41 protein-coding genes and 7 tRNA genes are annotated in these 40,679 nt (G+C 48.8%); 9 read left to right on the plus strand and 39 right to left on the minus strand.

The annotated features are described in order from the left end of the window. Positions 1 to 37: 37 nt before the first annotated feature. The 3 genes from EXG77_RS15175 to cydD form a co-directional block, all read right to left on the minus strand. Positions 38 to 676: a hypothetical protein gene (locus EXG77_RS15175; RefSeq protein WP_035399278.1), complete on the minus strand. Its 639-nt coding sequence runs from the start codon at positions 674 to 676 to the stop codon at positions 38 to 40. Positions 677 to 801: 125 nt separating this feature from the next. Then, the gene (cydC, locus tag EXG77_RS15180) at positions 802 to 2,511 is read right to left on the minus strand and encodes a thiol reductant ABC exporter subunit CydC (protein ID WP_035399280.1); all 1,710 of its coding nucleotides are present in this window, start codon (positions 2,509 to 2,511) and stop codon (positions 802 to 804) included. Further along, positions 2,508 to 4,238 carry a thiol reductant ABC exporter subunit CydD gene (gene cydD / locus EXG77_RS15185; protein WP_035399282.1) on the minus strand — a complete coding sequence of 577 codons (1,731 nt, stop codon included), beginning with the start codon at positions 4,236 to 4,238 and terminating at the stop codon, positions 2,508 to 2,510. The genes cydC and cydD overlap by 4 nt, the downstream gene beginning before the upstream one ends. Before the next feature lie 208 nt (positions 4,239 to 4,446). Between cydD and EXG77_RS15190 the strand changes: the two genes are divergently transcribed. Both EXG77_RS15190 and EXG77_RS15195 read left to right on the plus strand, forming a co-directional pair. Continuing rightward, positions 4,447 to 4,929, plus strand: coding sequence for an Rrf2 family transcriptional regulator (locus EXG77_RS15190; protein ID WP_035399284.1), 483 nt, complete (start codon positions 4,447 to 4,449; stop codon positions 4,927 to 4,929). A 22-nt stretch (positions 4,930 to 4,951) separates the two neighbouring features. Further along, entirely contained in the window at positions 4,952 to 5,320 is a 369-nt protein-coding gene (locus EXG77_RS15195) for a nuclear transport factor 2 family protein (RefSeq protein WP_035399286.1), read from the plus strand. A 61-nt stretch (positions 5,321 to 5,381) separates the two neighbouring features. Here the strand turns inward: EXG77_RS15195 and EXG77_RS16360 are convergent, their stop codons facing one another. Together EXG77_RS16360 and EXG77_RS15200 are read right to left on the minus strand one after the other, a co-directional pair. Next, on the minus strand, positions 5,382 to 5,549 hold the full coding sequence (locus tag EXG77_RS16360; protein WP_023466709.1) for a hypothetical protein: 168 nt from the start codon (positions 5,547 to 5,549) through the stop codon (positions 5,382 to 5,384). Between the two features lie 82 nt (positions 5,550 to 5,631). Further along, a complete protein-coding gene (locus EXG77_RS15200; protein WP_023466707.1) occupies positions 5,632 to 6,474 on the minus strand; it encodes a neutral zinc metallopeptidase in 843 nt (280 codons plus the stop codon). A 183-nt stretch (positions 6,475 to 6,657) separates the two neighbouring features. Here EXG77_RS15200 and EXG77_RS15205 point away from each other — a divergent pair, with 183 nt between their 5' ends. Next, entirely contained in the window at positions 6,658 to 11,103 is a 4,446-nt protein-coding gene (locus EXG77_RS15205; protein WP_052017227.1) for an MFS transporter, read from the plus strand. A gap of 48 nt (positions 11,104 to 11,151) precedes the next feature. Here EXG77_RS15205 and EXG77_RS15210 read toward each other — a convergent pair whose 3' ends face one another. Further along, the gene (locus EXG77_RS15210; RefSeq protein ID WP_035399288.1) at positions 11,152 to 12,324 is read right to left on the minus strand and encodes a glycosyltransferase; all 1,173 of its coding nucleotides are present in this window, start codon (positions 12,322 to 12,324) and stop codon (positions 11,152 to 11,154) included. A 49-nt stretch (positions 12,325 to 12,373) separates the two neighbouring features. Here EXG77_RS15210 and EXG77_RS15215 point away from each other — a divergent pair, with 49 nt between their 5' ends. The 3 genes from EXG77_RS15215 to EXG77_RS15225 are packed head-to-tail and all read left to right on the plus strand — an operon-like array spanning position 12,374 to position 15,556. Then, positions 12,374 to 13,552 carry a hypothetical protein gene (locus tag EXG77_RS15215; RefSeq protein ID WP_035399290.1) on the plus strand — a complete coding sequence of 393 codons (1,179 nt, stop codon included), beginning with the start codon at positions 12,374 to 12,376 and terminating at the stop codon, positions 13,550 to 13,552. A gap of 1 nt (position 13,553) precedes the next feature. Then, complete coding sequence (locus EXG77_RS15220) at positions 13,554 to 14,693, plus strand: glycosyltransferase family 4 protein (RefSeq protein WP_035399292.1); 1,140 nt, start codon at positions 13,554 to 13,556, stop codon at positions 14,691 to 14,693. Beyond that, entirely contained in the window at positions 14,690 to 15,556 is an 867-nt protein-coding gene (locus EXG77_RS15225) for a glycosyltransferase (protein WP_035399294.1), read from the plus strand. The genes EXG77_RS15220 and EXG77_RS15225 overlap by 4 nt, the downstream gene beginning before the upstream one ends. Here the strand turns inward: EXG77_RS15225 and EXG77_RS15230 are convergent. Further along, entirely contained in the window at positions 15,540 to 16,151 is a 612-nt protein-coding gene (locus EXG77_RS15230; protein WP_023466698.1) for a response regulator, read from the minus strand. The genes EXG77_RS15225 and EXG77_RS15230 overlap by 17 nt on opposite strands. A gap of 40 nt (positions 16,152 to 16,191) precedes the next feature. Here EXG77_RS15230 and EXG77_RS15235 point away from each other — a divergent pair, with 40 nt between their 5' ends. Further along, entirely contained in the window at positions 16,192 to 17,526 is a 1,335-nt protein-coding gene (locus EXG77_RS15235; protein WP_052017228.1) for a sugar phosphate nucleotidyltransferase, read from the plus strand. A 41-nt stretch (positions 17,527 to 17,567) separates the two neighbouring features. On the opposite strand, the gene manA is transcribed toward EXG77_RS15235, so the two are convergent. From manA to EXG77_RS15290, 11 genes are all read right to left on the minus strand, one after another. Then, entirely contained in the window at positions 17,568 to 18,518 is a 951-nt protein-coding gene (gene manA / locus EXG77_RS15240; protein WP_023466696.1) for a mannose-6-phosphate isomerase, class I, read from the minus strand. 176 nt (positions 18,519 to 18,694) lie between these two features. Next, positions 18,695 to 19,336: a peroxiredoxin-like family protein gene (locus tag EXG77_RS15245; protein ID WP_035399296.1), complete on the minus strand. Its 642-nt coding sequence runs from the start codon at positions 19,334 to 19,336 to the stop codon at positions 18,695 to 18,697. Positions 19,337 to 19,376: 40 nt separating this feature from the next. Continuing rightward, complete coding sequence (locus EXG77_RS15250) at positions 19,377 to 20,444, minus strand: YcjF family protein (protein ID WP_035399298.1); 1,068 nt, start codon at positions 20,442 to 20,444, stop codon at positions 19,377 to 19,379. A 98-nt stretch (positions 20,445 to 20,542) separates the two neighbouring features. After that, entirely contained in the window at positions 20,543 to 21,010 is a 468-nt protein-coding gene (locus EXG77_RS15255; protein WP_238987963.1) for a GNAT family N-acetyltransferase, read from the minus strand. A 51-nt stretch (positions 21,011 to 21,061) separates the two neighbouring features. Beyond that, positions 21,062 to 21,499 (minus strand): GNAT family N-acetyltransferase, encoded by a 438-nt coding sequence (locus EXG77_RS15260; RefSeq protein WP_081637454.1) that lies wholly within the window; start codon positions 21,497 to 21,499, stop codon positions 21,062 to 21,064. 107 nt (positions 21,500 to 21,606) lie between these two features. Further along, entirely contained in the window at positions 21,607 to 22,308 is a 702-nt protein-coding gene (locus tag EXG77_RS15265; protein ID WP_035399304.1) for a YjjG family noncanonical pyrimidine nucleotidase, read from the minus strand. A 2-nt stretch (positions 22,309 to 22,310) separates the two neighbouring features. Then, positions 22,311 to 22,781, minus strand: coding sequence for a DMT family transporter (locus EXG77_RS15270; RefSeq protein ID WP_023466690.1), 471 nt, complete (start codon positions 22,779 to 22,781; stop codon positions 22,311 to 22,313). 12 nt (positions 22,782 to 22,793) lie between these two features. Further along, positions 22,794 to 23,456 carry a Crp/Fnr family transcriptional regulator gene (locus EXG77_RS15275; RefSeq protein WP_035399306.1) on the minus strand — a complete coding sequence of 221 codons (663 nt, stop codon included), beginning with the start codon at positions 23,454 to 23,456 and terminating at the stop codon, positions 22,794 to 22,796. Between the two features lie 12 nt (positions 23,457 to 23,468). Then, the gene (locus EXG77_RS15280; protein WP_035399308.1) at positions 23,469 to 23,894 is read right to left on the minus strand and encodes a DMT family transporter; all 426 of its coding nucleotides are present in this window, start codon (positions 23,892 to 23,894) and stop codon (positions 23,469 to 23,471) included. A 192-nt stretch (positions 23,895 to 24,086) separates the two neighbouring features. After that, complete coding sequence (locus EXG77_RS15285) at positions 24,087 to 24,941, minus strand: PPK2 family polyphosphate kinase (RefSeq protein WP_023466684.1); 855 nt, start codon at positions 24,939 to 24,941, stop codon at positions 24,087 to 24,089. A 74-nt stretch (positions 24,942 to 25,015) separates the two neighbouring features. Further along, positions 25,016 to 25,870 (minus strand): NAD(P)H-binding protein, encoded by an 855-nt coding sequence (locus tag EXG77_RS15290; RefSeq protein WP_035399310.1) that lies wholly within the window; start codon positions 25,868 to 25,870, stop codon positions 25,016 to 25,018. 122 nt (positions 25,871 to 25,992) lie between these two features. Here EXG77_RS15290 and EXG77_RS15295 point away from each other — a divergent pair, with 122 nt between their 5' ends. Further along, positions 25,993 to 26,325 (plus strand): helix-turn-helix domain-containing protein, encoded by a 333-nt coding sequence (locus EXG77_RS15295; RefSeq protein WP_238987964.1) that lies wholly within the window; start codon positions 25,993 to 25,995, stop codon positions 26,323 to 26,325. A gap of 61 nt (positions 26,326 to 26,386) precedes the next feature. Here EXG77_RS15295 and EXG77_RS15300 read toward each other — a convergent pair whose 3' ends face one another. The 4 genes from EXG77_RS15300 to EXG77_RS15315 form a co-directional block, all read right to left on the minus strand. Next, complete coding sequence (locus EXG77_RS15300; protein ID WP_035399314.1) at positions 26,387 to 27,379, minus strand: NAD(P)/FAD-dependent oxidoreductase; 993 nt, start codon at positions 27,377 to 27,379, stop codon at positions 26,387 to 26,389. A gap of 64 nt (positions 27,380 to 27,443) precedes the next feature. Next, complete coding sequence (locus EXG77_RS15305; protein WP_035399316.1) at positions 27,444 to 28,337, minus strand: phosphotransferase family protein; 894 nt, start codon at positions 28,335 to 28,337, stop codon at positions 27,444 to 27,446. Continuing rightward, positions 28,334 to 28,816, minus strand: coding sequence for a GNAT family N-acetyltransferase (locus EXG77_RS15310; protein WP_023466678.1), 483 nt, complete (start codon positions 28,814 to 28,816; stop codon positions 28,334 to 28,336). Before EXG77_RS15310 ends, EXG77_RS15305 begins: the two co-directional genes overlap by 4 nt. 13 nt (positions 28,817 to 28,829) lie before the next feature. Next, positions 28,830 to 29,390, minus strand: a complete 561-nt coding sequence (locus tag EXG77_RS15315; protein ID WP_035399318.1) for an isochorismatase family protein — start codon at positions 29,388 to 29,390, stop codon at positions 28,830 to 28,832. A gap of 129 nt (positions 29,391 to 29,519) precedes the next feature. Between EXG77_RS15315 and EXG77_RS16365 the strand changes: the two genes are divergently transcribed. Further along, positions 29,520 to 29,693, plus strand: coding sequence for a hypothetical protein (locus EXG77_RS16365; RefSeq protein ID WP_158581864.1), 174 nt, complete (start codon positions 29,520 to 29,522; stop codon positions 29,691 to 29,693). A 37-nt stretch (positions 29,694 to 29,730) separates the two neighbouring features. Here EXG77_RS16365 and EXG77_RS15320 read toward each other — a convergent pair whose 3' ends face one another. The 17 genes from EXG77_RS15320 to EXG77_RS15400 form a co-directional block, all read right to left on the minus strand. Continuing rightward, positions 29,731 to 30,330 carry a short chain dehydrogenase gene (locus EXG77_RS15320; RefSeq protein ID WP_035399320.1) on the minus strand — a complete coding sequence of 200 codons (600 nt, stop codon included), beginning with the start codon at positions 30,328 to 30,330 and terminating at the stop codon, positions 29,731 to 29,733. Positions 30,331 to 30,368: 38 nt separating this feature from the next. After that, positions 30,369 to 31,136 carry a carboxylesterase gene (locus EXG77_RS15325; protein ID WP_035399321.1) on the minus strand — a complete coding sequence of 256 codons (768 nt, stop codon included), beginning with the start codon at positions 31,134 to 31,136 and terminating at the stop codon, positions 30,369 to 30,371. A 23-nt stretch (positions 31,137 to 31,159) separates the two neighbouring features. Next, a complete protein-coding gene (locus tag EXG77_RS15330) occupies positions 31,160 to 31,726 on the minus strand; it encodes a hypothetical protein (protein ID WP_035399323.1) in 567 nt (188 codons plus the stop codon). A 75-nt stretch (positions 31,727 to 31,801) separates the two neighbouring features. Continuing rightward, positions 31,802 to 33,598 (minus strand): glutamine--fructose-6-phosphate transaminase (isomerizing), encoded by a 1,797-nt coding sequence (gene glmS / locus EXG77_RS15335; protein ID WP_023466669.1) that lies wholly within the window; start codon positions 33,596 to 33,598, stop codon positions 31,802 to 31,804. Positions 33,599 to 34,010: 412 nt separating this feature from the next. Next, complete coding sequence (gene glmM / locus EXG77_RS15340) at positions 34,011 to 35,366, minus strand: phosphoglucosamine mutase (protein ID WP_023466667.1); 1,356 nt, start codon at positions 35,364 to 35,366, stop codon at positions 34,011 to 34,013. 29 nt (positions 35,367 to 35,395) lie between these two features. Beyond that, positions 35,396 to 36,682: a YbbR-like domain-containing protein gene (locus EXG77_RS15345; RefSeq protein WP_023466665.1), complete on the minus strand. Its 1,287-nt coding sequence runs from the start codon at positions 36,680 to 36,682 to the stop codon at positions 35,396 to 35,398. Next, positions 36,682 to 37,542: a diadenylate cyclase CdaA gene (gene cdaA / locus EXG77_RS15350; protein ID WP_023466663.1), complete on the minus strand. Its 861-nt coding sequence runs from the start codon at positions 37,540 to 37,542 to the stop codon at positions 36,682 to 36,684. The genes EXG77_RS15345 and cdaA overlap by 1 nt, the downstream gene beginning before the upstream one ends. Positions 37,543 to 37,621: 79 nt before the next feature. After that, positions 37,622 to 38,242 (minus strand): anti-sigma factor, encoded by a 621-nt coding sequence (locus tag EXG77_RS15355; protein WP_023466661.1) that lies wholly within the window; start codon positions 38,240 to 38,242, stop codon positions 37,622 to 37,624. 16 nt (positions 38,243 to 38,258) lie between these two features. Then, positions 38,259 to 38,822 carry an RNA polymerase sigma factor SigW gene (gene sigW, locus EXG77_RS15360; protein ID WP_023466660.1) on the minus strand — a complete coding sequence of 188 codons (564 nt, stop codon included), beginning with the start codon at positions 38,820 to 38,822 and terminating at the stop codon, positions 38,259 to 38,261. A 125-nt stretch (positions 38,823 to 38,947) separates the two neighbouring features. Then, positions 38,948 to 39,856: an arginase gene (gene rocF, locus EXG77_RS15365; protein ID WP_023466659.1), complete on the minus strand. Its 909-nt coding sequence runs from the start codon at positions 39,854 to 39,856 to the stop codon at positions 38,948 to 38,950. A gap of 211 nt (positions 39,857 to 40,067) precedes the next feature. Beyond that, positions 40,068 to 40,143: transfer RNA gene (locus tag EXG77_RS15370), tRNA-Ala, on the minus strand. 9 nt (positions 40,144 to 40,152) lie between these two features. Beyond that, a tRNA-Gly gene (locus EXG77_RS15375) sits at positions 40,153 to 40,224 on the minus strand. A gap of 6 nt (positions 40,225 to 40,230) precedes the next feature. Further along, positions 40,231 to 40,303: transfer RNA gene (locus EXG77_RS15380), tRNA-Lys, on the minus strand. A gap of 4 nt (positions 40,304 to 40,307) precedes the next feature. Further along, positions 40,308 to 40,391 (minus strand) — tRNA-Tyr (locus EXG77_RS15385). A 38-nt stretch (positions 40,392 to 40,429) separates the two neighbouring features. Then, a tRNA-Thr gene (locus tag EXG77_RS15390) sits at positions 40,430 to 40,502 on the minus strand. Between the two features lie 13 nt (positions 40,503 to 40,515). Next, positions 40,516 to 40,590: transfer RNA gene (locus tag EXG77_RS15395), tRNA-Glu, on the minus strand. A 2-nt stretch (positions 40,591 to 40,592) separates the two neighbouring features. Beyond that, positions 40,593 to 40,667: transfer RNA gene (locus EXG77_RS15400), tRNA-Asn, on the minus strand. Positions 40,668 to 40,679 lie beyond the last annotated feature (12 nt).

Raw genomic sequence — 40,679 nt, forward strand, 5'->3', positions numbered from 1 at the left:
ATCCGTACAGCAGAGCATCTGCTGTACGGATTTTTTGTTACTTAGGTAGTGGTTCGAACAAACTCGCTTCAATTTGACGAACGACATGTCCGAGAACCGCAAGCGATTGATCGACCTCGAATCCTTGATCCAAGGAATGATTGGCTCCTTCCATGACATCAATCGTCAGTTGCGAGGTGCGACACGTTTCAAGTGCCACTTCATCATAAAACTTATCGGCTGTCCCGATGACGAGGAGTCCAGCTTGCGACGAGGTGGCGATTTGTTCGGCCACTTCAGTCAGGACGGGTGTTAAGAAGACAAAGCGTGCTGTCTGTAGATTCGGCTTTGCAAGTAATGCCGCTAAAGGAATCGTTCCTAGTGACTTCGCAATAAACTGGACGTTTTCGTATGTATGCGTCGCCAGCACTTCTGAGACGACAGCGTCGACCCGGCGTGTCATGCAAGCATTCGATTCAGCGTCTGACATCGAAAATAGCTCTTCTGTCACATAGTGAATACAGATGACATCGATGCCTCGAGCTAGTAGCGCCATCCGGCTGTAGTAAAAGTAAGGATGGTCGTATAGGTACGATGCTCCCGAGATCAAGAAGCAGACCTGTTTGGACCCCATTTGAAAATGATCATATGAAACGGTCGTCTGATCGACGACGATGGATGATTGTTCGATATGCATGAAATCCCTCCACGTTTTTTCTAGACTTTACCATTTCAAAAGTAGACTGTCATGTCTTTTTCGGCTCTCGCTTATAAACTAAAAAAGGCGATGCACCACATTTGGTCTCCGCCAATCCTATATCTTTATCCAATCGGAGCAAAAACGGACTGTTCGACTTGTTTTAATTCATAGAACGCCCCTTGTCGCGTCATCAATTCGGCATACGTTCCGACTTCGATGACTTGACCTTGATCCATGACGATGATTTGATCCATCGCTTCAAGACCTGCTAACCGGTGGCTAACAAGGACAAGTGTCGCGTCCGCTGCCCGTGCGAACAGTCGATCGAGAATCATCTGTTCCGTCAAAGCATCGACGGAAGACGTTGGTTCGTCAAGCAAGTAAAGCGACGCTTCCCGCAAAAGCACACGCGCAATTGCTAAGCGTTGTTTTTCTCCTCCAGACAAGTTCTCGCCTTTTTCAAATACACGATCGTTTAATTCGAACGTCGTTAATCCGACATCATCGAGCGCTTGACGCATCGCCTCGTCCGTCGCTGCTTCGTTCGCGAGCAATAGATTATCGCGAAGCGTTCCATAAAAGTAATGATTCTGTTGCAGGACGACATTTGCGTGTTGCCACAGTCCTTCCGGATCAACCGTCTGACTCTCTTGACCAGCAATCGTTAATCCGTCTGTCGGATACATCCGTAACATCAATTGAAGTAACGTGGATTTCCCGGAACCACTCGCCCCGACGATCGCCGTTTTCTTGCCGGCAGGAATCGAGACGGTGACGTCACGTAAGACCGGACGCGGTGCATCAGGGAAAGTGAACGTCAACGCATTCGTTTCAAAGGATGGTGCCTGATCGAGAACAAACGTGTCATAAGTTGGCTCTTCTTGCTCGGTCACGACTTCATCGAGTCGTTTCGCAGCATGGCGGCTATCTTCAAAGAAGCCTGGTAAAATCGCCATCGGTGCCGCATTCTCGAAGACCGTCAGTGATGTCATGACGAGTAAGGCAAGGAAGACACCTTCTAGTTGTCCACTCGCGACGAGATAGGCACCGACACCAAGAACGAGCCAAGAGATGATCAGCGTCACCATCGTATTCAAAGCCAGGTTCGAGACGGCATGTAATCCATTCCGTTTTTCTTCTTCGACATATCGTTTCGCGACGGCATTCAGGTCCTGTTCTTTTTGATCAAGTTGCTGGTAAATCTTTAAGTCACGATAGCCTTGGAACAACTCTGTCACTTCTGTTGACAGATCACCACGGCGGACACGAACCGAACGTGCGAAACGTTGTTCGCGGTACGCGAACCAACCCGGAATCAAGAAACCGGTCAGAATCAAACCAAGTAATAGAATCCCGGCAATCGTCCACGAGAAGAAACTGACGAAAAAGATCGTACAGAAGAAGACCAGCAACAAGACGATCGGTGGATAGAGGACACGTAAAAACGTATTTTGCAGACTCTCGACGTCCCCGACGATCCGGGCAAGTAAATCCCCACTCCGGTATTTGCCGAAAATTCCTGGCGCGAGCGGCTCGAGTCTCCGGTAGAACGACGTCCGGATATCACTGAGGATCGTAAACGTCGCCCGGTGCGAATAATAACGTTCCGCATATCGACTGGCGGCACGTGTCAGACTCGAGATTTTTTGTAGCGCAATCAGGACGGCAAGCGTCTGGATCGGTGGCAACAAGGCTGCCTTTGAAATCAGGTAACCACTTGCTGCGAATAAACCGACCGCTGTCACTCCGGTGAGGACACCGAAGAAGATTGACCAGGCGATATCGCGTTTTTGATGCACCATCAACCGAAAGACTCCTAGTAGTTCCTTCATCGTGTTTCCTCCCCTCTCTGGACGCTGCGCATCCGAGCATATTCCGAATCACGTCCAAGCAGTTCATCGTGAGTGCCACGATCGACGATTCGTCCGCCATCGAGGACGACGATTTGATCTGAGCGCTCGATCGTATGCAGGCGGTGTGCGACAGTAATGACTGTCGCTGCTTGTCCAAGCTGTTCGATCGCTTGTTGAAGCAATCGCTCCGTTTTGACGTCGAGTCCTGTCGTCGGTTCATCAAAGACGATGACGTTCGGTCGTTTCAAGAACGCGCGTGCCAACGCAACGCGCTGTTTCTCGCCACCTGATAGACCACGTCCACCTTCTCCGATTACCGTGTCGATCCCTTTAGGTAACGTCGCAATCAGCTCCTCGAGCCCTGCTGCCTGCGCCGCCTCAAAAATCTCTTCCGGCGTCGCTTGACGGAGTTCACCGATCGCGATGTTTTCTGCCAGCGTTCCGGCATACAGATACGGATGCTGCGAGATGTAGCTCAACTGACGGAACCAGCTCGCTTCCTCCACCTGACTGCGATTAATCCCGTCGAGCAGAATCCGTCCTTCTTTTGGATCCGCGAGTCCGGCAATCAACTGTAAGACAGTCGACTTACCGGCACCACTGCGACCGATCAACGCCACCTTTTGATACGGTTCAATCGCAAGTGTCACGTCTTGTAAGGCAAAGCGTCCTTCTTGATACGTAAAATCAACTTCATCCAAGACGATTCGTGGTGGACGGTTCATCGCAAGTTCTGATTGACCGAAGGCAACAGGACGATCGTCTGCTGTTAGTTCGACTGCGATCTGTTTCGCTGCCGCGACACTACCGCGTCCCGTATGGAAGGCAGCTCCCATCTCTTTTAAGGCAAGATAGTATTCTGGTGCCAACACGAGCATCAAGAACGCCGGGATGAAGGTAATGCTTTGGAACAAAATCAAGCGCAGACTGACTTCAAGTGCGATCATTCCCATGCTGAGCATCGAGATGAACTCAAGCATCAACGACGACAAGAAGGCGAGCTTCAAGACCGTTAACGTCGCATCCCGGAAATCAAGACTACTTTTTTCGATGACGTCACGTTGTCGTTTCGCACGACCAAATAACTTCAAGGTCGTCAGTCCTTGCAACGTATCAAGGAACGTTCCCGAGAATGCCGTCATCTTCTCGAGTTGAGCATCCGCCCGCTTTTGCGTCATGATGCCGATGATGATGTAGAACAACGGAATGAACGGTGCCGTGATCATCATGACGAGACCAGTGATCCAGTCATAGCTGAATGCCGCGATCAAGACCATCAAGGGAACGATCGTCGTCTGGACGACTTTCGGCAAGTACTGACTGTAGTAGCTGTCCATCTCGTCTACAGCGTCGAGCAAGACACTGACCTTCTGTCCCGCTTGCCCTTGTAGCATCATCTCGACCGAACGACCTGTGTATTTCGCGACGAGTGCTTCCCGAAGCGCCTGCTTCATGTGTGCCGATAACGTCGTACCGAGACGACCGTTCCAATACGTCACGATGACCCGGAGCAACAGCATCCCGAGGACGACGAGTAGTAACGGAATGACGGCTTCAAACGGTTGTTCCTTCAAGAAAATCCGATCGACCGTCAACACGATGCCGTACGATTGACCGACGACCGCAACCCCCATTAGGAAAGCTGCAATAATGAATTGAATGAGAATACTGCGTGGAATCTGGACGATTCCTTTTAATGGATTCATATACAAACGTCCTTTCACAAAGTGTGAACGACTTTTAGTGAATATTTTCACATATCGTACATTTAGTATACCGAATCCGGAACGGGGATGCCATGCAGATGCTGTCGAAAAGGTGTGACGGTTTTGTGAGAGCATAAAACTCGACAATTCTTTCGAATGAAACTATTATGGATATACATTATCCACGTTTAACGAAAGGGGACTTCTTATGCAAATGAAAACCGGGGTCGAGCAATCCGTCTACGCGATGTTGCTTTTGACCTTCCTTCCGGATCGCGCTGTGTTGCCCGGTGAATTCATCAGCCAGCAACTTGGTGCCTCGCCGACTTATTTCCAAAAGCTCTTACGAAAACTCGTCCAGGCGAATCTGTTGTATTCCGTACCGGGTGTCAAAGGCGGCTTTCGCTTACGACGTCCGGCAGACGAAATTCAAATCTTTGACATTTATCAAGCGATCGAGGGCAAGCAGACGTTGTATGCGTCAAGCGGTGTCTTTGAGGATTTGATGGGAATTCAGGAACAGGAAATCGGTCTACTCTCGAATCTGATGACAGAGGCGGAAGAGGCGTGGCAATCGACGTTGAAGCGCGAATCGATTGGCTCGATCCGTCAAGCAATCGACGCCTCCTGTCCACCGGAGCATTTAGAACGGTTGCATGCGTTAATCACAGACCGGATGATGACACTTTAATGAACAGAAAGAGGTTTTTACTATGGTATTGAATCGTTATTTCGACTTATTCGACGCGTCACGCACAGATGAACAAGCTTTTGAGGATCTCGTTTCCTTATTCACGACAGACATCACGTTCGTCCTGAACGGACAACCAAAGCACGGCATCGACGCCTGGAAACAGTTCGTCTGTCATGTGTTCACGGCGAATCAGGATATTAAGCATATGTATGCAGGCTGGGAAGAAACAACACCCGGAACGTATGAAACACGCTGGGCAGTTTGCGGAAAACGGGCAGACGGTAGTGTCTTCACGCAAGACGGAAAAGATATCGCACGTCTCGATGAAAACGGACGGATCGCTTACCTGGAGAACGTTCCAGATGATCCGACGATGTTCCGTTCATAAGATGGCTTTTAAATAACGAAAACCTGTGTTCCGCGCAAGCAGAACACAGGTTTTTTGGTATTTAGCGTTTCATTACGAGTCGTTTCAACAAATAGCCTGTGATGACAAGTAATGATGCAATGGCGAAATAGACCATGTAGACCAACAAGTCTGGCGCAAATCGTGACACGATGTACGTCAATCCGACGACAGCCGTATAGAGCAATAGAAATAGACTGATGTGCTTCAACTTCGACACTCCCCTTTGAATCCTTCCCTCTTCTTTACAGAAATGACTGGAAGATGTTTCAAAGGACTGTCGTTGCTTCGTTTTATAGATTCTTCGCTTTGAATGTATCTCCGCCTTCGATCGTGCCGTTATCAAAGCCTTTTTGGAACCAACGTTCTCGTTGCGCCGATGTGCCGTGGGTGAAACTCTCCGGTACGACATATCCTTGTCCCTTCTCTTGTAACGTATCATCCCCGACAGCATTCGCTGCCGTCAACGCTTCTTCAAGATCGCCTTCTTCGAGCAAGTTTTCGCCTTGCGCATGATGCGCCCAGACGCCGGCATAATAATCGGCCTGTAGTTCGAATCGAACGAGGTACTTGTTGAACTTCTCCTCACTCATTTGCTCTCGAAGGGGCATGATCTCATCCGACTTTCCGAGTAACGTCTGGACGTGGTGTCCGACCTCGTGCGCAATGACATAAGCCATCGCAAAATCGCCCGGTGCCCCGTACTTCGTCTGTAGTTCGTCATAAAAGCTTAAATCGATGTATAATTTCTGATCACCGGGACAATAAAAGGGACCGACGGACTTCCCTGCTTGTCCGCAAGCCGAACTGACTTGATCCGTATATAAGACGAGCTTCGGTTCTTTATAGGTCTTACCATCTTCTTTGAATTCCTTCGTCCAGACCCGTTCCGTATCCGCTAAAACGACGGAGACGAAGTCCGCTGCTTCTTTTTCCTGTGCTGTTTCTTCGTACGTCGTATTTTGCTGATCCTCACCGGTTAAGTCTCCGAGTAACTCAGCTGGATTACCGCCCATCAAGGTGATGACGATCAGCAGGATGATTCCGACACCACCACCGATGCCGGCGATTCCTTTCCCACCCATTCCTCGCCGATCCTCAACGTTTGAACTCCGTTCTCTTCCCTTCCATTTCATGCGCTTTCCTCCTACTCGTTTCGTTGTAGGTCTTTACCCGAAAGCATTCGTCCGTAACGCTCCGTCTTAGGATGGACGTTCCTTCTCGTATTCATTGCTAAAATAAGTACATCCATTTCTAGGAATATCGCCCTCCTGTAGAGAAGAGTGTCAGCACGGATTTTCGCAGAAAGGAGTTGTCCGATGCACTCGTTCCGTCAACACCTCAAGAACTTCATGCATACGTACCGTAAGGACATCCTTGTCCTATCTGGTATGTTTGTATTCATCCTAATTTATAGCTTTCCGTTGTTTCGTTCCGGTATGGTGACGTTTAGCGATCTATCCTTCGGACTGTCCTCCCATCGCTACTTAGAAGAAATTTATGGGGCTTGGAACAACCGCTGGAGCACGACGACGCTTCTGAATGTCGCACGATTGCTCTACATCCTACCGTTTTATGTACTCAGTCTATTGTTTGGCTCATCCGGTCCCGTCTTGATCAAGTCATTCATCATCGGACTGTTGACGATCTCTGCTTTATCGATGTTCGCTTTTACGAAACGGCTCCACTCGGTTTATGTCTCGAAGCACTTTTCTTATCTCTCACTGATTGCCTTTGCGATTGCCGCGTTGTTTTATGCCTTGAACCCGTGGGTGATTACGCGGATTCAACATATCTATTTATTATGTGGCTATTCCGTCTTCCCTTACGCTTTGATGTTGTTCTTCAACATCTTCGACCCGAAGTTTCGCGAACAGCTCGATCCTGGTTTCCGTTTGTCTGATCGATTGAGTCGACGGACATGGATTGATATCACCGGACTATCGATCGTCTTTGCCTTCATGGCGGCGGGGATCCATTATTTCTTTTTCTCGCTGATCTATATGGGAATCATGGTCGGACTCATTTTCCTAAAGACAAGTTGGACGCGTCGCAAAGAACGGATTTGGTCGTCGTTACTGTGGTTTTATGTTCGGGCGACTTGTGCGTTTGGTCTCGTTTTTCTACTATTCAATGGATATTGGTTCTTGATGTACGTCGGCTCGATCCTGACTGGATCACAAGCTTCACAACACAATATCAATGTCTCTGATACGTTGATGTTGTTCAGCCGACACTCGAGCTGGACGAACGTTTTATTTTTAACGAGCTACTGGTGGCCGATGTTTGATTTGACGACGTTACCGCTGACGTTTTGGATTGCTGGCGCGATTACACTTTTACTCATCTTGCTAGGAGCCGTCGTCGCGTATCGGCAACCGATCCATCTGTTCTTTAGTCTGCTTGCGATTCCGCTGATCGTCTTTGCGACCGGTACCCATGAACAAGTTGCCGATGCGTTCGTCCTGTTCGTGACGAAGACACCGTTGATTGGTGCGATGTTCCGCGATCCGAATAAGCTAGTTGGTCTCTTGATGGTCAGTTACAGCTTGTTGCTCGCCGTCGGATTAAATGCCGTCTTTATCCGTGCGTCCCGGACGATTCCACTGAAGTTGTACCGGGGCGTCTCGATCGTCGGAACACTGATCGTCGTCGCCTGTTTTTTCCTCCCTTACCGGACTGTCTATATGGAAGGTTTTTATCATCCGGTCAAGATGCCTAAGGAGTACACGGCTATCCAAGAAGAGGTCGATGGGAAGTGGTTGCAATTCCCGATTGCGGACGAGATGACGCAACCGAGTACCGGCATCGCGACGCCACGCTGGAATCAAAATCCACGAAAAGGTGGCGAGATCAAGGCAACGGGTGACGTGCAAGTCTATACGTCGGCACACGATACCGTCTTCCATCACGAAGGAGCGTCACCGACGATTGGTTACATGATGACGTTCATGCAATATCTACTCGACACCGGTCGCTCGGAACAAGCCGGACAGATTGCGAAAGCATTCGGACTGAAACAATTCGCTTATCGGGATGAGTACACGGGGATGAAGGACCGACAAGACTTCAATCTAAAGGTTCTACAGGAACAACGTGATCTCGTACAAACGAAACAAGTCGGCTTGTTCACCTTGTTCGACTTGATTGCACCGCTTGATACCCGAACCGTACCACAATTGATTTTGACCCCTTATGGACTCGAACGGTCAATCAGTTATCCGACACTGGCTGGCTATAATCTTGGTCGTCAATCGATTTTGTATGCGACACAGGCACATCAGGATAGCCTCTCCTGGATGAAAAAGGGTGATATCGTCGAGATGATCGAGGAAAACGACCTTGTTCTCAGCCAAGTGCCGGACGAATACTACTGGAAACCGTTCGATGCGATTGATTCAGCCAATGCCTTCCTGAACTGGGGTAAGACGTTTCTCGCCAACAATGATTGGCGCTGGTATTTACGGACGCAAGGGATGACGAATCCGTCGTTTGACCTCGATTTTGGAGACGGGATCGGTCTCTCGTTTGCTTCCGCCCGGATTGACGCGCCGGTCTACAAATTGGACGGATTAAAGGCAAAACAGGTCGCCTCCTTTAATTCGATGCTTGAGGATGAGACATTCTTCAAAGCCGATAACCCAGACATCGTCGACTTATCTCCGAATCCGATGTCAAAAGATAATAACCTGCCTGTCCTTCATGCGGAAGTCGCGGAAGGCGACCCGAAATACATCTGGCAAGTCGCGAAATCCGGTAAGCTGCCGGCACGACCGAATAACGCCTACCGCTTTGATATCACAGCGAGCGGTCGTGGGGTCGACCGGCTCCACGTCAAGGTCCGGTTCTTTGATGAGAAGGATCGCGAGCTGAATCAAACGTATGTCGTCGCTCCGCGTGATTCCGGTGATGTCGATGCGATTCACTTGCAAGGTGAATATGTCACACCACGAAACGCAAAAACGATGCGGATTGATCTACTCAGCTTCCAGCGTCCTGAACGGAAAACGTATTGGTGGGTCCATGATATTAAAATATTCAGCTATGAGGATTATATGATTCCGAACACGTTTACGATGACGAAAGACTTGCCAGCCGGTCGTTACGCTGGGTTTGCCCGTGTGCTGCTGAACCAAAAAGGTGGACAACTGGATCTAACCTTCAATAAACGAGGCGTCACGATTCCAACTCGACAACGATCCGGTGCTAAACTCGCTTGGGTTCCGCTCGGTTCGTTTACGACGCCGAGCGGTCCTGCGACGCTCAGTGTGACGAACACGGAAGGCTTTAATGCGATCCAAAATATCGTTCTGATTCCGGAAGAAAAGCTGACTGCTTTACGAAAACGCGTCGACGATACACTTGCCTTCACGAAGACCTTGATGGTACTCGAGGCAGAGACCGGATTCGATTACACCGGTCACTTGCAGTCGGAACGAAACTATCCTGGACTAAGCTTTGGGAAAGGAATCGCTGCGCAACGGGGACGTTTACAGCGTTCAATCGATATTCGCGAAGCGACTGACTATCAACTCCAATTGATGTTAACTCCGCCACCAGGAAACGATGGTCGGATCACTGTCAAAATTCGAGACGGAAAACAGGTCGTCTTCGAACGCGCCTTGTCTCGTTCTGATATTCTAAATGGTCAAAAACATCAACAGCAGATCGGTAATCAGACGGTGACGTACGATCCGCTACATTTAGCGTTCCCGTACCGGATGACGGAGTTGAGTGACGTCTACCAAGCGTTATACGATGTGAAGTTATCCGATATCCCACTCGAGAATGGACGCTATCAGCTAGAACTATCCTATGCGAGCAAGGTGCCGTCACTCGTCGATTGGAAGGATCTACACAAGTTCGATCCAAACGAGATCGTCACCGACAAAGCTCTCGCCGCACCGGAAGCGGCAGCGAATTGTGCGACGTGTGTCTCGATTACGGATGATATGTTCGACGCGAGTGAGACTGAAGATGGCTACACGATTGATTACGAGCCGACCTGCTCGTGCGATTGGTATATATATGCCTCGCAAAAAATGAAGGTAAAACCGGATCACGAATATTTGATTCAGTTCGACGCTGTCAGCAAGAACGTCCGTCAACGACACCTCAAAGTGTATTACCTAGATAAAGATGATCGTGTCATCGGTACGGATTTCATCAATGAAGTCGAAGAAAAGAAAAAGAAGCAGTGGAACCATTACGAACAAATCGTCATTCCACCGAAGAAGACCGCCCGGATGCAACTGCATATCTGGACGCGCGGAAATGAGAAAAAGGCTGGGCAATTGCGTCTGAAGAATTTAGAAGTGTTACCGTACGATCAACTGATTCTAGTCGATCAACTCGTTCTCTCCGAGCAAAGCGGTACGCTGTTCGCAACAGAACCTGCCCGTGCGCTTGATGTCGATGCCTCACAGATGGGACGGGATATAAAAAGTGATGCACCACTCGGTCGCTTTACGGTCAATGATTCTCCAACACCGTTATTTAAGCTCCAGACAGATCAGGAAACGATGCGTGGTGACACGGCATTAAACGGCGTCAGTCAGTTATATCGTTCGAACGATAAGACGGCACATGTGACCGTCGTGCTGCGTCCGATTTATTACGCTGGACTGACCATTCTCGTCTTAGCGCTCCCACTTAGTATCTTGTTGATTTATTTCATGACAAGCAATCGTGGTCTGGCTGTGCAACAACGCCTATCGTCCGTGTTCAAGCAACGTCTTCCTCGTCTGAAACGAAACCAGAAATAGTGTATCGAAAAAGGACAATGGAGACCCCTCGGATCCCCATTGTCCTTTTCATTTGACCGGTACTTCGTCTTTCCGGTGGCGCTGATACAGGCTGACCATCGTCTTCAAGAACGCGACGGAATCCTTGACGAGATTGACATGCGATCCTTCGCGCTCGATGCAGGTCACGGGCTGTTGGTAGACCCGTAAGCGTTCTTTTTTCGCTGCATACATCAGCTCTAAATCAATTGCGAGACCACTCTCGACGTGTAGATAAGGCAACAGACGATGGACGACCCGTCGGTTGATGATCTTCAGACCGGTCTGCGAATCGGTCACCCCTTTTGGTAAGAAGAACCGTGTCAGATTTCGTTTTCCGAAGCTCATGAAACGCCGGACGGCTCCTCGATCTTCAATCGTCAAATCCTTCGTCCCGACGACGATGTCATAATATCCTTCCTGGGCGATCGTCAACAGCCGTGCGATGTCCTCAATCCGAAACGAGTTATCCGCATCGACGAAGACATAATAATCACTCGAGACGTTTTTCATTCCCTCGATGAACAGACCGGCCTTCCGTGTATTTCGTTCGACCTGGTGTACTTCTAGATATCCGACCGTGAATAACGTATCGGTCGCTTCCATGACGATCGAGCGATACTCCTGTAAGAGTGCTTTCGATCGATCTGATGAAGCATCATCAAAGAAATTGATCGAAGCGTGGATGTAGTCTTCGCTGATGAAGGTCGCAAGCGACTCTAAAAAATCTTTTACATAATTAAAACGTTTCTCTTCGTTAAATATTGGCAATATAAAGGCTATAGTATCCTTTAAAATGGGATATTCAGGATGGATGATATGCTGGATTTCAGCAAACAATTCATTCGGATATGCTGGGCGATAAGAAAACAGACGAAGCATCCCGTCTCCTTGAACCGTATGATACGGGAAATCTCCCTTTAAACGAATCGCTTCTTTAATCAACAGGATTTTAGATCGTGGACGTACAGCTCGAATCTGATTGGCGATCGCAATCTCCTCTTCACGCGTTTTATAGTCGACGACGTACAACAGAATCTCGTGTTCTTCCGCTTCTTGAATTTCAGTGCTGGCGATTTGTTCGAACGAGGCAGGACATCTACCAGGTTGTGTATAAAACAAAACTGGATAATAGGAAATCAATGATTCGTATGGAATATGCCGAGAGTGATCGGTAAAAACAGCAATATGTCCTTGACTCATAAGTTTCATCCTTTCCGTAAAACAGCTCTGACTGATGGGAGGTGGCTCCATGACAAGTTTCATTCAGCGACATGCCGTCCTGTTGATTTTTCCGATTCTCGATGTAGCGTTAAACCTCGTGAACTATGCCTATCATTTACTATTAGCTCGTGAGCTTTCTAGTGCCGTCTACGGATTACTAAATGCTTATCTAGCTTTCTTAGGTCTTCTACTCATCATCGGTGGCGCTTTACAATGGACTGTAACCCGGGACTACAGTCAACAGAAGACAAATGATTATCAAAAGCTCCGTTTTCGTATACTGGTGGTTACAGGATTCTTATTACTTATTTTACTTTATGCATTACCTTATTTCCTGCCGTTTACCAAAATAAACCTACTAATTGTTTATTTCATCATCGTGTTTCATATCCTTCTGTCTTTTCGCCGTGGTGTCTTACAAGCGACTGAACGCTTCTATGCCCTGAACCTTTCTTATTACATCGAATCCGTCGTCAAAGTTTTAGCCACATGGCTTTTGATTCAACAAACGGATGTCAGCTATGCATTGTTGTTCATTTTGGCTGGCATGATCGCGTCCTATCTATTAAGTCTGATACAAGTCACGTTCCCGGTTAGTAGCGGACGTATTCATACGAACGGACTCGTCCATATGATCCATACACAGGTCGTCATGACACTATTTTTCACTCTCGATAGTCTTCTCGTCACCCGTTACTTCCCGCAATTAGCCGGAGATTATTCCGTTGCCTTACGGTTTGGTCAACTCCTGTTGTTCGTTGCGTTATCACTCGCCCAATTGTTGTTGCCACGCTTAAGTCAAAAAAGTCAGGACGAAGCCTTTCTTCTTTGGGAGCGTCGCTTTTACCGCATCTTGTTAGGTGGACTCGCTCTTGCAGTTTTGGTGTACTGGACGATTGTTCCTTACCTGATTCCGATTTTATTCGGGAGCGGCTACGACATGGCAACCCATTACATCAAGTATATGGTTTTCGTTTATGTTGGTATCACTTTGATTCAATACGAGGCACTCGTCCAGTTTTCCCTACATCGAACTGGTTACTTGAAAGGCTATTGGCTGATTCTGATTCTGTTCGTCCTTGTCTTGACGACGTTTCACTCGACCGTCGAGATTTGGTTGCTCGCACAAGCAGGTGTCTTTTTACTTGGCGCCCTGATCTTACGTTTCACCTTACCTCGGCACCCCGATCCCGTGAAGGAGGCATAACATGAAACCCCATCTACTTTTTTTATCTTGGCGCGATATCAAACACCCGAAAGCAGGTGGCGCAGAAGTGTTCACACACGAGATGCTCCGACGTGTTAGTGACGACTATGAGATTACCCATTTTTCTCCCGCATTCGAAGGCGGACACGATGTCGAGTATTTAGACGGAATCACTTATATCCGGAGAGGTAATGCACTCTCTGTCATTCCGCTCGCCTTTTCTTATTATCAGTCGCATGCTGCGACGATTGATTTAGTCGTCGACCAGATGAACACGCATCACTTTTTCACACCCTTGTATGTTCCATTAGCGAAACGTGCCCTCTTCATTCATCAACTGACACGTGAAATCTGGCAAATCAATGTTCGTCCTCCATTTTCATACGTCGGTGAATGGACGGAGACACCACGTCTGCAGCTGTACCGGACCGGTCGCGCGTTGACGGTCAGTCAATCCACGGCAGACGACCTGCTTGCTGTTGGCTTCTCCAAGGACGACGTGACGATTCTCCCGGAAGGTCTCTCCTTTACCCCATGGAACGAAGAAGACTGGAAGCCAAAAGAAGTACATCCGACTTTTTTATACGCTGGACGGATGTCTGCCTATAAAGGAATCAATGATGCACTCCAAGCTTTCGTCATCGTCAAACGGGAGTACCCTGACGCTCGTTTCTGGGTCATTGGAAAAAAAGACGAGGCGTATATCACCGAGCACCTTCATCCAATCGTCCCGGAAGAGATGCGTGACGCCATCACCTATTTCGGATTCGTCAGTGAGGAAGAAAAGCTCGAACGGATGAGTCGCGCGACGGCGCTCCTGTTTCCTTCCAAACGAGAAGGTTGGGGTCTGACGGTCAGTGAAGCGGCAGCTGTCGGTACACCGACGATCGTCTATGACGCCCCTGGACTGCGTGACGCCGTCCAGTATGGCATGACTGGTTACATGGCCAAAAGTCAGACGCCGGGTGCACTCGCTGCCGAGATGCGGGCCTGCTTACGTGACTCGGAAGAATACGAAATGATTCAAGCAGCCGGTCATCGTTTCGCTCAGACCTTACACTGGGATCATACAGGTCAAGCGTTTCGAAACTGGTTGCAACGCGAATTAATACCCATCGCACTAAAGGAGGATTTTTCATGATTGGAATCGCTATGTCCACATACGAAAATGAAGCAATCATCATGGAAACGATCCGCTCCCTTCAGGCACAACAGGCTTCTTTCCTTTGTGTCATCGCGGATGATGGTTCGACCGATTCGACCGTCGCGACGATGCGTCAATTGACCGCAAATGATACGCGATTCGAATTGCTCGCGCTACCGCACGGTGAACGAGGTATCGCCCGCAAGACTGCGATTGATCGCTTAAAGCAACACGATGTCGAATTCCTCTATATCATTGATTCCGATATGGTACTTGAAGAGCAGTTATTGAAAAGCTGCCTCTTGTATCTCGAGGCACATGTAGAGGTCGGAGCACTCGTCATTCCCGAACGCGCGTACAGTGATTATGACAATTACTTCAGTCAAGTGAAGGTCTTTGAGCGTAACCTATTCAACATTCCGACGGATCAACTCGACACGCATACGATGGAAGCCGCTCGCTTCTGGCGACTCGAGGCGTACGTCGCTTCGGGCGAGATTGATCCGACGCAAATCAGTTTCGAAGAGACGCAGCCGACGATCCGTTATTTAGAACAAGGCGGAATCATTCGCCGTGCGACGTTCACTTACGTACACCACAACGAAAAGCAGGTCGAATTAAATGACCTGCTTCGAAAGAAACGCTATTACTTTGATGTCATGCCTGCGACGCTCGACGCAGAACAGGGTGGCTTCATGAAGGCCTTACGACGTTGGTATTTCTTCCGTCCTGTTCTCTATCATCAGGCTAACTTAAGGAAATACAGCCGTCATCCGCTGTTGACCGCTGGTGTCATCTACATGTACTTGCGTCTTAGCTTCATTGGTGTAGAGTCCCTCTTCTTCAAACGGGTTTCGTAAGACTGCCGGTCAGCGATTGATAGAGGATGTACGTTCCGAACTGTGTCGGAAATTCGAAGCGATGAATACCGTTCTGGTCTTCTAGAATCTGTTCATGATGATCAATCGTTAGGGCACGTTGACTAACGATTGATCCATCTTCGTAAAAGAGACAATACGGACGATTTGAATTGATTAACACATCGGTAAAATGTTGCCCCAGATTCCTTTTACGTTGTTTCGTTTCCACGACCTCATCTCCGATGCGCGTCATGATACTAAGAACTCGATCGTCAATTTTCAACGGTTTCGTCATCATCCGACTGACGTTTCCTGCGTTCACAGCTGCCAGCAACGTATGGACTTGCATATAGTCCGTCAAGACGATTTGTTTCGTTAACGGCGCCTGTTGTTTAGCAGCACGCAACAGCTCGACACCATCCATTTCTGGAAGTCGAAGTTCCGTCAGTAAGACATCAACGTCGGAATTGCTGAGTTGTTCCAATGCCTCTTCTCCTGATCCTGCTTCTTGTACGTCTTGTCCCGCTGCCAGTAGTTTACGACGTAAAATCCGTCGTGTCGGTTCATGTGAGTCAACTAATAGATAAAGTGCCATATGCTATCGCCTCCGTTTTAAAAAGAAAGGATGGTCGTCAATGTATATTCTTTTACTATCAGGTGGATCCGGAAAACGGCTTTGGCCGCTCTCGAACGATTTGAACTCGAAACAGTTCTTAAAAATCCTGGAAGATCGCGATGGCAATAAACAATCGATGATGGAACGCGTCTTTCAGCAGCTTCAGGAAGTCGGTCTGGACGACCGGACTGTCATTACGACGACGAGTTCACAAGTCGATGCAATCGAAAATCAGCTAGGCTTCCGTACTTCCATCATTCAAGAACCGTCACGTCGCGATACGTTCCCTGCGATCATGCTTGCGACAAGTTATCTCGCAGAACGAATTGATTTAGAAGAGACGATCATCATCATGCCGGTCGATCCTTACGTTGAACTATCGTTCTTTGAACGCTTCGAGCAACTGGACCAAGCCGTCCAAGAACATCCGGATGCACTTCATTTAATGGGGGTCGAGCCGTTACATCCGACATCAAAATATGGCTATATCATTCCGCAGACTTCCGAAAATGTGTCCATCGTCGATCGCTTCCAAGAGAAGCCGACTGTTGAAGTCGCGAGTGACTTAATCGAACAAGGTGCACTATGGAACTGTGGTGTCTTTGCCTGTCGCCTTGACTTCTTGATGCAGTGTCTAGAAGAACAAGCAGTGCCGACGACATTCGAGGCGCTCCACTCGAACTATGATGCATTAGAAAAGACGTCATTTGATTATGCGGTTGTTGAAAAGACCGATTCTTTATTCGTTCATCGGTATGATGGTTACTGGAAAGATCTCGGAACATGGAATACATTAACGGAGGAGATGCCGCATCCGCTTCATGGAAACGCCCGGATGCTCCATTCGAAAAATACGCATATCGTCAATGAATTACAGGTTCCGGTCCTTGGAATCGGACTTGATAACTTAATCGTGTCGGTGAGTCCAGATGGTGTCCTCGTTGCGTCCAAAGACGAGACACCTGCCTTAAAGGAATATTTGACGGATGACACTTTGCCACCACAATTTGAATGGAAACGCTGGGGCTATGCGACGATTTTACATCAACAGCAACTAGAGGACGGGCGTTATGCCGTGACCCGACGGCTGCATATCAAGGCGCATCAACAAATTAGTCATCATTATCATGCGCATACCGACTCGACATGGAGCATCTTACAAGGTCGCGCTGAGGCACTGATCGATGGTCAGTCACAGCAACTCGGACCAACTTCTGTCGTGCATATCCCACAAGGTATTCCGCATACGCTGACCACACTAGAAGATTTGATCATGATTGAAATTAAATACTCGATCGATTGGACGGAGCAAGATAACTATCCGCTCCCAACCTCGATTCGTTCCAAACCATGATGTTAGAAAGGGCACCTCCTATCGGTGCCCTTTCGTCTGCTCTAATCTAAAAACACTTCACTCGTCACGAATGTGACGGATCCCGCTATTTCGTAATCTCCCGCTCGACGCGGTACAAAGAATTGTTTTCCTTTCTGTAAGGGAATCACGCGATTCCCTTGCCGCGCTTCTCCTTTACCTTCGATGACAGTCAACAAACGAAAGACTGGATGATCATGTAATGTATATCGACCGATCACTTCATGACGGATCACCGTAAAGGAAGGTACTTGAAGCAACTTCGTCATTACACCCCCTTCCTTGATGATCGTCTCTGGTTGGTTCGTCCACGGCTCATCTGGAATCGTCGTGACAGCGATTGCCTTCTCAACGTGCAATTCTCTCGGTTTCCCGTCATCTCCTAATCTGTCGTAATCATATAGTCGATACGTTCGATCGCTCATCTGTTGAATCTCAAGAAGAACGATGCCTGGTCCTAGAGCGTGGATCGTACCACTCGGAATGTAATAGAATTCGCCAGGTTTAACTTTTTGATGCCGAAGTGACGTCTCCCAGTCCTTTTCTTGAGCGCACCGAAACAGGGCATCTCGTGATTGTAGATTGTGACCAAGAATGATTTCTGCCTCTGGTGCAGCCTCTAAGATATACCAGCACTCATTCTTGCCGTATGGTTCTCCTTCTAGCCGTCGTGCCTCCTCATCGTTCGGATGGACTTGAACGGATAAGTAGGCGGACGAGTCCAGAAATTTTACATGAAGCGGAAAGGCATCCAGCAGATAATCACCGAATAATTCTGTCCGTTTCGTTTGCCATAATTCATCTAGCGTCTTCCCCTGATCAGGTCCATCTAAGAAGTACGTCCGCCCACTCGCGTGAGCAGATGCTGTCCAACATTCTCCAATTTGTCCTTCTGGTAACTCAAACTGAAACAACGCCTCTAAACGTCGACCGCCCCAAATTCGTTCTTTGAAAATTGGTTGAATGGCATACATATCGACGCGGACTCCCGATAGACTAGGAGCGACGCTTCACCTCCATCTATACGTTTGGTTACCTCTTTATACCCATTTTTATGTCTATATTATCCAAATAAAACAGATTGAATCATAAAAAAACCAACTCTTAGTGCATCACTAGGAGTTGGTTTTCGTACAGTTTGCTAGCTCTTTTATTGTTCGAGATAATCGATGATCGTCTGCGGATCCACGCGTTTCGTATAATCCGATGATACTTCTGCGAAACGAATCACACCATCCGTATCAATGATGAACGTCGCCGGTTTCGGTAACTGCCAATCCTCATTTCCATTGTGCTTCGCTACATCGAGTCCCGATGCTTTGTAAATCTCAATCAAATAAGCTGGCAGGTCAAACACGAGATCAAATTGACGGGATACATGTAAATCAACGTCACTTAAGACAGGGAAACTTAACGCATTCTTGTTTGCTGTCTGTTCAGCAAAATCAGGTGTCTCTGGACTGATCGCAACGACGGTCGCTCCCAGCGCACGAATACGATCGATTTCCCGTTCATACGCGCGAAGTTCGAGATTGCAGTACGGACACCAGCCACCCCGGTAGAATGTTAAGATGACAGGACCTTGCTCGAGTAATGTCTCGATCGCCACAGGCTTGCCGGATACATCGGGTAACGTAAAGTGTGGAATCGTATCACCGACATCTAAACCTTTAGCAATACCAGAAGCAGCGAGTTCAGCTGTCGCTTCCGCCATCAACCGTTGTTTCTCAGCAGGTGCCTTTTGTCGGAATTCCGATTGATACTGTTTGATTTCTTCGAGTAATCGTGTCATGTGTTCTCCCCCTTTATTGCTGTATAGAATAACAGGGAGATTACTCGTTTGTCTCTTCTGACGACTCTTCTGCCTTCTTCCGGAATCGTTTCACGAACCCCATCAGTTGTTCCGGTGTCAGCTCAAGCTTATTCTCATAGACATATTTTGTTCCATATCCGAGTGCAAGGGTGGCGGTCGAAGCAACGCCCGCGGCAATGACGGCACCATACCCCGGAACGAGCTTCGCCATTTGCCGAAAGGCGGTTTTTCCGGAGTTTCCGACGATCGTCACGACAAGCAACTCCTTCGCACTCTCCTTGGATAACTGTCGTTCGTACAGATTCGATAACTTGAGCATCAAGCCGATTTGAATTGAAGTCAATGGAATGATATCAGCTCCCGGGAACGGGACGGCACCAATCGCACCTGCGGCTGTTCCGGCACCCACAATCCAGTTGTTGGCGATCTTCCCACGAACGGTCGGATCCATCTGGCGAACGAACACATTATCCTTGTCGAACTTTTTTAAGATATCGAGGACCTCCCGGCGGAGCCGATCGATGTTCGTTCCTTCTCGTGCTGATACGGGAATGATTTTGGGTCCTGGTAGTTTTTCTGCAATATGCTGGACGATCGTGTCGACATCATCCGTCGCATCCATCTTCGTGACGACGATCAAGACATTTTGGTTATGTTGATAGATTTTTCGAAAGTTCTTCGTCTCCGTCTCAGATAAGACAGTACCTGCCGCATTTAAAAAGTAAAGGATGACATCGGCACTTTGATAGTACGTCCACGTCGCTTCCGAGTTCTGTGTATTGGCATCATTCAATCCTGGTGTATCGACGAAGATGACTTTATCTTCCGGATGCTGCCTTACTTGATCAATCCGGACCGTTTCACCCGGGCGCGCCCCGACCGTTGCGACTTCACGACCAAGAATCGCGTTCAAAGTCGAAGATTTTCCCGCATTGACATCTCCGATCAAGGCAACCGTCACGTCCTGCTCCAGCGATTGATTGAAATCTCGTCGCTCCGATTCAAACGACTGATCAAAGATTTCCTCCAGTTTGCGTTTCCGCTTTTGCTGATTGGTCTCAAGTCCTTCACCAAAAAAATCATCCATTGTGATCCCTCCCCCTTCTTCTGCTGTCTGTCTTTTCCCGTTATCTCTTGCTTTCAACACAAAGAAGGCAAGGGAACATTGTGTCCACTTGCCGAATTTTAGAGATATGTGCTGCGTCGCTCAAGCAATACCGTATCGCGCCATCTGCCTCCGAGCCGACCAATTCGCTCCCGGCGACCGACTTCGCGAAAATCAAATCGTTCATGAAGGTGTAGACTCGCTTGATTTTCCGGAAAGACTTGCGATTGTAAGGTCCAGATCCCGGCTGCTTCACTTGCTTGAATGACATCTTCCATCAAGCGTGTGCCGACACCTTTACCGCGTGCTTCTTCCGCGATATAGAGGCTGATTTCAGCGACACCGGCGTATGCCGGAATCGAAGAGAATGGACTTAACGCGACCCAGCCGAGCAGTTGCTCGTCTTCCATCGCAACGAGGCGGCTGTGTGCGTGGTGATGCTTCGTCCATTCTTCGTACGGTAATGCTTCCGTGCGAAACGTCGCGTTCTCCATCTTTATTCCTTGTTCGTAGATCCGGACGACTTCTGGATAATCCGATTCTTTCATTAGTCGAATGTGCATGGTGTCTCCTCTATTCGTTCATCATCTCATCAAGTTTTATACTTCTAATCGCACCGCCATTTCCCGACCGAATCGATCCCCGTGATCGATGAAGCCGAGACTTGCATACAGACGGTGTGCCGCCTGATTATCCGGCCGATAGCCGACGACGATTCGTTTCGCTGCAGGTAACACGCGCATCTCGTCAATTACGGCTTGCATCGCCAATCGTCCGATTCCGTTCCCTTGCTGCGCTTGATCGATCATGATGCGGTAAATCCAGTAGCCGTTGAGTTCTTCTAGCTCCGTGTTGTACATCACAAAACCAACGACGGCTTCACCTGCAATGATCGCCCGAAGGACAAGGCTAGGTTCGAACTTCGCTTGCGCGATCGAGTAGACATTCGCTTCCATGAAGTCTTGCTGTTCTGCTGTCAGTGTCAGCTCACAACACGCTTCCCAGTTTTCTGCTGTTACCGGTACAAGTTGAATCATGTTCATTTCCCCTTTTAGTTAGACGGGAGTTCCCTCCAGCGTCTGTTGATCACATCGTTGCACAGTGATCGCCCCCTTTCCTTCTCTCTCCTATCGGTTGGTTTAATTCATTGTTGAAGAACTGCTGCGTTTTCAAGCACCGCAGGTAGTTCGGCTAACGACGTAATCGTAAACGTCGGCTTGATATCCGTCGCTGATTTTCCTTCTGGATTAAACCAACATGTTGCGATACCGGCTTGATTGCCACCTGCGATATCAGCTGACAAGGAATCCCCGACGATGATCGTTCGCGCTGGGTCGAATTGCGGAATTCGCGCAAACACATGATTGAAGAATCCTGCCATCGGCTTTTGAAAACCCGTCTCCTCTGAAACGAAAATCCCTTCAAAGAAGTCCGTTAATTCGGCGCCCTCGAGCCGTGCGCGTTGCGTCTTCGAGATACCATTCGTGACGACGTACATCGTGACGTTTCCTGCTAGCTGCTCAAGCAGCGCCGTCGCACCCGGAATCAATTCTGTTCCTTGTGCGAGATAGCCGCGATACGTTTCGTCAACTTCTCGTCCGTCGACCGTCCGTCCTTCTTCCGCGAAGAACGTCACGAACCGTGAGTGAATGACTTCCTCGCGTGTCACCTCACCTCGTTCGAGTGCTTTCCAAAGCGCTTGATTGAGTGTTTTATAGCGCGCTTCTCGCTCCGGTGTCCACTGCAAATCTTGTTGCTCGAGCAGGCGGCGAAAGGCAATCCGTTCCGTCGCTTCAAAATCGAGTAATGTATGGTCAATATCGAATAATACCGTCGTGTAAAACATAGTCAAGCTCCTTTTCGTACGTGTTGTACAGTCGTTGTTTTGCCACCTAGTTGAAATAATAGCACGCCACCACCAATCAATAGCACGCCGAGTGCTTTCGTCCACGTAAACGGAACGGTCTGTAAACCAAACCAGCCGAGCGTATCCCAGAGTAAGGCAAACAGGATTTGTGATACCATGACGATCGAAATCGCTCGACTCGGTCCGAGTTGTTGAACGCCTTGCGTCACACAGAGGACGACACCGACACCAATGATCCCGCTGAACCAAAACCAGGTTTGTGCCTCTTTTAGTGCAAACAGTTGTGATCCTTCGACGATCAAACCAATCGTCAGTGAAGCGAGGAACCCGAGTCCAAGGACTAACGTTGTCGTCGCCCAAGCGCCGACGTGTTCTTTGACTTTTGCGTTAAACGTATTTTGAATACAGACGAGCATGCCCCCACAAAGGGCAAGAATGATTCCTGTAACCATATCACACCTCTTTCATTCGTAAATGCTTTCTCCAACGCGCTCCATCAATCCGTCTCGATCAATGATTTCAATCGTATGCTGCGTCCGGCGAATCAACCCATCATCGACGAACTGGCGTAAGACACGATTGACATGACGATAACTCGTCCCGATCAAATCTGCCGCATCGACGAGTTCCTTACTCGCAAAAGCATCCGTATTAGGTGTCATCGACAGCAAATAACTGGCGAGCCGAACTTCAACCGGGTACAACAGATTGAAGCTGAGCGTATGCGATTTTAATTCAAACTTTTTCGTGATCGTCTCGAGTAAAAATAATAAAAAGGCAGAATGATGGACACGTGCTTCTTCCAAATCCGGATAGGCAATGCGTAAGACGGTCACTGGTGTCACTGCCTCGACCGTGTTCATCAAATCAATCTTTCGGACGAACTCAATATCACCGACGAGATCAAACGGATGCTTGAAGGACAACACGAGACGTTTCCCCGTTGCCGACATATGCGTGATCTTCAATTTCCCTTCGACGAGCAGGTAGAGTTCATGCGCAACATCGCCTTGTCGGCATAAAGCCTCACCCGGTGCGAACGTCTGGATGTGCATCGCCTTGCGTAGTGATGCATCAAAGACATGCATTAACTGATACCGTTCCAAATAGGTCACAATGTCCGTCACTTCTTCTCCTCCTTAGCTCTTTAAGATGAAGATGCCTGCTACCATCATCAAGATGCCGATGATCTGCGGACCCCGCAGTCGACGTTTCATGACGCCGAACCAGCCTCTTCCGTCAATCCAGAGTGCCAGCGCTAATTGCGCCAATAAAAAGAGCGAAATCGTCAAAGTCACGCCCATCCGGTGGACAGCCGTCATGTTGCTGAATAATATGATCGCCGCAAAGGCTCCCCCTGCCAGATAGAGTGGTTTGACACATCGCATCGCTGAAAAACTGCGATCCCGTAAGACGATTGCTAAAAGGATCGCAACGATGAACCCAGTCATCTGAGTGATCGTCGCCGCTTGCCACGTCCCGATCGTTTGACTGATCCGGGCATTGGCGACACTTTGGAGCGTCAAGAAAAAGCCACCAGCAATCGCAAATAAGACACCACGCATGTGCATACTCCTCTCTTGTTCCATGATACTTTCATTTAACGAGAGTCCTTCTGATTTGAACAGGACATTTGTCCTGAGATGTGAATAAGTTCATGCTTCATGATAACTGAAAAAAATTCATACAAAGCCAAATGCATCAAAAAAAAAGCGATTCTTCTCAGCAAGAGAACAATCGCTTTTGGTGTAAATGATTTATGCTTCTTCTTCCAATCGTTTAATTGCTTCATCTAGTTGTTCCTGATCCTCTTCCGACAACTTCGGATATTGCGGATCAATTTCTTTCAGGACCTCATTCATGACTTCAGTAACGATATAACGCGAATACCATTCGTCATCTGCCGGCAAGATGTACCACGGTGCATACGATGTCGACGTCGCCGAGACAAGCTCAGCAAAAATCTCATGGTATTCGTCCCAGTGCTTGCGTTCTTCAATATCACTGAACGAGAATTCGAAGTTTTTCGTTGGATCCTTCAGACGAGTCAACAATCGTTGCCGTTGCTCCTCTTTTGAGACGTGGAACAAAAACTTGACGACCCGGAAGCCGTTCTCGACGAGATAGCGTTCAAAGTCATTGATTTGGCGATAGCGCATCTGCCACACATCCCCGTCATCCGGCTTTTCTTCCTCCTCGAGCAAATCATGGATTCGTGGCGCAATGACTTCCTCATAATAGGAGCGGTTCAAGATACCGACTTCCCCTTTTTCCGGTAGTCCTTCGTGGATCCGCCATAGATAGTCATGTTTTTGCTCCGTATCCGACGGTTTTTTGACGGAAATCGTCCGGAGTCCTTGTGCGTTCAAGTTAGAAAAGATGTAGCTGATTGCCTCATCCTTCCCCGCTGCATCAATCGCTTGCAGGATGACGAGGACGCCGTTCTTCTCTTCGGCATGTAAACGCCAGTGTAACTCTTGTAACGTCTCGACACTTTTCGGAATCCGCTTCTCTCGCAATTCCGCTTCCGAAATCTCATGTTTTTCTGATGTCGGGTAATTCGAAAACGAGACTTGCTCGCCTTCCTTGACACGATAGGATGACAGTTTCATGGTAGGGCTCCTCCTTTAATTGCTTCTAAAGGGGATTTACCCTACTCGTTCATCCTGAAAACGTTCAGATGAACTTATCTTTTCAAAAGGAGACGGACTCCCTCTTCTAGCGTCGTCACAGGACGACCGAGTAATTGTTTAAAATCAGTACTTTCCACCGCAAGGGTTCCGGCTGCGATATCTGCCTGGATACCCGTCAACATTGGAATCAAGAAGTCAGGTAAGCCAGCTGCTTGCATCCGCTCGCCATAGGTCGCGCTATCTACTTCATCTACAGCGACCAATCGGTTAAGTACTGTTCCGACTGCATTCGCGAGTTCTGCTTGTGTATGCAACGGACCTGATAGTTCATAGATCGCTTTTGGATGCTCGAGCGTCAGTCCCATCGCAATCGCTAGCGCATACTCCTCTTGTAACGCCCATCCGACTTTGCCTTCACCTGCTGCTGTTAACCAGTCTGCACCTTGTGCGACGGCATCCATCGTTCCGAGTTCATTTTCGAGATACCAGTTGTTGCGGAAAAAGACATACGGGATACCTGTCGCTTGAATCGCTTCTTCTGTGACCCGATGTGTTCGCGCAAGTCCGTTCGTGCTCTGTGCCGCATTGGCGATACTCGTATAACCGATCAGCTTGACGCCTGCCGCTTGTGCTGCCGTGACAGCGGCTTGATGTTGCCGGATCCGTGTTGCTTCTTCACCGTCCGTCGAGATGATCAGCAGACGATCGATGCCTTGAAACGCGTGTCCGAGTGTTTCCGGCTGATCGAAATCACCATGCCGGACGTCGATTCCTTGCGCTGCAAGCGACGCTGCTTTTTCAACGTCACGGACACTAACCGCTACATGTTCGTTGCCGACTTGTTCACTGAGATGTTGCACGATGCGCGCACCTAATTTTCCGGTTGCGCCTGTAATTAACCATTTCATGATGAAACCACTCCTTTAAAGTTTGATGTTGTTCTTCATGATACGCCAGGTGATACACTAAAAAAAGTAGGCACTTATCTGAAACTAGGTCCCTCAAAACGAACCAATGGGAGAGGATGAACGTGGCTGTATTCGATTCAACGACCAATCAACGGACGGCTTGCCCGGTCACTCGGGTCCAACAGATGGTCGCTGGCAAATGGAAGATCATCTTGCTGTGGCACCTGACACACGGGACGCATCGTTTTCATGAACTGCAACAATTAACAGGTATCTCTAAAGGAACATTAACGCGTCAGCTTCGCGAGCTCGCGGCGGATGGTTTGATTCAACGACACGTCTTTGGCGAAGTTCCTCCTCGCGTTGAATATTCACTGACGGATGCCGGACATAGTTTTTTACCGATTCTTGACCAAATGGCAGCTTGGAGTGAGCAACACTTCCAGGGGGAATGATCGTGAGTAACAAAAAAACATGCGCTTCTTCTCGATTCAGAAAAGAAGTGCATGTTGTCGTTCATTCCGTCGCTGTCACCGTCTGACGTAAGTGGGTATCAATCGCCTCTGCGACGCGTAATCCGGAGATGACAGCACTCTCGACGCGCGTCCGCCCTGACGCATCATCGGCTTCAAGGAACGCATCCCCGGCAAGCCAAAGCGGATGTGCCGCTAGTTTCAAATGCGGTGTCCGGTAAACCGCACGTGCCTGAGCGTAACGCCAACGTTTGAGCTGACGCGAAACAATCGTCACCGGTCCGAGTTGCTGTTGTAACAGCCGCTCGACTTCAGCGAGTGTCTCTTCTTCCGGACGCTCGTACCAGTCTTCACTGAAGCGGGCTGTCATATAGACGCTCAAGAGTGTCGTCTTCGAAATCTGCTTCTCGGCATTATTGACGAGTTTTAACATCCCATCGACGAGTTGTTCGTCTTGTAGGCCGACTTCCCCGATCGTCAGTCGCTCCTTGATTTCAAACAGACCCACGAATGTCGGCTCGAACGTCACTTGGCGCAACTGCTCATGATCGTCATCTCCAAGCGCCAGATCAGAAGACTGCAACAGTTCATATGCTTGCGGCACAGGCGCCGTCACGAGTAAGGCATCATACGTACCTTGATGATCCGTCGCTTGTGTGACGAGTTCGTCCTCTGTTGCCGTAATATGCGTGACCTGTTCATTCAACTGGACGGGAATCCCTCGACCAATCGCTTGTACGAGTTGATTCATGCCGTTCGTCGCGACATAGCGTGGAAAATCCGTTCCGAACCACTTACGAACCCACCCTTTCTCAAGCCATTCGTCGACTTCGCGTTCCAACTCTTCCGTCCGAACCGTGAAGAAGACGGCACCATGATCCGCTGTTCCTTGATCAATCCGACGAGTTGCCATTCGCCCCCCGACGCTCTGGCTTTTTTCGATGATTTCAACAGCATGTCCTGCTGCCTGCAATTGACGTGCCGCAAAGATTCCGGCGAGTCCACCACCGATGATTCCGATTCGTTTCCCTGTCATCTCGCTTCCCCCTCATATTCCTCATTTCCCTAAGTATAGAGGTTTCTTCCAAGACATGGGTGAATCAATACCCGTCCGATATGCTCGTCGTCTGTAATTCCTGCTCGATGAGCATGATGTTCTCCTCAAAGAACGCCCGGTGCTCTTCTAGTCCACGTTTGATACACCACCCAACGGCCGTGAGTGCTTCCCACAAACGATAGTATGCTAGATACGTCTCGATCGGCACGTCTGGGTGTAACATCGCGTATCCTTCTTGAAATGCCGTGACGTAAATGGAACCGAACGTATTGAGATTACGGACGATCTTCGTGAAGTCCATCTCGACGGCCCCGTAGCGGGTCGTCTCGAAATCGATCACCCCTGTGACTTGATCACCTACCGTCAGTAAATTTGCTAGGCGGAAGTCACAATGTGTGGCAACGGGACGTGAAGGCTCCGGTAACGACTGTTCTCGTCTGACTAACTCTGTTTGGATGTTCTCTAAAAAAACCGGATCGAGTTCGGTCGTGATGAACGGCATGAATCCATCGAGTTTTTCATTCCGGAAGCGTCGCCAGTCCTGAACCGGATAGGCATAAAATCCATCTTCCGTATACTCGCCGTAAGCTTCTCCTGTACACGTATGCAGCATTGCGAGCGTTCGACCAATTTCGTACGCCAATTTTTTAGTCATCGTGATCGGTGCCTGTCCCGGTAAGGCAGCAAGTACGAACGCCCCTGTCGTCTGCCCGGGAGCTGCTTCAGCTAAGATGTGCGGCACGGGTACAAATCGTTCTAGTGCATGAATCCAGCCACGTTCCCGGTACCACTTTTCAGCCGTATACGGGCGCTTTAAGAAAACGACCTGACCATCCGTTAGGACGAGACGATCGACTTCAGAACTATACGATTCGTCGACAGTCGCGCATGCTGCGACGTCGAGTTGAAAATGTTCAATCCATGCGTCTCGTGTCATTCTGTCGTCCCCACTATTTTCTGTAGCGTTTCACCTGGTAGACCGTCAATCGGTCCAACATAGGTCGATTCAAAACCTAATCCGATCAAAATACGGCGCGATGCCTCATGCGCTGGATCAATCGTTGCCGTGACGACCTGTAGCTCTTCTTCTGTCGCTAACTGTAAGAGACGCTCTGCAATCGCTGTGCCGTATCCGCGTCCCCACTGATCGGGTAACAGCATGTAACCGAGCTCTGCTTCAAACGGTTGCGTTTGACTCCGGGTCATGTGCCCGATTCCAATCCATGTCTCTTCGGTATAAATCAGATACGATCCGAGTCGGTCGTGCTGCTGTTGTTCAAGGATTCGGTCAAAGCGTTGTTTCGTTTCCGTATCTGTTAATGCCTGTTCCGTGATGTAACGCATGACACGTTCGTTTTGGACGAGCGTCGCGTAGCGATCGTAATCGGACGCTGTTATTTTTCGTAATTCAATCATCTTATTCTCCTCTTCATGTCCGGTAGTCATTGTGGGTTGGGGTGAAGACATCTTCCGTTGACGGACGAACAATCGCAAAGTGCTCGACGTTATAATGACCGTGCAAGACTTGATTGTGGTGGGCGATCATTTGCTCCGGCGTCAGGACATCGGAGCCGTTCGTCGTATGCCCGTCGGCGACGAGTGTGACATCAAAGCCGTGCACCGTCGCACTGCGCACCGCGGTATCGATGCAGTGTTCCGTCTTACAGCCTAAAACGATCAGATGTTCAATCGATGCTTGGCGTAGATGATCGAGCAAGGGTGTATCATGGAACGCATTCGTCGCCGCTTTATCGAACGTGACACTGGACGCTGGAACGGGAATCGAGTCATGGACTGCAAACCCAGGTCCTGTTCCGCCAGCGACGTCCAAATCCCGAATGAAGACGACCGGAACGTTTCGTTCGTCTGCTTCAAGCACGACCGCTTCGATGACGTGCGCGACTTGCTCTTTTAAGTATACCGATCGTTCTTCTGTGTTTCCGTCGACGAGTTCCTGTTGAAAATCAATCACTAGGACTGCTTGTTTCATCGTCATGTTCCTCCTTGTAAAATCGACTGCTTGTTTCCTTCCCGTTCATCTGAATGATTTCCTGCTCTTGACGGGCGTGAAACTTTTTAGCTGTTGGATTCGTTAAGAAGAAGGAAAGGATGTGTCTGGATGATTTGGTTTGGCGTCATCTTCTTATGTGTGCTTCTCGTCAATCTGACACTGGAGAAACTGATCATGAACCGGACGATGACAGGTAGTTGGTTCGTACGCAACTTACTCATTTGTCTCGGGATCACTCTATTACTATTCGGAATCGAACGTTATGTCATATCCGGGTTCTAAAAAAGCAGGTAGCGATTTTCGCTACCTGCTTTTTTAGTTAATAGACTTCGTAATTTTGCCCTGTCTGTGCCCCTTCGACACTCTTTTCGAACGCCGTCGCGACACGTGACGCCGGAACGGCTTCAAAACCACGGAAGAAGGGTCCGTACTTTTCAAGCGACTCGATCAGTACGTTCGGACTGACACTGTTGATCCGAATACCTCGTGGCATCTCGATCGCTGCTGCGTGAACGAACGCTTTGACCCCACCGTTCGCAAGCGCAGCGGATGCGCCTTGGCGAATCGGATCGTCCATCATGATGCCGGTCGTCAGCGTAAAGCTTCCCCCGTCTCGTACTGACTCTAAACCAAGCAAGACAAGATTGACCTGACCTTTTAGTTTACTGTCGATTCCGATTTGATTAAGCTCCGGTGTTAAGTCCGTCAATGGACCGAAATGAGCACCACCTGTGGCACTGATGACGGCATCAACAGAACCGACTGTTTCATACATCGCCCGAATACTTTCCTCTGATGTGATGTCGACTTGTACATCCGCTCCGCTTCGTCCGGCACGAATGATGTCATGCCGCCCACTCAGCCGTTCGACGACTGCCTGCCCAATCGTTCCGCTTGCTCCTACTACTAAAATTCGCATGATCCCTTCCCCTTTCACGTCTAGCTTACCTATCTAGCCTACTGCACAGCAGCTGATGGTTTCAAGGAATCTACCGGATGCGTCTTCAAGAAGATAAGGATTTCTTCGAACAAACGTTGTTTATCCCGATCGAGCGTCAGTAAATGTTTACTGTTCGGAAGAAGAACCTTTTTCTGATCTCGGCTCGGCACTGTCGTTTCGATTCGCTCGAGACTTGCATGATAGACGGCATCATCTAAGGCACCAAGGAATAGAGCGATGGGTTGCGTGATCTTCGGCAAGACAACTCCCGTGTCGAGGATGAACTGTTGCAGTGCCCGTAAGTCTTTTTCCGGGCGTGGAAAATGACGGTCGACAAAATCTAAGATCCACTCTGGCGAACGATCGTCAAATTGAAAATACCGTTCCGTATACCGACGGACGCGGTGCTCAAGTCCGGCAATCGTCCGATCAAGAATCGGCGTCGAGAGTAAGATGAGTCCAGCGCATCCTGACTGTTCTGCTAGTCGAAGTGCCATTACTCCACCGAGTGATTGTCCGATCAAAAAGATGTCTTTGTGTCCTCGATCTTGTAAAAACGCGAGTCCGACTTGCGCGGACTGCCAGACGTCTTCGATCGTCGTCTCAAACAAGCGCTCCGGCGATTCCCCGTGCCCGGCGTAATTGGGCGCGTAACAGGTATAGCCGGCTGCATGTAAAAAACGAGCGAGTCCCCGCATCTCATTCGCACTTCCAGTAAAACTATGTAACAACAAAACAGCAGGTCCGGGTCCTTCTAAGTACAGATCCTTTGATTTCGTAATCAAGTGCGCCCCTCCTTTTCATCTCTTCACACTTCCTCCACCGAAGCATCCTCCCGTAACGACTCTATAATCCGAAAGCCTGGGTAGTTCGCTTCGGATCGTCGTTCGCCACTTGACCGATAATAAGCACTCCAGTAACTGATCATCCGGTCTTCGATTCGCTTCATGTATGCCGGATCATCCTCGACGAATCGCCGCTTCACTTCCGGATCCCATTGCTCGATTGCGGGTACGATGATGTCGACGATGTCACGGACGTATTCACTAGCAAGTTCGATGATATAGGCAAGAACCCATCCGTCGTGTGGATGGTTTTTAAGTAACTGCTGAAGATACTGCTCACGAACATGACCATCATGGTGACGGGTGTAAAGGCAATATAAAATCGTCTGCTGAGTCGACGTCAGTTGCTTGATCCGCTCCGAGTCGATTTCTGATAAATACAAACGCATCGGAATCTGTATGTGTTCCTGTTCTATATTTACTTCGATCGCCCCTGGTGATAATCGTGTCCATCCAAACGGTAGACATGCTTTAACGACCCGAACGTCCTGTTCATATCTCTTAGGAAATGCGGTGATCCAGCGGTTCATCTCGTTCTCCTCCTAATATAAAAACTCCAAACGACAGACGCTTACACGCCTGTCATTTGGAGTCGATTTGTTTCCTTATTCAACCGTTACCGACTTCGCCAAGTTACGTGGCTTATCGACGTCACAGTCGCGACCGAGTGCCGCGTAGTATGAGATTAATTGAAGTGGTAAGACCGACAAGAGTGGTGACAAGAGTGGCTCGACTGCTGGAATGACGAATGCATCTGTTGGCAATTCAAGACCTTCTGCTGCGATGACACACGCATTTGCCCCACGTGCGACGACTTCCTTGATATTCCCACGGTTGTTGAGATGAACGTGTGGTTGTGTCACGAGCGCGATGACCGGTGTGTTGTCTTCAATCAAAGCGATCGGACCGTGCTTAAGCTCTCCACCCGCGTATCCTTCTGCTTGGATATACGAGATCTCTTTGAGTTTCAATGCACCTTCCATCCCGACGTATGCATCTTGTCCACGACCGATGAAGAACGCATTGCGTGACTCAGACAAGTATTCTGTCGCGATTTCTTGGAAGCGATCTTTTTGAGACATGACCGACTCCATCGCACTTGAGATTTTACCGAGTTCTTTCATGAGATCGAAGTTGACGGCAACCCCTTTTGCTTGAGCAAGGTCAAACGCAAGGACAGCGAGAACAGCGATTTGAGCTGTATACGCTTTTGTTGAAGCAACGGCGATTTCTGGACCCGCGTGGAGCAACAATGTTGCGTTTGCTTCACGTGACAATGTTGATCCTGGAACGTTAGTGATCGTCAGTGCCGGGTGACCAAGTTTCTTCGCTTCGACGAGAACGGCACGACTATCCGCTGTTTCACCTGATTGTGAAAGGAAGAGGAAGAGCGGTTTCTCTGTCAATAATGGCATGTTGTATCCGAACTCAGAAGAGATGTGCACTTCTGTCGGGATGCCTGCGATTTGTTCGATCAACTGTTTTCCGATCAAACCAGCATGGTAGCTTGTTCCGCAACCAATGATATAGACACGGTCACGACCGAGTACGAGATCACGGACTGATTGATCGAGTGTGATGTCGCCTGCTTCGTTTTGATATTTTTGAACGATGTTCCGGATGACTGCTGGTTGCTCATCCATCTCTTTGAGCATATAGTGCGCGTACGTTCCTTTTTCGATATCTGATGCATCGATTTCAGCCGTGTACGCTTCACGCTCTTGGACGTTCCCGTCGAGATCTTGGATCGTCACGCTATCACGCGTCAAGATGATCATCTCACCATCATGCAACTCAACGAATTGATCCGTTACTTGCAACATTGCCATTGCGTCTGAAGCGACGACGTTGAACGTACCGTCACCGAGACCAACGAGAAGTGGTGATTTGTTTTTCGCGACGTATAAGACGTCCGGGTTTTCTGCATCGATCAATGCGAGCGCATACGAACCATGCAAGACGCGGAGTGTTTGACGGAATGCTTCCGCGACGTCGCCTGTCTCGTTGAAGTTCTTTTCGATCATCTGAACGATGACTTCTGTATCCGTGTCGCTCAGGAGATCGACGTTCAATTCTGCTTTCAACTGCTCATCGTTCTCGATGACACCGTTGTGCACGAGTGTGAAACGTGCTGACGCACTTTGGTGTGGGTGCGCGTTTGGTACGCTTGGGACACCGTGTGTCGCCCAACGTGTGTGTCCGATTCCGACTGTGCCGTCTGCCTCTGCAGGAACGACTTCGCGTAGCGCAGCAATCCGGCCTACTTCTTTATGGACTTGGACGCCGTCGTTGACGAACGCAAGACCTGCCGAGTCATAGCCGCGGTACTCGAGCTTCTCGAGACCTTTTAATAAAATTTCTTTCGTGTTGACCTGTCCGATCATACCTACGATTCCGCACATGTTACATCTCTCCATTTACAAGTATTTCCCTGAAGAGGAAACGGCTCTTGTTGAGAGGGTCCCGATCGGTCTGTTTGTCCGCCCAATCACTTGGACGATTTCAGAACGATTTACGGTATGGACCTGTTACCGGGAGGCATCCGCCGAATGATTCGATAAACCTCCACCTCGTCAGCTTTCAACCTACGAAGAAAGCCCTGGCGCTTTTTAGTTCCGTCTGACCCCGTTTCTGTCCGACTTCACCATCATACGAACTTTACTTTGAAAAAGCAAGAAAGGTAACGTAGTTGTAACTATTCCCGATATTTCACTAATCAATACGTATAATCCCTATTTTTTGTAAAAATCTCAAGCTGTTTTTCTAAAATAATTGTAAAAAAAGAAGCAGAGCAATCGCTCTGCTTCGGGTTTCTTAGTTTTCTTGTAACGCATAGTTCTCACGAACGACATTCGCGATCCGCTCGACGTACGCATCACACGCTTCTTGTGTCGGAGCTTCCGCCATGACACGAACGAGTGGTTCTGTTCCTGACGCACGAACGAGGATCCGTCCGTTCCCCGCCATTTCCGCTTCAACTTCCGCAATGATTGCTTGTACAGCAGGACCGCTCATTGCGCCATTTTTATCTGAAACACGGATATTGACGAGACGTTGTGGGAAGATCGGCATCTCAGCTGCGAGTTCTGATAACTTCTTCCCTGTCGCTTTCATGATTTGCAACAACTGGACGCCTGACAACATGCCGTCTCCTGTCGTTGAGTAATCCATGAAGATGATGTGCCCCGACTGTTCGCCACCGAGCGTATAGTCGTTCTTACGCATCTCTTCGACGACATAACGGTCACCGACTGCTGTCTGAAGCGCCGTCATCCCGTTTTCTTTGACGGTTTTATGAAAACCAAGGTTACTCATGACCGTCGCAACGATCGTGTTGTCTTTCAGACGACCAAGTTCGTTCAAGTATTTCCCGCAGATGAACATAATTTTATCACCATCGACGATATCGCCGTTCTCATCGACTGCAATCAAGCGATCGCCGTCGCCATCAAATGACAAACCGACATCTGCGCTCTTTTCTTTGACGAAGGCAGCAAGGTGTTCAGGGTGTGTCGAACCGACACCATCATTGATGTTGAGTCCGTTCGGATTCGTTCCGATCGTCGATACTTCTGCTTCCAAGTCACCAAATAGACGTGGTGCGAGGCTTGACGTCGCTCCGTGTGCACCGTCAATCGCGACATGGATGCCTGAGAAATCTTCATCCGATGTCTGACGAAGCATATGCAGATACTTTTGTGCGCCCTCAAAATAATCATGAACGAAGCCGAGTTCTTTTCCGGCTGGGCGTGGCAATGTATCTTCTGCTTCATCGAGTAATGCTTCAATTTCAAGTTCTGTTGCGTCATCAAGCTTAAAGCCGTCTGATCCGAAGAACTTGATCCCGTTATCTTCTACTGGATTGTGCGACGCGGAAATCATGACTCCTGCTGTCGCATCCATTGTTTTTGTCAGATACGCGACACCTGGTGTCGAGATGACACCTAGACGCATGACTTCTGCACCGATCGATAAAAGACCCGCGATAAGTGCGTTCTCAAGCATTTGACCAGAAACACGTGTATCGCGTCCAATTAAGACTTTAGGTCGTGTGCTTTCGTGTTTTGTTAACACGTAACCACCTGTTCGACCGAGGCGATACGCCAGTTCCGGTGTCAATTCTACGTTTGCGACGCCGCGTACGCCGTCAGTTCCAAAATACTTACCCATATGTTATTTCCTCATTTCACTAATTTGTTTTAATTGGTCGGAACGGATGTCCGAGGCACGGCTTTTAACGTGACATCCATGTTATCCGGACGCAAGACATCGAAGGCTTTCGACGTCTGGTATGAAATCGGCAATCCATGTGTTCCTTCTTTTAGTCCTGTCACGTCGATGACCGCTTTAATGTCCGTCGCATCAATCGATGCTAGATCCGATTCTTTCCCACGGACAACGACATCCATCGTTTGGTTATAATCAATCGTATACTTCGACTCATCAAACCCGTTCAACGTGACCGTCACACCCGGGATCGTTTTCTCTGCTCGATCCTCGACGGTTTCTGTCGTCGATTTCGCATTTTCCTTTTCAACGACGATATTGACGGTAACCTGTGTCGGATCCATCGCCGTCGCGTTTTCCGGTTCCACGAGTTTGACGGTTTTTTCCGTCGTCTTCGTCAATCCCTTAAGCGAGACCGCTTCTGTATCAACGGAACCAATCCGTTCCAACTCTTCTTTTGTTCCATATAGACGAGCTTCCGTCGTGACGGGAACGATCTTGACAACGGTATAGCCTTTTTTGACGTTGTCTTTTGTCTTCACATTGATTGGTACCGTCTTACTTTCCTTATAGATCGGTACTGTGATTTCTAATTGCTCCGGTTGATAAGATGCATTAATCGTATTCCCGTTCGCATCCGTCGCTTTAGCATTGAACGTCTCTTTGAACGTCTCTGCCCGACCGGTCACATCAATCGGTACTTGGATTGCTGAAATCGCCTGTAACTTCTCCGCGCCTCCCGTGACTTCAACAGTTTGTTGGTTCGGTTGCGCTTCCCCAGCGACATATCCTTCAGCGATTTTGTTTTTATTGAGTAAGGCGACTTGTACCGGTACTTCTTTCGTAATCTTCTTATCGAGGAAGACTTCGATCGTCTGTTGTTTCGGCGTCACTTCGACATCTTTTCCAAAGCCAGTCGGTGTGACACGGACACGATGATAGCCCGGGTCGAGACCTTTCAAATCAATCGATAATCCAAAATCCTGAACAAGCCGGAGCATCGTCAAGCTACTCGAAGGACCTTTTACGGTGACCTCCATCGTATTTGGAATATTATAGGCGACCCATTGCGATTCATCATACTGGACCGTGACCGGTACGTCAAACTTCGTCGAGCCTTGTCCTGCGATCGGTAACAGACTAGCGGCATCGCTTTTTCCCGTCGTATTCGAACCTGCGACCATCAAATACAACATGACGGCTAAGGCAACAGCAACGATGCGTAAAAACCAGCGCTCATTGAACCACTTTTCGAACATTATTTTTTCGCCCCCATCCAGTTCAAGAAGGAAGTATTCGTCGGTTCGGCCTTGACGATCGTCTCAAGTAACTTCGTCCGCAAGGATTCTTCGTCGAGTTCCCGGTATAGACGTCCATTGATGGCGAGTGAGACACCACCCGTTTCTTCCGAGACGACGAGCGTGACACTATCCGTCACCTCACTGACACCAATTGCTGCGCGGTGACGTGTTCCAAGCTCTTTTGAGATATGTGCACTCTCAGACAGCGGTAAGTAACAAGCGGCTGCTGCTAACTTGCCTTGCTGGACGATGACGGCACCATCATGTAAGGGTGTATTCGGAATGAACAAGTTGATCAGCAACTGACTCGTGATTTGTGAGCCGAGCGGAATACCCGTCTCCACGTATTCACTCAGTCCAGTCTCCCGTTCAATCGTCACGAGTGCCCCAATACGCCGTTTTGACATGTACTGAGCAGACGATACGAGCGCATCGACGATTCGAATTTGTTCATCTTCATCACTGACCGCACTACGCGAGAAGAATTTACTCGTTCGTCCTAAATGTTCCAGTCCACGCCGGAGTTCGGGTTGGAAGATGATGATAATCCCTAGTAACCCATAGGTGATGATTTGATTCAGTAAGAATTGCAATGTTTTGAGTCCAAAAAAGCCACTCAGGAACCAACTGATCAAAATGACCGAGATCCCTTTAATGAGCTGGACCGCTTTTGTTCCTTTGACGATGATCATGAGACGGTAAATGACGAACGTCACGACCGCAATATCAATCACGTCATTAATATAATCGTACCAATGTACGTTTTCTCCCAGTTTCAACAATTGAAATTGAAGTGGTTGCCAGCTGAAGTAATTCACCAACCGTGCCCCCTAACTCATCTGATTTAAACAGTTTCCATTATAGCACAAAGGGACGAGTTCGACTCGTCCCAGCTGATTATTGAAATAGACGCTTGATTCCGTACCATACGCGTTCGAATAATTGATCGATTTCCTTGATTTCTCCGGTCACGCTACCAGCACTCGCCGTGTACGCTTTCCCGTCAACGGTCATGACGTCGCCATTGACTTTCCCTTCGATGCGGACGTTCCCGCCTTCGACATAGAGATCTTGATCGACTGTGACACCTTTCGGGACAACGACCTCACCATTTTGAGCGACGATGCCTGGTGCATTCGTATAAGATAAGTCATGTTCTTCCTGTGCCATATAACCACCAAGGCTACCGACCGACAAAAGTAAGAAAACAGCCGCTGCCGCGAGCAATGGATATTGCTTCATCTTCCCTCCAAAACGAGACGGTTGCGGTTGGTGCAGCAAAGCAGCGCTTGGCGTCTCCACCTGTTCAGGCAATTGTGCCAGCACGCGGGATGTAAAATCTGCCGATAATTTAGGCGCTGGAAGTTGACGCAGTCGAGCATCAAGGAGCCGATACTCTTCGAACTCGTCCATCGCGTCTACTTCTCGTAACTCTGCTTCTAATCGCTCGAATTCCTCAGGTGGTTGGTTTTGGTCTAAATAATCCTGGATCCGTTCATGTACATGCTCTCGTGACATGGTGAGTTCCTCCTTCTCATCGTTTGGCAAAATGCTTCTTCAGCGCTTCTCGTCCACGATGAATTCTAGTTTTGACAGTAGCGACAGGTAATTCGATCATTTCACTGATTTCCTTTAGCGAAAGATCCTCTACATATTTCAGGACGAGTGGGACACGGTATTTTTCTGGTAAAGCCGCAATCGCGTCCCCGACTTCGTTTCGTTGCTCGTTATCGACCACTTGGTCCTCCGGCAAGGTGTCCTTGCTCTCGAGTTGTGAATACAATGTCAGTCCTTCAGTACCTGACATCTCAGCATCAAGAGAATAATCAGGTTTCTTTTTCCGTAATCGGTCAATCGATACGTTCGTGACGATTCGGTACAACCAAGTCCGGAACTTCCATTGTGCATTATACGAATCAATTTTCGTAAATACACGGATGAAGGCTTCCTGTGTCGCATCCTCCGCTTCCATTCGATCGCGCAAGACACGGAAAGCCACAAGAAAGGCACCTTCCTTATATAGATCAACAAGTGCCGCGAATGCATCACGGTCTCCCTGTTTCACTCGCTCAATTAAGCGTAGTGTCGTTTCTTCCACTTTGAATACCCCCCGCTCTATGCGGTCAATCTCTTATACGAAGTCGACCGATAAATGTTTCATCTCCTTTTAAATTGTAACAAAAAAAACTTGAACCCCGATGAAAAGAGTTCAAGTTCTATCCATTATTTTACTAAGCGATGTGTTTCCATTGCCAAAAGTAGATCTCCGATTAGTTCATTCGCAAGTTCTGCTGTTCCGTTTCCTTCTTCAAGCAACGGATTCACTTCAACGAATTCAGCTGCAATGAAGTCTTCTGCCGTTGCGCAATGCTGGAGCACTGTCTTCGCATCGTCTAAGAAAATACCGTCGGCGACACGTGTTCCGGTACCGACGACGAGTGATGGATCGAGACCATCCATATCAAAGCTAAGATAGAACGCATCCGTCGTTTCCTTCAAATAGGCAATCGCTTCTTCCATGATCGCGTCCATTCCCCGAGTTCGGATCGCTTCCATATCATAGACACGAATACCAAGACGATCAATCAGCTCTTGTTCGCCTGGATCAACGTCACGTAATCCGATGAAGACGAGATGTTCCGGTTGCAGTTTGACATCGGTTCCTCCGACTTCCGTTAAACGCTGATGTCCTTCCCCAAGGGCGACAGCGAGCGGCATGCCGTGAATATTGCCAGACGGTGATGTTTCCGGTGTATTCAAATCACCGTGTGCATCGAACCAGATGACACCAAGACGGGGTACAGTCTGACGTAACCCTGCAATCGTTCCGATCGCCATGCTGTGATCGCCACCGACTAATAACGGAAAACGTTGCTCCGATAACGCGTCACGTACGATCAGGTGCAAGTCATTCGTCGTATGGACGACGCCTTCAAGACGTTTTAGCTTCGGATCTTCTTCCCGGACTGCATCCTCGGATAAGACAGCCGCTTCCCCGTAGCGTACTGCTTCTTGTCCCCGTGCTTCAAGTGTCGCGAGTAGACCGGCTTTTTCGACAGCAGCAGGTCCGTGTTCAGTGCCTGGCTTTCCTTGTCCATAACGGTACGGTACGCTGATATACGCGATGTTCATTCGTTATTCCCCCTATGTCATAGTCACTTCTACATGTATTGTAAGCGGTAACAAACAAGTGGTTCAACTCAACAAAAAAACGCATGAATATACAAAAAAACACCGTGAAGGGAATCACGGTGTTCTTGCGTACGTACTCTGGTTATGCTTGGCATTTCATATAAAAAAAACTTAAGACGAACGAAACTCGCTTAAGATCTTTAAATAAAATTGGTGGAGCCTAGCGGGATCGAACCGCTGACCTCCTGCGTGCAAGGCAGGCGCTCTCCCAGCTGAGCTAAGGCCCCGAAAGAAAAAGCGGAAGACGGGATTCGAACCCGCGACCCCGACCTTGGCAAGGTCGTATTCTACCACTGAACTACTTCCGCAAGAAATGAGCCATGCAGGATTCGAACCTGCGACCCTCTGATTAAAAGTCAGATGCTCTACCAACTGAGCTAATGGCTCGACATGGTGGGGGGGGGCGGATTCGAACCGCCGAACCCGAGGGAGCGGATTTACAGTCCGCCGCGTTTAGCCACTTCGCTACCCCCCCAGTTTGTCTAGGAAACTTATACGATTGAGAAAAAACAGTGCCGGCAACAGGAGTCGAACCCGCGACCTACTGATTACAAGTCAGTTGCTCTACCAGCTGAGCTACACCGGCACAAAAAGTATAATGGTGACCCGTACGGGATTCGAACCCGTGTTACCGCCGTGAAAGGGCGGTGTCTTAACCGCTTGACCAACGGGCCATTGGCTCCGCAAGTAGGATTTGAACCTACGACCTACCGGTTAACAGCCGGTTGCTCTACCACTGAGCTATTGCGGAATAAATTAAATG

The sequence above is a fragment of the Exiguobacterium sp. OS-77 genome (genome assembly GCF_000414195.2).
In the GTDB taxonomy this organism is placed as follows: Bacteria; Bacillota; Bacilli; order Exiguobacteriales; family Exiguobacteriaceae; genus Exiguobacterium_A; species Exiguobacterium_A indicum.

What these genes read in the sequence shown, in the direction of transcription:
- EXG77_RS15270 (WP_023466690.1), bottom strand. Translation starts at nt 22,781, where the DNA reads ATGGTTACAGGAATCATTCTTGCCCTTTGTGGGGGCATGCTCGTCTGT.
- EXG77_RS15255 (WP_238987963.1), bottom strand. Translation starts at nt 21,010, where the DNA reads ATGAAAGAATCGGATTATCCAGAAGTCGTCCGGATCTACGAACAAGGA.
- EXG77_RS15200 (WP_023466707.1), bottom strand. Translation starts at nt 6,474, where the DNA reads ATGAAATGGAAGGGAAGAGAACGGAGTTCAAACGTTGAGGATCGGCGA.
- cydC (WP_035399280.1), bottom strand. Translation starts at nt 2,511, where the DNA reads ATGAAGGAACTACTAGGAGTCTTTCGGTTGATGGTGCATCAAAAACGC.
- EXG77_RS15215 (WP_035399290.1), top strand. Translation starts at nt 12,374, where the DNA reads ATGACAAGTTTCATTCAGCGACATGCCGTCCTGTTGATTTTTCCGATT.
- EXG77_RS15345 (WP_023466665.1), bottom strand. Translation starts at nt 36,682, where the DNA reads ATGTTCGAAAAGTGGTTCAATGAGCGCTGGTTTTTACGCATCGTTGCT.
- EXG77_RS15265 (WP_035399304.1), bottom strand. Translation starts at nt 22,308, where the DNA reads ATGTTTTACACGACGGTATTATTCGATATTGACCATACATTACTCGAT.
- EXG77_RS16365 (WP_158581864.1), top strand. Translation starts at nt 29,520, where the DNA reads ATGATTTGGTTTGGCGTCATCTTCTTATGTGTGCTTCTCGTCAATCTG.
- EXG77_RS15310 (WP_023466678.1), bottom strand. Translation starts at nt 28,816, where the DNA reads ATGATTGAATTACGAAAAATAACAGCGTCCGATTACGATCGCTACGCG.
- EXG77_RS15280 (WP_035399308.1), bottom strand. Translation starts at nt 23,894, where the DNA reads ATGCGTGGTGTCTTATTTGCGATTGCTGGTGGCTTTTTCTTGACGCTC.
- EXG77_RS15225 (WP_035399294.1), top strand. Translation starts at nt 14,690, where the DNA reads ATGATTGGAATCGCTATGTCCACATACGAAAATGAAGCAATCATCATG.
- manA (WP_023466696.1), bottom strand. Translation starts at nt 18,518, where the DNA reads ATGTATGCCATTCAACCAATTTTCAAAGAACGAATTTGGGGCGGTCGA.
- EXG77_RS15355 (WP_023466661.1), bottom strand. Translation starts at nt 38,242, where the DNA reads ATGTCACGAGAGCATGTACATGAACGGATCCAGGATTATTTAGACCAA.
- EXG77_RS15205 (WP_052017227.1), top strand. Translation starts at nt 6,658, where the DNA reads ATGCACTCGTTCCGTCAACACCTCAAGAACTTCATGCATACGTACCGT.
- EXG77_RS15315 (WP_035399318.1), bottom strand. Translation starts at nt 29,390, where the DNA reads ATGAAACAAGCAGTCCTAGTGATTGATTTTCAACAGGAACTCGTCGAC.
- rocF (WP_023466659.1), bottom strand. Translation starts at nt 39,856, where the DNA reads ATGAACATCGCGTATATCAGCGTACCGTACCGTTATGGACAAGGAAAG.
- EXG77_RS15235 (WP_052017228.1), top strand. Translation starts at nt 16,192, where the DNA reads ATGTATATTCTTTTACTATCAGGTGGATCCGGAAAACGGCTTTGGCCG.
- EXG77_RS15300 (WP_035399314.1), bottom strand. Translation starts at nt 27,379, where the DNA reads ATGACAGGGAAACGAATCGGAATCATCGGTGGTGGACTCGCCGGAATC.
- EXG77_RS15210 (WP_035399288.1), bottom strand. Translation starts at nt 12,324, where the DNA reads ATGAGTCAAGGACATATTGCTGTTTTTACCGATCACTCTCGGCATATT.
- glmM (WP_023466667.1), bottom strand. Translation starts at nt 35,366, where the DNA reads ATGGGTAAGTATTTTGGAACTGACGGCGTACGCGGCGTCGCAAACGTA.
- EXG77_RS15320 (WP_035399320.1), bottom strand. Translation starts at nt 30,330, where the DNA reads ATGCGAATTTTAGTAGTAGGAGCAAGCGGAACGATTGGGCAGGCAGTC.
- EXG77_RS15195 (WP_035399286.1), top strand. Translation starts at nt 4,952, where the DNA reads ATGGTATTGAATCGTTATTTCGACTTATTCGACGCGTCACGCACAGAT.
- EXG77_RS15175 (WP_035399278.1), bottom strand. Translation starts at nt 676, where the DNA reads ATGCATATCGAACAATCATCCATCGTCGTCGATCAGACGACCGTTTCA.
- EXG77_RS15230 (WP_023466698.1), bottom strand. Translation starts at nt 16,151, where the DNA reads ATGGCACTTTATCTATTAGTTGACTCACATGAACCGACACGACGGATT.
- EXG77_RS15190 (WP_035399284.1), top strand. Translation starts at nt 4,447, where the DNA reads ATGCAAATGAAAACCGGGGTCGAGCAATCCGTCTACGCGATGTTGCTT.
- EXG77_RS15285 (WP_023466684.1), bottom strand. Translation starts at nt 24,941, where the DNA reads ATGAAACTGTCATCCTATCGTGTCAAGGAAGGCGAGCAAGTCTCGTTT.
- EXG77_RS15245 (WP_035399296.1), bottom strand. Translation starts at nt 19,336, where the DNA reads ATGACACGATTACTCGAAGAAATCAAACAGTATCAATCGGAATTCCGA.
- EXG77_RS15250 (WP_035399298.1), bottom strand. Translation starts at nt 20,444, where the DNA reads ATGGATGATTTTTTTGGTGAAGGACTTGAGACCAATCAGCAAAAGCGG.
- EXG77_RS15290 (WP_035399310.1), bottom strand. Translation starts at nt 25,870, where the DNA reads ATGAAATGGTTAATTACAGGCGCAACCGGAAAATTAGGTGCGCGCATC.
- cydD (WP_035399282.1), bottom strand. Translation starts at nt 4,238, where the DNA reads ATGAATCCATTAAAAGGAATCGTCCAGATTCCACGCAGTATTCTCATT.
- EXG77_RS15260 (WP_081637454.1), bottom strand. Translation starts at nt 21,499, where the DNA reads ATGATTCAACTTGTACCGGTAACAGCAGAAAACTGGGAAGCGTGTTGT.
- EXG77_RS15305 (WP_035399316.1), bottom strand. Translation starts at nt 28,337, where the DNA reads ATGACACGAGACGCATGGATTGAACATTTTCAACTCGACGTCGCAGCA.
- EXG77_RS15220 (WP_035399292.1), top strand. Translation starts at nt 13,554, where the DNA reads ATGAAACCCCATCTACTTTTTTTATCTTGGCGCGATATCAAACACCCG.
- glmS (WP_023466669.1), bottom strand. Translation starts at nt 33,598, where the DNA reads ATGTGCGGAATCGTAGGTATGATCGGACAGGTCAACACGAAAGAAATT.
- EXG77_RS15330 (WP_035399323.1), bottom strand. Translation starts at nt 31,726, where the DNA reads ATGAACCGCTGGATCACCGCATTTCCTAAGAGATATGAACAGGACGTT.